Raw genomic sequence first — 54876 nt, 5'->3', positions numbered from 1 at the left:
GCGTTGGCGCACGGCGGCGGTCCAGCCGCTTTCACCCGTATCGACGACGGTCGATTGCATGCAGGCCCTCGAATGACGAACGCAGGTCGTTCGCATCGACGAGATTACGTCGATCGAGCCTAACGCTCTGTCAACGGCCCGCGCCGACCGCCTCCGCCGCTGTGGAAAAGCCGTCGGCGCGCAGCCGGGCGGCCAAGTCGCGCTTGATGCGGGCGACAAGACCCGGCCCCTCGTAGATCAGGGCGGAATAGATCTGGACCGCCGTGGCGCCCAGGCGGATGCGGGCATAGGCCTCGGCGCCGCTGTCGATGCCGCCCACCGCGACCAGGGGCAGGCGACCGGCCGCCGCCTCGGCCGCCGCACGCAGGGTTTTTTCCGCGAACGGACGGATGGGCGCGCCGGACAGGCCACCCGTCTCGTGCGCGTCGGGCGATCGCAGGGTCTCGGGGCGTTCCAACGTCGTGTTGGACACGATCAGGCCGTCGATCCGGTGGGCCAGCGAGGCCTCGACGATCATGCCGATCTCGTCGGCGATCAGGTCGGGCGCGATCTTCAGGAAGACCGGCACGCGGTCGGGGCCTGTGGCGGGTCGGGCGGCGTCGATGCGGCCCAACAGGTCGTCCAACTGCTCGCGGCCCTGAAGCGCGCGCAGACCCGGCGTATTGGGCGAGGAGATGTTGACGGTGAAATAGGAGGCGCGACCGGCCAGTCGCTCCAGGCCCGCCACATAGTCCGCCGCCTTGTCCTCGGTATCCTTGTTGGCCCCCAGATTGGCGCCGACGACCACGCCCGAGGGACGGTGGTCCAGCCGCGCGGCGAAGGCGTCGAGCCCGGCGTTGTTGAACCCCATCCGGTTGATGATGGCCCGGTCCTCGCTGAGACGGAACAGGCGGGGCTTGGGATTGCCGGCCTGGGCGCGCGGGGTGACCGAGCCGCACTCCACGAAGCCGAAGCCGAGACGCGACAGGCCGCGCAGGGCCTCGCCGTTCTTGTCCAGACCCGCCGCCAAGCCGACCGGATTGGGCAGGTCCAGACCGGCCAGACGCGTATGCAGGATCGGATCGTCGGCGGGCGGCGAAGGCAGGGGGGCGAGCGCCAAACCCTTGATCGCCAGTTGGTGGGCCTGCTCCGGGTCCAGCCGTCGCAGCAGGGCGGCCCCCATATCGGTCAGGCTCATTGCGCGTCCTCGAACGTCATCTCGCCGTCGGCGGTGACGGACATGGCGCGCGACGCCGTGACGGCGGCGACGGGCAGGGGGGCATAAAGGTGAGGGAACAGGTCGCCGCCGCGCGACGGCTCCCAGATCAGGTCGTCGCCGAACTGGTTCAGGTCGACCGTCAGCAGCAACAGATCACCACGCCCTGCGAAATGACGCCGCGCAGTCTCGGCCAGTTGCGCCTGTGTGGACATGTGAATGTAGCCGTCGGCTATATCGACCGGGGCGCCGTCATAACGGCCCTCGGCGACGGCCGCGCGCCATTCGGCGGCGTCGACGATCTTGTAGGCGACATCGGTCATGCGGACGCCGCGCCGAGCGAACGCGGCGTCAGGAAGCCTTCGTAGGTGCAGCGGCCCGCCACATCGACGGTGAACAGGGCGGCCGCGCCGGTCGGGAAACCGCCCGACAGCTTGTCCACCACGGCCGGCGAGGCGGCGCTCTCGATCAGATATTCGGCGGCCAGCACATGGACGCCTGGATTGTGGGCCAGGATCAGCAGGCAGCCGGCCGCGTCCTCGCTGGCCTCGACGAAGCGGCGGATCACGTCGGAGGGGGCGTTGTACAGGGCGGCCTCGTCGCGCACTTCGACGTCGCCGAAGGCGTCGTGCATCTGCTCCCAGGTCTGGCGGGTGCGAACGGCGCCGGAGACCAGGGCCAGGTCCGGCTTCAGGCCCCGCTCGGCCAGCGCGCGGCCCATCAGCACGGCCTCGGCGCGGCCGGCGGCGGACAGGGGGCGGGCCTCGTCGCCGCCGCCGGAAGGGGCGGAGGTTTCGGCCTGGGCGTGCCGCATCAGGATCAGTCGGTGCATGATCTTCGCCATAAGGCGGTTTCGCCTCGCCGACCAGATGGCGCGGGGGTCAACTCCGCGTCAGGTGTGAGGCTTTCGTCGCGACGACAGGGTCGCCGGTTGGGGCGTCAGGACCGGGGCCGCGACGCGCTGGGCATGGCCGCTGGGCCGGATGCGGGCATAGTTCTGGCGCGAGGCCTCCAGCAGGATCAGGCCGGCGGTTCCGGGAAAGACGTGGCGGCCCACCTGTTCGAACCCGTCGGCCAGCCTCAGCATCGGCGCCCAGGGCGGCGCATACAGGGTCTGAGACCAGGCCATCGGCTCCAGCCCCACGTCGCGCACCAGCCGTTCCAGCTGACGCCGGGTGAAGGGTCGGCCATGACCGAAGGGGGTGTCGTCGGCCCGCGCCCACAGGCCGCCGCGCGCCGCCGCCGCCAGGATGATCCGTCCCGTCGGCGACAGCGCCCGCACGGCCTCCAGCAGCAGGGCGGCGGGATCGTCCGCCTCCTCCAGCGCATGGACCAGCAGGATCCGGTCGAACGACCCGGCCGGGAAGGGCAGGCGGCGGTCGTCCACCAGCAGGGTGCGGTTGCGCCCGACGGTCGGCCAGTGTTCGACGCCTTGTCCGCCCGGCATGGCCGCGACCACGCGCCGTGCGCCGACGAAGGCGTCCAGCCACGGCGTCGCATAGCCGATGCCCAGAACGTCGCAATCGGCCGCCTCGCCCCAGGCGTCGTCCAGCCGTCGCGCCACCAGCCGTCGCGCAAGCGCCCCGGTCGGCTCGCCGTAGAAGGTTCGAAGCTCGTCGATGCTGCGCCGCATGGGCGCACTATAGGCCTGTCGGCGGCCCTGCTGCTAGGATGGCTGCATGACCCTGGATGTGCATCTTTTCCCCTGCCGCAGCGACAACTACGGCTTCCTGATCCGCGACGCCGCGACGGGCGTCGTCGCGGCGGTCGATACGCCGGACGCGGCGCGGATATTGGAAGAGCTGGAGGGGCTGGGCTGGGGGCGGCTGGACCTGATCTTGAACACCCACTGGCACCCTGATCACACCGAGGGCAACGCCCAGCTGAAGGCCGAGACGGGCTGCGAGATCGTGGGGCCGGAGGAGGTGCGCAAGGTCGCGCCGCTGGACCGCGTGGTCGCGGACGGCGATGTGGTGATGGTGGGCGAGACGCGGTTCGAGGTCACGGCGACGCCGGGCCACACGCTGGGCCATGTCGTATTCCACGCACCGGCGGATGAGCTGGCCTTCACCGGCGACACCCTGTTCGCCCTGGGCTGCGGGCGGCTGTTCGAAGGCACGCCGGAGCAGATGTTCGACAGTCTGCAGAACCTGAAGGCCTGGTCCGATCAGACGGTGATCTGGTGCGCGCACGAATATACGGCCTCGAACGCCCGCTTCACCCTGAGCCTGGACGACCGGCCCGAGACCGCCGCCCATGCCGAGGCGATATTCGCCGCGCGGGATCGGGGCGAACCGACCGTGCCGACGATGCTAGGGGTGGAGAAGCGGTTCAATCCGTTCCTGACCGCGACGGATGCGGATCAGTTCGCCGCTCGGCGGGCCGCCAAGGACGCCTTCTAGGTCTTAGCGGTTCAGGGCGTCGCCGCCCACGACCCGCACGATCCGGGCGGAGGACGGGCGACCGGCGATGCCGGCGTCGGCGTCGATGACGATCCGCAGCGTGCCTTGGACCAGGGTGACCGACGGACGGCCCTGATCGGACACCACGACGCGGCGCACCCGCTCGACCTGAGAACGCAGGTTGGACGAGCGGGCCATGCGGACGATGGCGTCGCTGGCGGCCGAGACGGTGTCGGCGGCGACCTGTTCCGAGCCGGGCTGGATGTCCACGTCGATGACGATCAGCCGCCCCATCGCCTGGCTGGCGCGATAGCTCTGACGCATGAAATAATCGACCAGCTGGGCGCCGGTCATGGCTGCGCTGGCCAGGCCCTGGGCGTCGCCGACGCGCGAGGCGGGCGAGCCCTGCGGCGCGGTGGTCGTATACAGGGTCACGCCGCCGTCAGGCGTGACGCGCAGCACCTGATCGCCGTTGTCGTTGCGATAGATGATGTCGCCGCGCGGCGCCGGCGTGGGGCGCAGCACCCAGACCTCGGTCGAACGTTCCAGCCGCATCAGCGGCCGCGACCCCGAGGTATCCAGAATGAAACCCTGGCCGTTGCTGCTGACGTAACGGGCGGTCGGCGGAACCGTGCGGCGCGACTGGGCGTGGCTTTCGGACGGGATGACCACAGGCGCGACGACGCTCACGCCGATGACTGCGATGGCGGCGACGGCCATCGCAGTCACGCGTGGCGATTTTTTCGCCGTGACCGATCCCAACAAGTTCATGACTGTTTTGATGAAACCCGCGCGCGGCGGATTTTGGGCGAAGACCGGCTCAACCGACCAGGTATTGACCGCCGTTCAGCGACAGTGTGCAGCCTGTGACATATCCGGCACGCTCGCCCACCAGCCAGGACACCATGTCGGCGATCTCCTCGCCCTTGCCCAGGCGGCCGACGGGGATGTGGCTGATGATGCCTTCCAGCACCTTGGGGTCCATGGCGCCGACCATTTCGGTGTCGATATAGCCGGGCGCGATGCAGTTCACGGTCACGCCCTTGCGCGCATTCTCCAGCGCTAGCGCCTTGGTGAAGCCGATCATCCCGGCCTTGGCGGCGGAATAGTTGGTCTGGCCGATCTGGCCCTTCTGGCCGTTGATGGAGGAGATGTTGACGATGCGGCCGTGGCCTCGTTCGCGCATGCCGTTGATGACCTGGCGCGTCATGTTGAAGACGCTGTCCATGTTGACGCGGATCACGTCGGACCACTGGTCGTGGCTCATCTTGTGGAAGAAGCCGTCGCGGGTGATGCCGGCGTTGTTGACCAGGATGTCGATCGGACCCAGTTCGGTCTCGACGTCCTTCACCGCGCGGGCGCAGTCGTCGAAGCTGCCGACGTTGCCCTTCACCACCATGACGCCCAGCGCCTTGGCCGTGGCCTGGGCCGCCTCGTCATTGCCGGAATAGCCGGCGGCGACCTTGAAGCCGTCTTCCGAGAGGCGTTGAACGATGGCCTTGCCGATGCCGCGGGTCCCGCCCGTCACGAAAGCTACGCGCGTCATATCGTCTCCTGTCCCTATGCCGGCCCTTGGAAGGCCTTGTCGGGTCTGAGGATTAACGTCGGAAGCGGCAGGCGCAAGGCGTGAATCTGACGCGACGGAAGTTTCATGCTTCCGTCGCGTTCCTCGGGCGTCAGGCGGCCAGCTTTTCCATGTCGATGACGAAGCGATAGCGCACGTCGGACTTCAGCATCCGCTCATAGGCGTCGTTGATCTGGTCCGGGGCGATGGTCTCAATGTCGCAGGCGATGCCGTGCTCGGCGCAGAAGTCGAGCATTTCCTGCGTCTCCTTGATGCCGCCGATCAGCGAGCCGGCGATGCGGCGACGACGCCACAGCAGCGGCAGGGCGAAGACCGGCAGGCCCTCGGTCGTCAGGCCCAGCATGATCATGGCGCCGTCGCGCGCCAGAAGCTGGACGTGGCTGGCGATCTCGTGCGTGGCCGAGACGGTGTTGATGATCAGGTCGAACTTCTCGGCCGCCGCCTTCATCGCGTCCTTGTCGGAGTTGATCAGGAAGTGTTTGGCGCCCATGCGCTCGGCGTCGGCCTTCTTGCGGTCCGAGGTGGACAGGACGGTGACCTCCGCTCCCATGGCCGCCGCCAGCTTGACCGCCATGTGACCCAGGCCGCCCAGGCCGATCACCGCCACCTTCGAGCCCGGTCCGACGCCCCATTCCTTCAGCGGGGAATAGGTGGTGATGCCGGCGCACAGCAGGGGCGCCGCGACGTCCAGCGCCAGGCTGTCGGGGATGGACAGAACGAAATGCTGATCCACAGTGATATGGTCGGAGTAGCCGCCCTGGGTGATGGTCTCGTTCGTGCCGCCCTTCTTGTCCTTGCCGCCATAGGTGCCGGTGAAGCCGGGGACGCAGTACTGCTCGACGCCTTCCTGGCACGAGGCGCATTCGCGACAGCTGTCGACCATGCAGCCGACGCCGACGCGGTCGCCTTCCTTGAAGCGGGTGACGTTGGCGCCCACCGCCTTGACCAGGCCGGCGATCTCGTGACCCGGCACCAGCGGATAGGTCGAACGGCCGCTTTCACTGCGCGCGGCATGCAGGTCGGAGTGGCAGACGCCGCAATATTTGACGTCGATCAGCACGTCGTCCGGGCCGGGATCGCGGCGGTCGAAACTATAGGGCGTCAGCGGCTTGTCGGCGGCGGTCGCGGCGAAGGCGCGTGTGGCGATCGGCATGGGGAAGTCCTTCAGGCTTTGCAGTGAGCCGGCCTCAGATGAGGCGGCGGGCGCAGGTCCGCAAGCGCGCGGACGGCTATTTCAGCTTGCCGATCAGCGCCTGAGCCGCCGCCGGGTTCCGCACCTTCGCGCCAGAGATGAAATAGGCGAACACCTCGCCGCGTTTCGCCCAGGCCCTGTTCTGCTCCGCCACCGCGTCCAGCTCGGCCGCCGTCATGCCGGTCGGCTCGTCCTCGCGGCTGGACATCAGCCGGGCGTACGTAAAGTCGGCGGTCGCCTCGTCGATCTGGGGCCAGGTCGGCTCCTCGTCATCGACGGCATAGACGATGGCCGCGCCGTACTTTCGCGCCAGGTCATAGAACTGCTCGGTGGCGAAGGTCGGGTTGCGAACCTCCAGCGCATGGCGCAGCCGTGCCCCGTCCTTCTCCTTGGGCAACAGCTTCAGGAAGCCTTCGAAATCCTCGGGGTCGAACTTTTTCGTCCCCATGAACTGCCAGTTGATCGGCCCCAGCTTGTCGCCCAGCTCGATCAGGCCCTGGGACAGGAATTTATCGAAGCTCTCGCCGCCTTCGGACAGGACTTTGCGATTGGTGCAGTAGCGGCTGGCCTTGACCGAAAAGACGAAATCCGCCGGCGTCTCATCGCGCCATTTGCGCCAGCTGTCGGGCTTGAAGGTCGAATAATAGGTGCCGTTGATCTCGATCGAGGTCAGTTTCGACGCCGCATATTCCAGCTCGCGCTTCTGAACCAAGCCCTCGGGATAGAAGACCCCGCGCCACGGCTCGAACGTCCAGCCGCCGACGCCGACATGGATGGGGTGGGTCATTGCGTATCCTCGTGCACGTCGCCACCAAGCGGATCTGACTGCCAATCTTCATGCCCGTGACGAAACCGAAGCACCAAAACCCCACCTTCTTCTATCACGTAGATGATGACGTGAGCTTTGTAGCTTCGCACGCGAACGGGCAGATCGAGTTCGGTCCTGAGGCGAGAGGCAAGAGGATAGTCGCCGATCATTCGGACGGTGGCGCTGAGGCCTGTTGTGTAGGCTTCGGCTTGCCGCGATCCAAACATCGCCTCACCATCAAGATAGATGGCGATCAGATCGCGTTTCGCTGCATTGGAATATCTGGCGCTCACGGATCCGCTATGCCGCCCGAGAGGCGCGGTCCTGCGCTTCCGCGCGGGCCTCAGCGATGATCTCCTCAAACGTCATTTCGCTGATCCCAGAGGCGTAGGCCTCTTCGATGAGGGTGTTCCAGTGGGCGATCTTTTCGGCCTTGATCTGCTCGCGGCGGATCAGATCGCGCACCACGTCGGACGTGTTGGCGTAGCGGCCGGATTTCGCCTGTTCCTCGACCCAGGCCTTCATCGGATCGGGCAGGGAGATGTTCATCGTCGCCATGGTGGCCTCCTCACTGCCAGAATTGAACTATTGGCAGTCTTTGTCAATTTCGGTCTCGATAGGCTAGGACTAACTTGGTGGCGGCATGTTCGCATGCGAGGTATCGGTTAGATACGAAATCCCGCGCTAGTTGAGGCCGATGGAACCCTTAGAAAAAGAGACGAAGTCCAAGCCCTCGGTGCGGGCGCGCGCCGATGCGATCAAGCCTTTCAGGTGCAAGAATTTGATCGCGGTGATCGAGAACCCGACCGACGTGAGAAATATCGGCACGGTCATTCGAAACGTGAACGCCATGGGTGTGGAGAAGGTCTATGTCGTCGATGTGCGAGGAGACTTGCCTGACGATTGGCAAGTGCTGCGCGACGATAAGGCCGTTTCAAAGACTTCGGTCTCTGCTGTGAAGTGGACAATCGTTAAACGGTTCGACAACACGGACGCCTGTTTCGATTATCTCGAAGCCAAAGGCTTCGTTTCAATCGTCACATCGCCCCACGTAAAGGGAAAAACCTCCATCTATCTGGACGAGGGAGACTACACGGTTCACCCGAAGCTTGCGGTCTGGTTTGGCAGCGAGGCGATAGGGATCAGTGATCGCGCAGTCGAGCGTAGCGCGATGTGTGTCAGCATTCCCATGTTCGGCATGATCGAAAGCCTCAATCTAGGGACGAGCTCGGGCATCGTTCTTTATGAGGTCGCCAAACAACGGCGTGCCTATCAAAGCCGATTTACGTGGCGCAATCAGAGGGGAGAGCGCGAGACCCCCTTGCCGACCGTGATGGCTCCGAGCAAGTAAGCTACCTCATCCCGCCATCGCCGCCTGGATTCCGGCCAGCAGGCTGGCGGCGGTGATGGGTTTGGGCACGTGCAGGTCGGCCCCGGCGGCCTGGGCCTGGTCGCGGTGTTCGGCCATGGCGTTGGCGCTGAGCATGACGATGGGGGTGCGGGCCTGGGTGGCGCGTTCGGCCTCCAGCCGGCGGATGGCGCGGGTCGCGGTCAGGCCGTCCATGCCCGGCATCTGCATGTCCATCAGCACCAGGTCGAAGGTCCCGGCCTGGAAGGCGGCCAAGGCCTGTTCGCCGTCGCCGACGGTGACGACCGTCATGGCGTGGGCCGCCAGGATCAGCTGGACCACGCGCTGGTTGACGGGGTGATCCTCGGCCAGAAGCACGCGCAGGGCGGTAACAGGCCGTTCGGCCTCGGTCGCGCGGGCGCGCTGTCGCGCATCGTGGTCCGTCAGGGAGGCGGCGCGCACCAGCGGGATTTCGACGGTGAAGCGGCTTCCGACGTCCGGCGTCGAGGCGGCGGAAATTCGCCCGCCCATCAGCTCGACCAGAGACCGGCAGATCGACAGGCCCAGGCCCGTGCCGCCGAACCGCCGGGTGATGGTCGCATCCGCCTGGCTGAACCGGTCGAACAGGCGGACGGCGTGGTCGGGTGCGAAGCCGACGCCGGTATCCTCGACCCGCAGCGTCAACTGGGTCAGGCCGTCGGAATCCTCGTCCATGGCGATGGCGACGGCGACTGAGCCCTGAGGCGTGAACTTGATCGCATTGGACAACAGGTTTTCCAGCACCTGGCGAATGCGGGTGCTGTCGCCGACGAACAGGCCGCGCGCATCGGCGTCGCGGCGGATGTCGAAGTCCAGGCCCTTGGCCTCGGCCCGCAGGCGCATGACGTCCAGCGGCGCGGCCAGAGCCTCGTCAAGATCGAAGGGGCGGCTTTCCAGATCCAGATGGCCGGCCTCGATCTTGGACACGTCCAAAATGTCCGACACCAGCCGTTCCAGCGTCACGCCCGAACTGGCGATCAGCGAGACCATCTCGGCCTGTTCGGGGGTCAGGTCGGTGCGCGACAGGGCGTCGACGATGCCGATGACGCCGTTCAGGGGGGTGCGGATCTCGTGGCTCATATTCGCCAGGAAGTCGGACTTGGCGGCGTTTGCGGCCTCGGCGGCGGCCGTGGCCTCACGCAGGGCCTGCTCGGCGGCGACCTTTTCGGTCACGTCGCGCGCGATGCCGTAGACACGATCGCCCAGCCTGTGGGCGCGCCATTCCAGCGAGACATAGTGGCCGGCCTTGTGACGATAGCGGTTGATCTGGCCCAGGACGGGATCGCCCGGACGACGGGTCTCCACCTCGACGATGCTGTGCCGGGTGACGGCCTGGTCGTCGGGATGCACCAGGCGGGGCAGGTCGCGGCCTTCGATCTCGTCGGGTCGATAGCCCAGGACGGTGAACCAGGAGGCGCTGGCCTTGACGACCCGCCCGTCCAGTTCTCGCACCACCAGCAGATCCAGCGACACGTCGAAGAAGGTGTCCAGGTCCACATCGGCGGTGGGGAAGGCCAGGGCCGTAACAGGCATACACGTCATGGCGCACTCTCTCGAACTGAGGCCAGCGTAAAGCCTATCCGTTAAGCTGACCTTTGCAGCGAACGGCGGTCTGCGCTGGCGCATGGACCGATGTCGGATAGGATGCCGCAATGATCACCGCCTTTCTCTTGATCGCCGCCGTCCAGGCCGCCCCGTCCGACCGGCTGGAGCCGCTGACCCTCACTGACGACCGGGCCTGCACCGCCGACGGGGCGTGGTGCGTGGGGTTGGTGCAGGACGAAGAGCCGGTCGTTCGGCCGATCGTGCGGGCCGCCGGCGCCTTGCCGCCGGGGCTTGAGGCCTCGGACGGTGCGGTCGAGACCTTCCAGCCGTGGGTCCGGCTGGCGCGCCTGCCCGACGGTGGTTTCCTGGCCGGGGTCGAGGTCGGGCTCAGCAGCATGTATTCCGGCGGCGGGGGCCAGGCGACGGAGCTACGGCTGTATCGGCTGAACGCGCGGGGCGACGCCGGGACCATGCCGGTCCTGGCCGTGCCGATCGGTGCGGAGCTGATGATCCGCGCCTGTTTCAGCGAAGAGGACATGAAACAGAGGGCCGGCGCCTGTCACGACGAATACGGGTTCGATGCCACGCTGACGGCCGCAGGCGATGCCGGCGACATGCCTGTGTTCGACTATGTCACCACGGCGACCGCCTATCCGCGCGGCGCGTCGCGCTTGGAGGATTCGCTGGAGAAGCCGCCGCTGAAACCCGCCGACCTAGTCACGGTGCGCGATCCGAAATGCAGCTTCAGCCGCCGCTTCACCTTTGACGCAGTGGCAGGCGAATACCGGCCGGACAGCGCGCTGCCGGATTGCTCGGACTACACCGTGCCCTAATAGGCGAAGTCGGCGTAGATGCGCTTCACGTCGCCCTGCCAAGCGCCGTGATACAGGTCCAGCAGGCGTTCGGCCGGGGTGATCCCGCTGTCGGCGATGTCTTCCAGTTCCGACAGATAGCCGCGCTCGTCCACCATGCCGCCCGAGAAGCAGGCTCGGTTCTTCAGACCCTGTTTGGCGATGTCGATCAGATCGACGGCGATGTCGCGCACCGACCGGCCCGCGACCTCGGCCTTGAGGCCCAGGCGGGTCACGTCGCGGCGCAGGCGTTCGTGGTCGGCGATGTCCCAGTCCTTGACCAGATCCCAGGCGGCGGCCAGCGAGGGCGCGTCGTACAGCACGCCGGCCCACAGGGCGGGCAGGGCGCAGATTCGGCTCCACGGGCCGCCGTCGGCGCCGCGCATCTCCAGATAGGCCTTCAGCCGCACCTCGGGGAAGAGGGTGGTCAGGTGGTCGTTCCAGTCCTTGATCGTCGGGTATTGGCCGGGCAGAGCGGGCAGCTTGCCGGCCTGGAAATCGCGGAACGACTGGCCCGAGGCGTCCACGTAATGGCCGTCGCGCTTGGCGAAATACATGGGGGTGTCCAGCGCATAGTCGGCGTAGCGCTCGAAGCCGAAACCGTCCTCGAACACAAAGCCCAGCATGCCGGTGCGATCGGCGTCGGTGTCGGTCCAGACATTGGCGCGGGCCGACAGGAAGCCGTTGGGACGGCCCTCGGTGAAGGGCGAACAGGCGAACAGGGCGGTGGCGATGGGCTGAAGCGCCAACGAGGTGCGGAACTTGGCCACCATGTCGGCTTCGGAATCGAAGTCGAGATTGGCCTGGATGGTGCAGGTGCGCAGCATCATGTCCAGGCCCAGGGTCCCGACCTTGGGCATATAGGCGCGCATGATGTCGTAGCGGCCCTTGGGCATGACCGGCACCTGTTCGCGGGTCCACAGCGGGTCGAAGCCGGCGCCCAGGAAGCCGACGCCCAGCTGATCGGCCACCTGTTTGACCTCCATCAGGTGCTGGCCGGTCTCGTTGCAGATGTCGTGGATGGTCAGAAGCGGCGCGCCGGACAGTTCGAACTGGCCGCCGGGCTCCAGGCTGACCGAGGCGATGAAGCCCTCGGCGTTGCGACGTTCCAGCCCGATCAGGAAGCCGTTCTCCTCGACCGGCGACCAGCCGAACCGTTGCAGGCCCTCCAGCATCGCCTTGATGCCATTCGGGCCTTCGTAGCCGGGGCGCGCCAATGTGGTCTTGTCGAAGCCGAACTTCTCGTGCTCGGCGCCGATGCGCCACTGGTCCTTGGGCTTGGCCCCCTTGGACATGGCCTCGATGAGGACGGTCCGGGTCAGCGGCGCGTTGTCGGTCATGCGTCAGTCCCTTCGGGCGCATCGTAAGCGACCGTGTGTCGCGGCTAGATGGGCAAGATTGCGGCAAGGCTCAAGAGCATTGGCAGCACTTATCGTTCCCAGTCTCCCACAGCGGCCTGCCACAGGGTCATGGCGGCGATGGCGGCGGTGTCTGCGCGCAGGATGCGCGGGCCCAGAGACACCGCGGTAGCGAAGGGCAGGGACCGCAGCCGCTCGCCTTCTTCGGGCGAGAAGCCGCCCTCGGGGCCGATCAGGATGGACCATTTCGGTTGAGCTTCTCCCTCCCCGTTCGGGGAGGGGGGCGAAGGCGCAGCCGAAGCCGGGTGGGCGGGGCCAGGCAGGGCGTCCGGTTGCTCGGCCCGCCCCACCCCGTCGTCGCCGCGCGCCAACGCCCCTCCCCCGAGGGGGGAGGGAGAATAGGGGGCGAGCGCCCGCATCGCCGGCGCGCCGCCGGTCTCGTCGCAGAACATAAGGCGCCGGCCGGCCTCCCAGCCGTCCAGCAGCGCGTCGAGCTTCACCGGATCGTCGACGGCCGGCACGTCCATGCGTCCGGTCTGTTCGGCGGCTTCCTCGGCGATGGCGTCCAGACGGTCCAGGCGGATGCGGTCCGCATTGGTGCGCTTGGTCAGGACCAGCCGCACCCGACGCGCGCCCAGTTCGGCGGCCTTCTCCACGATGGTCTCGACGCGGGCCTTCTTCACCACGGCGACGATCAGCTCCAGGTCGGGGCCATGCACTTGGGGCCGCACCTGTGCCTCGGCGCGCAGGATGACGCCCTTCTTCAGCACCTCGGCGATGGTGCAGCGCCATTCGCCGTCGTGGCCGTTGAACACCAGCAGGTCGTCCCCGACCTTCAACCGCATGACCTGGGTCAGATAGCGGGACTGGTCGAGCGTGGGGGCGACGGGGGCGGCGGCCGAAAGGGACTGAGTGACGTGAAGGCGGATCATGCCTCTACATGACGCGTGGGCAATCACTTGTCATCCCGGCCGCAGCGAAGCGAAGAGCCGGGACGGAACACCAATGACCACCTAACCAAGCCCGGTCGGCGCAGCCGAACCGGGCTCAGCCTTCGCCCGCACTTCACCGTAAAGATCCAGCCAGCGTGGATTGTCTTTCTCGACCAGGGCGAACTTCCATTCGCGCAACCAGCGCTTGATGCGCTTTTCCCGCAAGATCGCCTGGTCGATGTATTGATGGGTTTCGTACCAAACCAGTTGGTCGATGCCACGATCCGCCGTGTAGCCGGGGATCAGCCCCGACTTATGCTCAGCCACACGACGCACGATATCGTTCGTCACGCCGACGTAAAGATAGCCGCAAGGGCCGCTGGCGAGCAGATAGACATAGAAGCTGTTGGCCATGACCCCGTCTCCCGGCTCAACCCTTGCGGGTTGTCCGGGAGTGGTCAAGTCGATGCTGCCCCGTCCCCGATCTTCGCTGCGCTTCGTCGGGGATGACAAGGTGCTGGGCGTAAGCCCTAAAGCGTCCGGGCGGTCAACGCGCTCAGGTCGATGGCGCCGCCAACCGCGATATGATCGATCATCGCCTGGCGCGCTTCATCCTCGGCCCCGTAGAGGCCGGATTCAAAGACGGCAAACTCCGTCTCCCAGGGAGCGATCCCCGGCGCAGACACCGTTTGCCGCTTCCAGTCGGCGAAGCTGTATAGGCCGTCGGTGCGGCGAACCAGTTCCGTCCATTCGCCAGGCCCCGCGCCCTCCTGCCGCCAGACGATGTTTCTGGGTGGCTGGACGAAGGGCGTTGTGACGGGTTTGGCGACCGGCTTCAGTCGCTGTTCCAGCCAGTCGCGAAAGCGTTCGAAAGGCCCTTTCTCGATCAGCGCCATCGGGTGGTGCTCGTCTTAAAGCGTTCGAGCGATCAGCAGTTTCATGATCTCATTGGTGCCGCCGTAGATGCGCTGGACCCGCGCGTCCTTGTACAGCTGGGCGATGGCGTATTCGTTCATATAGCCATAGCCGCCGTGGAGCTGGAGCATCTCGTCGATGGTCTCGCCCTGGATGTCGGTGACCCAATATTTGGCCATGGAGGCGGTGGCGGCGTCGAGCTGGCCCTTCAGGTGCAGGCCGATGCAATGGTCGACGAAGACCTTGGCGACGGTCAGTTTGGTCTTGATCTCGGCCAGTTTGAACTGGGTGTTCTGGAAGTCTATGACCCGCTTGCCGAAGGCCTTGCGCTCCTTGACATAGGCCAGCGTCGCCTCAAGCCCGCGCTCGGCGGCGGCGACGCCCTGGACGGCGATGTTCAGTCGTTCCTGGGGCAGTTGCTGCATCAGCTGGACGAAGCCCTGGCCCTCGCCGCCGCCGATGATGTTGTCGCCGGGGACTTTCACGTCATTGAAGAACAGCTCGGAGGTGTCGTTCCCCTCCATGCCGATCTTGTGCAGGTTGCGGCCGCGTTCGAAGCCTTCGGCCCCGTCCGTCTCGACCACGATGAGGCTGGTGCCCTTGGCGCCCTCGGCCGGGTCGGTCTTGGCCACGACGATGATGAAGTTCGCCAGCTGGCCGTTGGTGATGAAGGTCTTGGAGCCGTTGACGACATAGCCGTTGCCGGACTTGACCGCCGTGGTCTTGACCCCTTGCAGGTCCGAGCCCGCGCCAGGTTCGGTCATGGCGATGGCGCCGACCAGTTCGCCGGATTGGAGCCGGGGCAGCCAGCGCGCCTTCTGCTCCTCAGTGCCGTAGTGCCAGATGTAGGGGGCGACGATGGCGTTGTGCAGCGAGATGCCGAAATGGTCCGCGCCCTTCCAGCCCAGCTGGCGCATCAGCACGACTTCATGGCGGTAGTCGCCGCCCATGCCGCCGTCTTCCTCGGGCATGGACAGGCCCAAGAGACCGTCGGTCCCGGCCTGGGTCCACAGCTCGCGCGGGACGCTGGAGTTTGCGATCCACGACTGGACCTTCTCCGGCGGTGCGTGTTCGTCGATCCATTTGCCGACGCTGTCGGAGAAGAGGGTGATCTCTTCTTCGCGCATGAAATCGGGGTCGGGGCTGTTGAGGATGTTCATGGGTTAGCTCCGGCTTTTTCCCTCCCCGTCCGGGGAGGGTGGCCGCGCAGCGGCCGGGTGGGGGCGGCAAGGTGAAGCGGCCTAGATCGGAGTGCGTGTCGCCCTGCCGCCCCCACCCGGTCTCCGCTTCGCTTCGACCACCCTCCCCCGCAGGGGGAGGGAGAGGTATGCGTTTTTATCCTCAGAACGCCTCGGCCGGCATGGCCATCAGCACGTCGGCGCCGGTCTTCATCTTGGCCAGGTGGGCACCGGCGTCGGGCAGGATGCGCTCGACGAAATAGCGGCCGGTCTGGAGCTTGGTGGCGTAATACGGGTCGGTCGAACCGGCCTCGACCTGGGCTTGCGCCACCTTGGCCATCTGCGCCCACATATAGGCCATCGCCGTCAGGCCGAAGAGGTTCAGATAGTCGGTCGAGGCGGCGCCGGCGTTGTCCGGGTTGGCCATGCCGTTCTGCATCAGCCACATGGTGCCGTCCTGCAGCTTGGCCTTGGTGTCGGCCAGGCCGTCGACGAAGGGCTTGATCGCTTCATTGCCGCCGTTCTCGGCGACGAAGGCGTCGATCTCGCCGAACCAGGTCATGATGGCGCGACCGCCGGCCGCAGGCAACTTGCGCCCGACCAGGTCCAGCGCCTGGATGCCGTTGGTGCCTTCGTAGATCATGGTGATGCGGGCATCGCGCAGATACTGCGAGGCGGGGAAGTGTTCGGTATAGCCCGAACCGCCGTGAACCTGCATGCCCAGCGAGGCGACGTGGAAGCCCTTGTCGGTCAGATAGGCCTTCAGCACGGGCGTCAGCAGGCCCATGTAATCCTTGGCCTTGGTCGCCACGGCCTCGTCTTCGGACTTCTCCAGATCGGCGTGCAGGGCGGTCCACAGGATGAAGGCCTGGCCGCCTTCGACGAAGGCTCGGGCCTCCAGCAGCATGCGGCGCACGTCGGGGTGGACCATGATGCTGTCGGCGGGGCCTTCCGGGTTCTTGGGGCCGGTCAGGCTGCGGCCCTGCAGGCGGTCCTTGGCGAACTCGACGGCGGCCTGATAGGCGGCGTTGCCGATGGCCAGGCCTTGCAGACCGGTGCCCAGGCGGGCCTCGTTCATCACCACGAACATGTTGTTCATGCCGCGGCCTTCTTCGCCGATCAGCCAGCCCTTGGCGCCGTCGTATTGCATCACGGCGGTGGCGTTGCCGTGGATGCCCATCTTGTGCTCAAGCCCGGCGCATTCCAGCGTGTTGCGCTCGCCCAGCGACCCGTCCTCGTTGACCAGGAACTTGGGCACGACGAACAGCGACAGGCCCTTGATGCCCGGAACCGCGCCCTCGACGCGGGCCAGGACGGTGTGGATGATGTTGTCGGCGAAGTCGTGCTCGCCTGCCGAGATCCAGATCTTCTGGCCGGTGATCGAATAGGAGCCGTCGCCGTTCGGCACGGCCTTGGTGCGCACCATGCCCAGATCCGTGCCGCACTGCGGCTCGGTCAGGTTCATCGTGCCGGACCATTCGCCGGTCGCCATCTTGGGCAGATATTTCGCCTTCAGCTCGTCCGAGGCGTTGGCGTGGATGCCGGCATAGGCGCCGGCCGTCAGGCCCGGATACATCGAGAAGGCTGCGGAGGCGCCGGCCGTCATCTGACCGAAGGCCGAGGCCACGACGCTGGGCATGCCCTGGCCGCCGTAGGCCGGGTCGGCGGCAAGCGCCATCCAGCCGGCTTCGGACATCGCCTTATAGGCTTCCTTCCAACCCTTGGGACCGGTCACCACGCCGCCCGCGGACCAGTGGCAGCCTTCCTTGTCGCCCGGATTGTTGATCGGGGCGATGACCTCGTCGGCGAACTTGGCGCCCTCTTCCAGGATCTGGCTGACCAGATCCGAAGAGACGTCCTGGAAGCCCGGCTGGTTGGTGTAGCGGTCGATCTCCAGCACTTCATTCAGGATGAAGGTGAAGTCGCGGACAGGCGCCTTGTAGGCCATGGATTACGCTCTTGCTTTGAAGGGGTGGTGATGGTCGTGGTTGAGACGCGCGCGCAGCAGCTTCTCATAGTCTTCGGCGCCCGGCAGCAGGTCGGGGCGGTGTTCGGAAAGCTTGGACTCCATCCAGTTGCAGGCCTGTTCGGCCGTCTCGATGGCGCCTTCGATGTCTTCCAGCTGCTGCTTCAGCGCCGCGATCTGGGCGCGGTGACGCACCAGGGCCACCGCCATCTGATGGACGTTGTGATCCTTCTGATCATAGAGATCCATCATGTCCTGGATCTCCTGAAGGGTGAAGCCGATGCGGCGGCCCCTCAGGATCAGTTTCAGCCGGGCGCGGTCGCGGGCGTCATAGACGCGCGTCTGTCCCTTGCGCGCAGGAGTCAGAAGGCCCTTGTCCTCATAGAATCTCAGGGCGCGCGCCGTGGCCCCGAACTCGCGGCAGAGCTGGCGGATGGAATAGGTGCGGTGGTCGTCGGCGGTGGCCATGACCCAACATAACTTGACGTGCGCGTAAAGGGAAGCGCTTTACGCGCACGTAAGGGTAAGCTTTTTGCGAGGCCGGTTTTCAGGCATGAAAAAGCCCGGAACCTGGGGGGAGGTTCCGGGCGCAAACGCCGGACAGCAGGGGGGGAGAGGGGTCCGGCGTTCGATCTCTTTCAGAAGGCCTTGCGACGACCCAGCAGGACCGGGACGGTGAAGGCCAGCAGGATGGCGTTGACCGCCGCCAGGCCGACGTCCTGGCTCAGGGCGTGAATGACCAGCATGGTCGATTCCAGCACGATCAGGCCGGTCGCCGCCGTCATCAGCAGCGGGCGCCCGATGCGCCACGAGATCAGCGGACTGAGCACGCCGATCGCCAGCACGATCTCGACCACGCCCAGGCCGCGCACCATGTTCTCGGGCGCCACCGCCGGCCAGCCCATCAGATTGATGAGGTTGGTCATCGGCTCGGTCAGCTTGGCGTAGCCGGCGGCGATGAAGAACATCGCGATCCAGCCCTGCAGCGTCCAAAGGGCGATGTTGGCGTAGGCGGCGCGGCTGCGCGAAGGGGCGGTGGTGAAGGTCGAGGTGGTCATCGGGGGAGGAACCTGATTTCGTAACAGTCGCGATATCGGATTAGGGGTCGCCGTTCGCAAGAGGGGATATAGCGGCGCTTCCGATATTTGTCATCAGGCGATGACATCAACCGATGACATCAGTTGATGACTTTGTGTTACGGGCCGGGGCGTCTGGTCCGATTCCCGACGCCCCACAACCCCGATACGTTCGGCGACCTATTGCTGGATCACCGATATTCCGCGCGCCGCCAGCAGGTCCTGCAGGCTGTCGTCCCCGGCGAGATGGCCGACGCCGACGGCGATGAAGCTGGTGCCGGACCCCTTCAGCAGGGTCTCGATCTGGTCGGCCCAGTCGGCGTTGCGGCGGGCCATGAAGATTTGGTGCGTCTCTTCGGAAATGGCGCGTCCGTTCTCATGCGCATACTTCGCCAGGGCGGCCTGGTCGCTTGCGATCCAGCCGGCGACGGCGTGGTCCAGTTCGGCGGCGGCTGTGCCGTAGGTCTTCAGGTAATGCCGCAGATAGGTCATCTGGCCCGCGTCGCTCATCCGCGCCAGGGCGCCGATCTGCTGGTCGATGGTCTCCAGCCCATGGATCGGCTTGCCGGCCGCCAGGGCTCGGGCGCGCAGGTTGATCTCGACGCCCAGGGCCGGATCGTACCCGGCGGCCGTCAGCGGACCGGTCGCAACCATCAGGGCGGCGAACCATGGGCGGAAAGGATCGATCTGTTGCGCGGTCAGACCGGCGGCCGGAGCGGCCTTGACCAGGGTTGCCTGTTCGTCGGGCGTCAGCCAACTGGACAGGGGGCGATCCGGCGACAGCCCGTATTGCTGGAACACCGGCACGAGCGCGGCCTGGTCATCCGGGTTGGTGACCTCGAACCAGACGTCCGAGGCGCTGTCGAAGGCGGCGTCCACCTTGTCCGACCCCCAGGCCGTGCCGGGCTTCAGCAGATGCACCGTGCCGAACAGATAGACGGTGGAGTCCGCGTCCCGGACGACCCACAGAGGCGGGCCGTCGCCGGCAGCGCGGGCGATGGGGGCCAGGGCGACGGGGGTAGGGGCGACGGGCGTCTCGGCATAGGCTTCGCCAGCGAAGATGGCGGCCCAGGCGGCGAGGCCCAGCGCCATGCCGGCGCCGATGGATTGGACGCGCGAGGCCGCGCGCCCCAGAGCGATCTGGAGATTCATGGTCGTATCCTTGGTTTCAGGTTTGGGTGTGGCGCGGCGCGGGATGCGCCGCCGCCGGGTCAGACGGCGAAGAGGTCTTCGACCGGATGGTTCAGGGTGCGGGCCAGACGGACCGCCAGGATCAGGGACGGCGCATAGAGGCCGGTTTCGATGGCGCGCAGGGTCAGGCGAGAGACGCCGAGCCTTCGGCTGAGCTGGCCCAGCGACATCTGCTGCTGGTTGCGCAGGTCGCGCACGCGGTTGGCGACCCGGCTCATCCGGCCCGCCGGTTCAGCAGCAGGGCCAGACCATAGCCGACCGCCTGTCCCCCCAGCAGGCAGAGAAAGCCGGTCGCGGCCCAGGCGGCGGGGCCGTGCAGCAGCGGTTCTGTCAGGGTCACGCCGTTGTTCAGCAGGGCGACCAGTGCGACGGCGCCGGCGAAGACGCCCAGATTGCCGCCTATCCACCAGGCCTTGCGGTGCGCGTGGCGCGTCGTCTCGTCCAGCCCGCGCCACCAGACGCCATTATAATGGATCATCGCCAGCGTCAGACCGATCAGCAGGACGACCAGACCCAGCGGGGGCGGGGCGCCGAGGCTGCTGGGCCACAAGGGCGTGTCGACCTTGGCGGTCAGGCTGACGGCGGCCAGGGCCGCGGCGATGGAAATGACGGTCTTCTGGTCCTGGGTGTATTCGGTGCGTTCGAGATGTTTCATGACAAGCTCCCCTGTCGTTGTGACAAGGGAGCTTTACGATCTGCATTGGTGTTAAGTCAAGTGTCATTTACATCGAGACAATGACGCTTTCCTTTTGGTCAGTCCTCTGGCTGCGGTCCCGGCGTCTGGACGATCAGGTCGCCGGGTTGGCAGTCCAGCGCGCGGCACAGGGCGTCCAGGGTGGAGAAGCGGACGGCGCGGGCCTTGCCGGTCTTGAGGATCGACAGGTTGGCCAAGGTGACGCCGACGCGGTCGGACAGTTCGGTCAGGGACATGCGGCGTTCGAGCAGCAGGCGGTCCAGCTGGATCATGATCATGGCGCTCCCCTCTCAGACCGTGGTCATCTGTTCGTCGCGCATGGCCGACCCCTGCCGGAACACCTCGGCCAGGATGAAGACCACCAGAATGCCCAGCCAGGACCCCAGGTCGAAGTCATAGTCGGACGGCGACTGGCCGATGCTCTGCGGCGCCACGAAGACCAGCAGAAGCGCCGTTAGCTGAATGCCGATCAGGCCCAGGCCCACGGCCTGAAGCCGTTTGACGTTGGCGAACTCGAAGGCGTCGCCCTGATTGACCGACAGCAGGATGCGCCGCAGCCGGTTGATGATCCACCAGGTGAAGCCGCAGGCGAGGAAGGCGCCCAGCAGGGTCAGCCTACCCGTCATTTCGAAACTGGTATGGGGATCGACGTCGACGCCTTTCAACCCGTCCATCAGGCCTGCGCCGAAGCTTGGAAAGATCAGGCTGACGACCAAGGCGCCCCCGACCGCGATCGCGCCGATCATCACGAACACGTTTGCAAAACCCAGGACCAGACGTACTGCGCTGGCGATGGATCGCTTACCGATCATTTTCATTTTTCGTCATTCCAATCGGGTCGCCCTCCGCGACCGCCTTGGTGACTATCGATATGGATTTATCGATAAACGAGCAAGAACATTATCGATAAACGAGATGAAGCTTTCGTAAGGTTCGGCGTCAGGCGCTGAATCCCCAGGTCACGCGGGCGGCCTCCAGCCGGGCCAGCTTGGCCTTGAACGGCGTCCAGTCGTCGTCGGCGTCTATGGCGGCCCAGATGGCCTCGACCTCGTCGATCAGCATCTCCTCGGGCTCGCGGGCGGCGAACATCGGGTGTTCCAGCCGCTCGATCCGGTCGGGTTCGTGTTCCATCAAGGCGAAGCGGAAGGCGTCAAACGCCTCGCCCTGATAGAGTTTCGCGCGCGGTCCCGACAGGGCGCGGGCCGACGAGGCGAATCCGCCGAACCAGTCGAAGAACAGCGGCTCCCACCGCATCGCCGCGCCGCCTTCTCTCAACAGGGCCAGGGTCGCATCCACCAGCCGCTGATCCGCCGCCTCGCCCAGGCTGCTCACCCCCAGCCGCATCAGGAAGGCGGCGCGCAGTTCGCGGATATAGGCCGGGCCGAACCCGTTCAGCGCCGCCGTCAACGGCTCCACGTCGGCGACCAGCTTCAGACACCCGGCCAACTGCGTCAGGTTCCAGAACACCGCCTCGGGCTGGCGCGCAAAGGCGTAGAGGCCGGTCTGGTCGAAATAGGCGGCGGTGAAGGCCGGGTCGTATTCCGGCAGGAACCGCCAGGGGCCATAGTCGAAGCTCTCGCCCGTGACGTTCAGATTGTCGGTGTTCAGCACGCCGTGGACAAAGCCCGCCGCAATCCAGCGCGCCGTCAGCTTCGCCGAGGCCTCGACGATGGCGGTCAGCAGGCCGTGCGCATCCCCGGCCGCGACGCTCGGATGATAAAGGGTTCGGACGTGTTCGATCAGCGCCTCGATCTGATCGACGCGGCCCAGATAGGCTGCCCGCTGGAAAGTGCCGAACCGCACATGGCTATGCGACAGGCGCACCAGGACGGCGGACCGCGTCGGCGACGGCTCGTCCCCCCGCTCCAACGCCTCGCCGGTCTCGATCAGGGAGAAGGCGCGGCTGGTGGGGACGCCTTGCGCCTCCAGCATCGCCGCCGCCAGCACCTCGCGCATCCCGCCCTTCAGCGTCAACCGCCCGTCGCCGCTGCGCGACCAGGGCGTCGTCCCCGAACCTTTTGTTCCCAGGTCCATGAGACGGTCGGCGCCATCCCGCATCTGCGCCGCCAGGAACCCACGCCCGTCGCCCAGGTCGGGATTGTAGTGGCGGAACTGATGACCGTGATAGCGCATGGCGATCGGCCCCGGCTGACCCGGCAGTGGAGCGAACCGGCCGAAAGCGGCGATCCATTCCGCCTCGCTCAACCCCTCCAGCCCGACCTCGGCGGCGGCGCGGTCGTTGCGGAACCGCAAGATCGTCTGCGGGAAGTCGGCGGCCTGAACCGCATCGGCATAGTCGGCGCCCAGGTTGAAGAAGCGCGGTTCGGGGCGGTAGGCGGGGGAGACGGGCATGGGAGGCTAGGTGCGGTCCCCGAGATCGAAGTGCAACCGTCCTTCTTGAACCAACATGATCAATGCGGTCTGCGCCTAGGGGGCGTAATCCGCCCCCAGCTTGGTGGACGCCGTCAGTTCCGGCGCCACGATGGCGAGGTCGTAGCCGCGGATGATCGCGCGCCACTCCGGCGTCAGGGCTTCCAGATCGGCGCTGCGCAGAGTGCGCAGATCCACCAGGAGCCAGTCGCCCGGTGCCATGTTCGACGGACGGGCCAGCATCACATCCTTGCGCCAGTCGCTGTCCTCGCCCGTGACCGCATCGAATTCGCGCACCCTCATCGGGCGAGCGACCCCGTTGTATCCGGCCTCCGTGCCTCTCGCGCCGACGACGATCATGTTGAGCGACTGGACACCCTCTCCGTCGGCATGTTCAGCGACGAAATTGCCCACATCGCGCTGACCGAGCGGATTGTAACCCTTATAGAGATGGTAGGCCCCGAACTTCATTAGCACGCGCGCCTGCGGAGCCTCGGCGAGATGGGCGGCCAGCGTCCGCTTCATCAACCGCGCCCTTCGCCCGTTCGGATCGCCACGGCGAGCCTGCGACGCCTGATAGATGGCGCGGGTTTCGCGCAGGGCGGCGAACAGCGTCCTGACCCGGTCGCCGCCGTCCTGATCGATCGCCGCCCCCGCCTGATCCAGCGTCGCATCGGCAGCCTTCAGAAGGAAAAAGTCGAAGGGTGAACCGGAGGCGAGCGCGGCCTGCATCGTCGTCCGCTCCTGCTCGGCCAGCGCCTCGATCTGGGCGCGGGCGAGCGGTCCCGGACCGGCCGCCAGCATCTGTTCGATCAGATAGCCGCTGGCGCCCAGGAACTCCTGATCCAGTCCCCACAGCTCGAAGTCCGGCCCGGCGACACCCGCGCAATCGGCGGCCGTCTGACCCTCGTCTCGGCCGTTGAGGAAGGCCATGACGTCGGGATGGGCGTTTATAAAGTCGGACATCTGCTGTTCCCGGTCCGACGCTCTCAGCCGTGCGTTGACGGCTACCGCAGCCTCAGGCCCCGTCTCGACGGCCATGGCCGTCAGGCCGCCCGTCTCCAGGCCACCAGCCGCCATCAATCGACAGACGTTGGTGGTGAAGGCGGGGATCTCGCGCGAAAAGTGGCTCTCGCCGATGAGGACGTAGCGGCTGGCGTCTATGGCCTCAGACAGGATCGCGGCGCCCGGACCCGAGAAGCCCTCCGACCGCACCGTCAGCGGCGATCCTGCCTGCGCCAGACGCTCGACGAAAGTGAGCGGTGCAACGGTCTCGGCGTGAGCGGAAGCCGCGCACAGGCTTGCCAGCGACAACGCCGCCGCAATCGATTTCAGAGTCATATCAAGCACCCCCCGCTATGTGAGCGTCCTCGCGGCGATCCCCCAAAACCACAAGTTAAATCGAGGTCAGGAATGAGTCCTGTCCCTGTCTGCCGCCCGCGTCAGGCTTGGCGAAACCAGTCTCACCCTCTATCTTGGACCTCAGCCATCAGGTCGCTCCGCGCGGCCAGGCCGGCGCGCTTCGAAAGGGCGACGAATCCGGTCCGACGCCCGTCGATAACCTGGCGTCACGACAGCTTCAGTATTTTCATTGGAGGCCGCCGTGGCGCGCAAACTGACACTCGATTTCCTCAAGACCGAGGCCGCATCCGGCTCGGCCCTGGCGCTCGCCGCCATCGCCGCCGTGCTGGTCGCCAACTCGCCGTGGTCGGCGGACTATTTCACCTGGCTAAAGAGCTATCACGTGCTCCAGATCGGCCCGATCCGGCTGGAGGAGACGATCTCCGACTGGATCAAGGAAGGTCTGATGGCGATCTTCTTCCTCGTGGTGGGGCTGGAGATCAAATACGAGATCGTGCGTGGCGAGTTGAGCGACCCGCGCAAGCTGGCGACGCCGGTGCTGGCGGCGCTGGGCGGGATGGCGGGGCCGGCGGCGGTCTATCTGTTGCTGTCCGCGACCATGGGGGCGCCCCATGCCGGCTGGCCCATTCCGCTGGCGACCGACATCGCCTTTGCGCTCGCCATCTTCGGTTTCGTGGGCAAGGGGCTGCCGTCGTCGCTGCGGGTCTTCCTGCTGACCCTGGCCATCGTCGACGACCTGGGCGCCATCGCCCTGATCGCGGTCCTGTTCAGCGAGGGCGCCAACTGGACGCCGCTGTTCTGGGCCTTGGGCGCACTGGCCGTCGGGGCTGTCGCCGCGCACCGCATCCGCATTCCGGCGCCCTTCTGGGTGCTGGGCTTTGCTTTGGTCTGGTATCTGACGGTGCTGTCGGGCCTCAGCACCTCCCTGACCGCCGTGGCCTTCGCCATGATCGTGCCGATCAAGGGCCGCGCCGAAGATCGCCAGAGCCCGCTGAAGGAGGCGATGCACGACCTGCATCCGTGGAACGCCTTCCTGGTTCTGCCGCTGTTCGCCTTCGCCAAGGCGGGGGTCTCCTTCGCCGGTCTGTCGATGGACCAGGCCTTCGCCCCCCTCGTCATCGCCATCGCCCTGGGCCTGTTCTTCGGCAAGCAGATCGGCGTCATGGGCGCGGCCTGGCTGGCCTCGGCGCTGAAGATCGGGGCGCGGCCGACGGGCGCCAGCTGGCTTCAGGTCTATGGCGTCTCGCTGCTGTGCGGCGTGGGCTTCACCATGAGCCTGTTCATCGGCGTGCTGGCCTTCCCCGGCGCGGTGGATTCGCCCGAACAGGTCGAGGTCAAGTTGGGCGTCATCGGCGGCTCGATCCTGTCGGCGATCGCGGCGGCTCTCGTGTTGGGATTTGCCGGTCGTCGCCGCCAGACCGACCCGGTCGCCTTGCAGCCTGAAGTCGAGCCTCTGGGGCCAAAAAGTGGGCAAAAACTGACCTAACGTCAGCGTTTTATGTCTCTTCCCTGACACACAAAGGCTAATCCACGGCGAAAAATCGTCGCGGGTAACAACGCTCGCTTGTCCGTGGGGCCGAAGCGCGCTTAGCCTAGCGATAACGAACGCTCCCCCAAGAAGGGGACGTCGATTGGGACAGGAAACGCCGCGATCGCTCTGTGCGAACGTGGCTTCAGCCGGGAGGACGCCTATGCGCCGCAATCTTCAACTCAGAACAACCGTGTCCGCCGCCGTCATGGGCGCCGCCGTTATGGGCTTCGCCGGCGTCGCCGCCGCGCAGGACGCCCCGGCGACCGTGGACGACATCATCGTCACCGCCCAGAAGCGCGAACAGAGCCTGCAGGACGTGCCGATCGTGGTCACGACCCTGTCGCAGGAACTGCTGGACGGCGCCGGCGTGCGCGACATCAAGGATCTGCAGATCCTGACGCCCGGCCTGACCGTCACCTCGACCCAGTCGGAAGCCTCGACCACCGTCCGCATCCGCGGCGCCGGCACCGTCGGCGACAACCCAGGCCTGGAAAGCTCGGTCGGCGTGGTCATCGACGGCGTCTATCGCTCGCGCAACTCGGTCGGCTTCGGCGACCTGGGCGAACTGAGCCGCATCGAGGTCCTGAAGGGACCGCAGGGCACCCTGTTCGGCAAGAACACCTCGGCCGGCGTCATCAACATCATCACCGAACGCCCGTCGTTCGATCCGTCGATCTCGGCGGAGCTGACCGGCGGCAACTTCGGCGCCATCGGCGGCTCGGTCTCCGTCACGGGCGGCCTGACCGACCAGATCGCCGGTCGCCTGTTCGTCGCCCACCGCGAGCGTGACGGCTTCTACGACGTCAATGTCGGCGACGGCCCCAACTCCAAGACCGAAGACAACACCCAGAACTACTGGACCGGGCGCGGTCAGCTGCTGATCCTGCCCAGCGACGATGTCTCGGTCCGCCTGATCGCGGACTACACCAAGCGCGACGAGTTCTGCTGCTCCGCCGTGCAGACGCGCGTCGGCCCGTCCCAAGCCTTCATCGCCGCCCTTACGGCGCCCAACGGCCCTGGACAACGGCCGCCGGTCGCGGGCTTCGGCACGGTGCCCTTCTCGCGCCTGGCCTATTCCAACCGCGAGACGCCGCAAGAGATCGAGGACATGGGTCTGTCGGCGGAAGCGACCATCGACTTCCCCAGCATCAACGCCACCCTGACGTCCCAGACCTCATGGCGCGACTGGTCGTTCCAGCAGGGGATGGACCTGGACTATACCGGCGCCGACATCCTGTATCGCGCCAACGACGGCTCCAACGGCTATGGCGTCGACAACCTGACGCAAGAGTTCCGCCTGGCGGGCACGTCAGACAAGCTGGATTGGCTGGTCGGCCTGTTCGCCACCAAGGAAGGCGTCTATCGCGATGACAGCTATGTCTATGGCTCGGACTACAACGCCTTCGCCTCCTTCCTGCTGACGGCGACGTTGCCGGCGGCCGTCGGCGGTCCCAGCCCGTCGCGCCTGGGCTGCTTCACCAACCCGAACGGCTTCCTGGTCGGCACGGCCGGCGCGGCCGCGGGCCAGCCGCTGTGCGTCATCGGCGCCGTGCCGCCCAGCGCCGCCGCCCCGACCTTCTCGGCCGGCAAGGCGTATCAGGACCACTATTCGCAGCGCTCGGAATCGGTGGCCCTGTTCACCAACAACACCTACCGGGTGACCGAGGCCTTCGATATCAACCTGGGCCTGCGCTACACCTATGACAGCAAGCGTCTGCTGGGCATCCAGGACAATCTGGGAACCAACGGCGCGGCCTGCGGCGGCGCCCTGGCCAACCAGAACCCGGCCAACCGCACGGTCTCGCCGATCCCCGGCACCGCAAACGTCGCCACCCCGGCCGCTGCCTTGGGCCTGCTGTGCCTTCCCTGGTCCAACCCGCTCTACGACAATCGCCGGATCCAGGAGAAGTTCAGCGACACCGACCTGTCGGGCACCATCAAGGCGTCCTACCGGTTCAACCCGTCGATCATGGTCTATGGTTCGTATGCGCGTGGCTACAAGGGCGCGGGCTACAACATGGATCGGGTGCAGACGGGCGTGGCGCCGGACGCCTCGCTGTTCTTCGCCGCCGAGACGGTCGACAGCTATGAGGCGGGGGTCAAGACGACCCTGTTCAACCGCACCATGCTGCTGAACCTCACCTACTTCGATCAGAAGTTCGAGAACTTCCAGCTCAACACCTTCCTGGGCACCGCCTTCGTGGTGGAATCCATCCCCGAGCTGACCTCGCGCGGCGTCGATGCCGACATGGTCTGGTTCACCCCGGTCGAGGGCCTGTCGTTCCAGGGCGGCGTCACCTACACCGACGCCAAATACGGCGTGTTCGGCGCCGGCGACCTGTCCAGCCCCGGCCGCTTCCCGCAGCTGTCGCTGCTGCCGGGTGCGCGCGCCTCGTTCGCTCCGGAATGGTCGGTCACCGGCGCCCTGGCCTTCGACCGCGAACTGGGCGGCGGCCTGCGCGGCGGGTTCAACCTGTCGGCCAAATATTCGACCGAATACAACACCGGCTCGGACCTGCTGCCCTACAAGAATCAGGACGCCTTCACCGTCGTCAACGGCCGGGTCTCGATCGGTTCGGCGGATGAGCGCTGGACGCTGGAGGTCTGGGGCCAGAACCTGCTGGAAGAAGAATACACCCAGGTCGGCTTCGCCGCCCCGCTGCAAGGCACGGCCTTCGCCAACACGACGACGCCCCAAGCGGACGGCACCTTCTATAACATCGCCACCGACACGGCGACCTACAACGCCTACCTCGGCGCCCCGCGCACCTACGGCGTGACGCTGAAGGTCAGATACTGATCGTCAGCCCCAAGGCTGAACGACGAAGGGCCGACCGGGAAACCGGCCGGCCCTTTTTCCTTTCGGACGAGGCGATGGCGCGCCTATCGCCGTGTCGAGACGTCCGCGCCGCCAAACACGACCTGCCGCCGCATCTCGCCGCTCAACAGGCCGTACAGCATCGGAAGCTCCGGGGCGCTGGACCGGTTCAGGATATCCAGATGATCCTGGGACAGGGTGACGCCGACCGTGCCGATATTGTCCTGAAGCTGGCTGACCCGACTGACGCCGATCAGCACCGTATCGACGCCCGGGCGCGACAGCACCCAGGCGAGCGCGACCTTGGCGGGCGTTTCCCCGATCTCCGACGCCACGCGCTTGAGAACATCGACGATCGCCCAGTTGCGATCTGTGAACAGGGTGTCCCCGAACGGATTGGCGCCGTCCAGTCGCGCGCCGCTCTGGGTCGGGGCGTCGCGATTGTCTGCCTCGCTCGGCAAGCCGCCGCTTCGTGAAGGCGCCGCCTCGACCGTCGCGCGGTCGTATTTCCCGGTGAGCAGGCCGTAGGCGAGGGGGCTCCACGGCATGACGCTGAGGCCCGTGTCTTTCGCCAGCGGCACATGCTCGGCTTCGATGTCCCGGCTGACCAGAGAGTAGAAATACTGCAGCGCAATGGGACCGCGCCGTCCGCTGGCGGCGGCCAGGGTGACGACCTGGGCGACGTACCAGGCCGGGGTATTCGACATGCCCCAATAGCGAATCTTGCCCGACCTCACGAGGGCGGACATGGTTTCCAGCAATTCTTCGGGCGGCGTCACCGAGTCCCAGACGTGGATCCAGTAGAGATCGATATAGTCGGTCTTCAAGCGGCGCAGGGAACCTTCCAACGCCGCATGGATGTGTTTGGCGCTGTTGCCGCCCGCGTGCGGACCCTGGCCCACCGCAAACCCCGACTTGGTGGCGATGACGAGCTGGTCCCGGTTGCGATGTTCAGCAATCATCTCCCCGACCATCGTTTCTCCACCCCCGCCCGCATAGACGTCGGCGGTGTCGATCAGATTGCCGCCCGCCTCGATATAGGCGTCGAATACGGCCTCGGCGGCAGAACGCTCCATCCCCCAGCGTGCCACGCCGAACGTCATGGTCCCCAACGCCAGAGGGCTGACGATAAGGCCGGATCGACCGAGGGGACGGTAGTGTGCGAGGCTCATGAAAAGGCTCCTGTCGGATTGTTCTCACAAGTTGGACCGTGCCATGGTTGAGCGGTAGTGCAGGTTTCCAACCAAGCCTTATGAGTGACGCTCAATAATGGATCGCGAGACCTGGAACGATCTGGCGGTCTTCGCGGCCATCGTCGAGGCGGGCAGCTTCACCAAGGCCGGCGCTGGTCTCGGCGTGACGGCGTCGGCGCTCAGTCACCGCATGCGTCTGTTGGAGGCGCGAATGGGTGTGCGCCTCCTCAATCGCACGACCCGTAGCGTCGCCCCGACGGAGGCCGGCGATCGTCTGTTCTCCAGCCTGCGTCCCGCCATCGACGAGGTGACGGCCGCTCTGGTCACCCTGAACGCGGACCGGGCGAAGCCCGCCGGACGCGTCAGGGTCACAACCCATCGGTCGGCGGCTTTCGGCCTTGTGCTTCCTCGCTTGGCCGGATTCGCCGAGACCTATCCTGAGATCACGGTCGAACTGGTCGTGGACGATGGTCTCGTCGATATCGTCCGAAGCGGCTTCGATGCCGGCATTCGGCGGCTGCCGTCGCTGGAGCAGGACATGGTGTCCGTCCGGCTGGACGACGGCGTGCGCATCGCCATGGTCGCCTCGCCTGACTATCTCAATGCTGCCGGGGTTCCGATGATCCCGTCCGACCTGCAACGCCACCGCTGTCTGAACTATCGCCTTCCCACGGCGGGCTCGATCTATCGCTGGACCTTTGAGCGAGGCGGTCAGACGACGACGATGGACGTTCCCGGGGGCTTTGTGACGAACGACATCGACATGCTGTGCGAGGGCGCCTTAGCGGGTCTCGGCATCGCCTGCGTGATCGAGAGCCAGGCCGCGCCCTATCTCGCGTCCGGCGCCCTGATAAGGGTTTTGGACGACTGGAGCCCTCTGCTTCCGTCGAACTATCTCTACTACGCCGGGCATCGGAACCTTCCGCCGGCGCTGCGGGTCTTCATCGACGCGATGAAGACCGCAGCGCCGGTCTGAGGTTTGGCTTACTCCACCAGGGGCGTCGGCCTCGGCTTGGCCAGCTCGCGCTGTCCCGCCGTGGAGCGGCTCAGGATGCGGCGGCCCCAGCCGGCGATGTCGTCGACGATGGTGAAGATGGCGGGGATGTAGAGCAGGGACAGGAAGGTCGAGGAGATCAGTCCGCCCAGCACGGCGATGGCCATGGGCGAGCGGAACTGGACGTCGGCGCCGACCCCCATGGCGATGGGCACCATGCCCGCCCCCATGGCGAAGGTGGTCATCAGGATGGGGCGGGCGCGCTTGTGCGCCGCGTCCATGATGGCCTCGTGGCGCGGCATGCCGTCCCGCTCGGCCATGATGACGTAATCGACCAGCAGGATGGAGTTCTTGGCCGCGATCCCCATCAGCATCAGCACCCCGATCAGGGCCGACATGGAGAAGTTGGCGCCGCCGATGGCCAGGGCGATGAAGGCGCCGCCGATGGCCAGGGGCAGGGCCGCCATGATGGTGATCGGATAGGCGAAGCTTTTGAACAGCAGCGTCAGAACCGCATACATAAGCAGGATGCCCGAGGCGAAGGCGATGGCGAAGCCGGTCAGCATCTCCTGGATGAACTCGGCGTCGCCGGCCGGCACCTGGCGCACGCCGGCGGGCAGGTTCTGGACCGAGGGCAGGCGGTTGACCGCTGCGCCTGCCGCGCCGGTGGCGATGCCGTCCAGCTCGGCGCTGATCGAGGCGATCCGCGACCGGTCCTGGCGGGTGACGGTGGCGGGGCCGGCGCCGAACTGGATGTCGGCGACGGCGCTCAACGGCACCGAGGCGCCGTTGTTGCCCGGAACGCGCAGGTTCTCCAGCACGCTCAGATCCTCGCGCGCTTCCTCGGTCAGCTGCAGGCGGATCGGGATCTGGCGGTCGCCCAGATTGTATTTGGGCAGGTTCTGATCCACGTCGCCGATGGTGGCGACCCGCACGGCCTGGGAGATGGCGCCGGCCGAGACGCCGGCTAAAGCCGCCTCGTCGGGACGCGGCGTGACCAGGATTTCGGGACGGGCGATGGCGGCCGAGTTGACCACGTTGGCCAGGCCGGGAACGCCGCGCATCTCCTCTTCGACCTTGCGCGCCGCGGCGTTCAGGGCGTCCGGATTGTCGCTCAGGATCGAGAAGGTGTAGCTGGTGCCGTCGCCGGGACCGCCGCCCGACTGGGCGATGCCCGCACGGATGCGGGCGCCGGGGATCTGTTTCAGCTCGTCCACCATGGCGCGGGCGAAGGCCTGCTGGCTCAGGTCGCGGTCGCCCTTGGGCACCATGTCGGCATAGACATTGGCCTGGGTCACGTCCTGACCGCCGATTGCGGCATAGACCGAGGTAACCTCGGGCCGGGCCTCCAGCCTGCGGGTGACCTGCTGAACCACGGCGTCGGTCTGGCGCAGGGTCGAGCCGGGCGGCAGCTCGACCTGGAAGGCGGCGCGGGCGGTGTCGCCGGGCGACATGAACTCGAACGACATCTTGGCCACGATGGCCGTGCCGACCGATCCGACCAGGAACAGGATGCCGATGACGAACACCTTCCACCGGTTGCCCAGGGACCAGCGCAGCGCCTTCAGATAGCCGCCCATCCAGAACGGATCCTTGTCCTCGTGATGGCTGTGCTTGAGGATGAAGGCCGCCATCAGCGGCGTCAGGGTCCGCGCGACCAGCAGAGAGAAGGCCACGGAGACACAGGCCGCCAAGGCGAAGGCCTTGAAGAACTGGCCGATGATGCCCGGCATGAAGCCGACGGGCGCGAACACGGCGATGATGGTGGCGGTGGTGGCCACGACCGCCAGGCCGATCTCGTCGGCCGCCTCCAGCGAGGCGTCATAGGGCGGCTTGCCGTCGCGCATGTGGCGGACGATGTTCTCGATCTCCACGATGGCGTCGTCGACCAGAATGCCGATGGTCAGCGACAGGGCCAGCAGGGTCACCACGTTCAGCGACTGATCCAGCGGGCCCAGGATGGCGAAGGTCGGGATCAGCGACATCGGCATGGCCATGGCCGCGATGAAGGTGGCCCGCCAGTCGCGCAGGAAGATGAAGACGATGATGACCGCCAGCACGGCGCCCAGCAGCAGGGCCTCCAGCGAGGCCAGATAGGATTCCTCGATCTGTTCGACGCTGGCCGTGACCTGGCTGATCGTCAGTTCGGGGTGGGCGTCGTCGAGCTTCTTGACCTCTTCGCGGACCCGTTCGGCGACCTTGACCTCGGAGGCGGTGCGCGAGCGCAGGAAGTTGAAGGTGACGGCCTCCTGGCCGTTGTAGCGGGCCAGGCGGCGCGGTTCGCTCCACTTGTCCTCGACCTTGCCCAGATTATCCAGACGCACCGTCTTGCCGTCGCCCAGCGGGATCAGGGTGCCGCTCAGCTGCTCGACCGAGGTCGCGGCGCCCAGGGTGCGCACGGCGCGCTCGGACCCGGCGATGGTGACGCGGCCGCCCGGCAGGTTGTTGTTGACGTTGTTCAGCGCCTGGCTGACCTCGGCGGCGGTGACGCCATAGGCGGCGAGCCGTTGCGGGTCCAGCTCGACGCGGATTTCGCGATCCACCCCGCCCGAGCGGTTGACCTCGCCCACGCCGCCCAGGGCCAGCAGGCCGCGGCTGACCTCGTTGTCGATGAACCAGCTGATCTCTTCCGGCGTCATCGTCGGCGAGCGGACGACGTAGGTGATCAGGGCGTCGCCGGTGATGTCGATGCGCTGGACCGCCGGTTCCTGCATGTCCTGTGGCAAGGACGCCCGCAGGCCCGTCATGGCGTTGCGCACGTCGTTGGTGGCGCGGTCGGTGTCGGTGCCCAGCTCGAACTCGATGGTCGTGGAGGACACGCCGTCAGTGATGTTGGACGTGATGTGGCGCACGCCCGACAGGCCGGCCAGCGAATCCTCGATCAGGCGCGTGACCTGGACCTCCATCTCCGCCGGGGCCGAGCCGGGGCGGGCGGCCGTGACGGCGACCAGGGGGAAGTCGATGTCGGGGTTCTGATTGATCCGCATCCCCATGAAGCCGACCACGCCGCCGAGCGTCAGCAGCAGGAACAGCAGGATGATCGGGATCGGGTTCTTGATCGCCCAGGACGACATCTGATTCATGGTCGTCGGTCCTACTTCTTGGCCGCCGGGGTCGCCGGCTGGGCGGCAGGCGCGGCCGGGGCCGCGCCCACGGCCTGGGCGACGTTGACGCGGTCGCCCTCGTTCAGGAAGCCGGCGCCGTCCACGGCGACGCGGACACCGACGGCGACGCCGCTGACCGCCGTCTGGGTCTCGGTGCGCGACAGGATGGTCACCGGCTGGAAGTGGACCGTGCTGTCGCCGTTCACGACGAAGACGCCCGGCTTGTTCTCGCGATACAGCACCGCGCCGGTCGGCACGGTGGTCGCGGGCTGGTCGCCGACGGCGATATCGGCGCGGGCGAACATGCCGGGACGCAGCTGGGCGCCGGGCGCCAGCGAGATGCGCGCCAGGCCCAGGCGGGTGGTGGCGTTGACCTCGGGCGTGACGATGCGGACCGAGCCGGTGGTCTGACCCGCCTCGCTGGAGGTCACGGTCGCCGACTGGCCGGCGCGGATCAGGCCCAGCTCGGTCTCGGGCACCTGGGCGTCCAGCTCAAGCCGGCCGTCGCGGACCATGCGGAACAGTTCGGTCCCGGCGGCGATGATCTGGCCCTTGGTCACGCTGCGGCTGATGATCAGGCCGCCGACGGGCGCGCGGATGGTCGCCTGCGACAGCTGGGTCTGGGTCTGGGCCAGGGTCGCACGCGCAGCCGCCAGATTGGCGTTGGAGGCGCGCTGGTTGGCCAGGGCCGTATCCAGCGACGCCTGGCTGAGGAAGCCGCGTTCCTTCAGCTGCTGGGCGCGGTCCAGGGCGGCGTCGTCACGCGACACATTGGCCTGGGCCAGCTGGACCTGGGCCTGCTGCTGCTGCAACTGGGCGCGCAGCAGGACGTCGTTCATCTGCACCAGGGCCTGGCCCTGACGGACGTAGGAGCCTTCGTCCACATAGACGGCGACGGCGGTCAGGCCGCCGGTCTCGGCCGCCACCGGCACCTCTTCCCAGGCCGACACGGTGCCCGAGGCGGTGACGGTGCGATTCAGGCTGGTCTGGGCGACGGTCGCGGCGCTGACGGTCTGGCGCGAGCCGCCTGCGGCCTTTTCGTCCGTCTTTTCCTCGCCATGTCCGCCGCAGCTCGCCAGCAGGAAGGCCGACAGGGCCATGGCGCCGACGTTGAGAACGGTGCGGGTCGTCTTGGACACGGGGGATTTCCTCGGTTGCAGGCGAAGCGGATCGCCGGCTCGCGCCGGTTATCGAGAGGCTTGTCCCATACCGCGTCCGCGAAACCTTCTCAAACGGCGAAGGCGTTTATTGCGAAGGCTTAATGTGACTTAAGGCGCGGGCGGGATCGGCCGTGCGGCTGGTCCCCGCCCTCTACGCGTGATAGGGGCGCGCGGATGACGACTCCCCCTATCTCGAACATTCGCAACTTCAGCGTGGTCGCGCACATCGACCACGGCAAGTCGACCCTGTCCGACCGACTGATCCAGTACACCGGCGGCCTGACCGCGCGCGAGATGTCCGAGCAGGTGCTCGACAACATGGACATCGAGAAGGAACGGGGCATCACCATCAAGGCGCAGACCGTGCGCCTGAACTACAAGGCCAAGGACGGCCAGGACTATGTCCTGAACCTGATGGACACGCCCGGCCACGTGGACTTCGCCTATGAGGTCAGCCGCTCGCTGGCGGCGTGCGAAGGCTCTCTGCTGGTTGTGGACGCCTCGCAAGGGGTCGAGGCCCAGACCCTGGCCAACGTCTATCAGGCCATCGACAACAACCACGAGATCGTCCCCGTCCTGAACAAGGTCGATCTGCCGGCGGCCGAGCCCGAGCGGGTCCGCGCCCAGATCGAGGACGTGATCGGCATCGACGCCTCCGAGGCCGTCCTGTGCAGCGCCAAGTCCGGCATCGGCATCGAGGACGTGCTGGAGGCCATCGTCACCAAGCTGCCGGCGCCCAAGGGCGACCCGAACGCGCCGCTGAAGGCCATGCTGGTCGACGCCTGGTACGACCCCTATCTGGGCGTCGTCGTGCTGGTGCGGGTGTTCGACGGCGTGCTGAAGACCGGCATGCGGGTCAAGATGATGCGCAACGGCTCGACCCACCTGATCGACCGGGTCGGCGTCTTCCTGCCCAAGAACACCCCGGTGGACCAGCTCGGCCCCGGCGAGGTCGGCTTCATCACCGCCCAGATCAAGGAAGTGGCCCACGCCGCCGTCGGCGACACCATCACCGACGAGAAGAAGCCGACCGCCGAACCGCTGAAGGGGTTCAAGGAGGTCCAGTCGGTGGTCTTCTGCGGCCTGTTCCCGGTGGACGCCGCCGATTTCGAGGACCTGCGCGCCGCCATCGGCAAGCTGCGCCTGAACGACGCGTCGTTCACCTATGAGATGGAAAGCTCGGCCGCCTTGGGCTTCGGCTTCCGCTGCGGCTTCCTCGGTTTGCTGCACCTGGAGATCATTCAGGAGCGGCTCAGCCGTGAGTTCAACCTCGACCTGATCGCGACCGCCCCCTCGGTCGTCTACAAGATCGGTCTGCGCGACGGCTCCGAGATCGACCTGCACAACCCGGCCGACCTGCCCGACGTGATGCAGATCGAGACCATCTCCGAGCCCTGGATCAAGGCCACGATCCTGACGCCCGACGAGTACCTCGGCAGCGTCATCAAGCTGTGTCAGGACCGCCGCGGCTCGCAGGTCGAGCTGTCCTACGTCGGCTCCCGCGCCATGGTGGTCTACGAACTGCCGCTGAACGAGGTGGTGTTCGACTTCTACGACCGGCTGAAGTCGATCTCCAAGGGCTACGCCTCGTTCGACTACGAGATCACCGAATACAAGGTCGGCGACCTGGTGAAGATGTCCATCCTGGTCAACGCCGAACCGGTGGACGCCCTGTCGATGCTGGTCCACCGCGCCCGCGCCGAGACGCGCGGCCGGGGCATGGTCGAGAAGATGAAGGAGCTGATCCCGCCCCACCTGTTCGTCATCCCGATCCAGGCGGCCATCGGCGGCAAGATCATCGCCCGCGAGACCGTGCGCGCGCTGCGCAAGGACGTGACCTCCAAATGCTACGGCGGCGACGCCACCCGCAAGAAGAAGCTGCTGGAGAAGCAGAAGGCCGGCAAGAAGAAGATGCGCCAGTTCGGCAAGGTCGAAATCCCGCAGGAAGCCTTCATCGCCGCGCTGAAGATGGACGACGATTGATTAAGTTCATGACTTGTTCTCCTGGCGGAAACCTGGCAGTCTGCCAACTTGAGCAAGCGGGGAATCGACCGTGTCGGAGTATGCGAGCATGGTGAAGCAAGCCGGAAAGGCAGCGGCTGATATCGCCGTAAGCCGCGGCTACATCGACGGACCGGCCCAGCCTAAAGGCGTTCAGTCGAAGCTCAAGCTTGTACGTTCTAATACAAGTGACACTTCTTCAGAATTCACGTTCATCGATTTGTTTGCTGGCATCGGCGGACTGCGGCGCGGCTTTGAGTCCATTGGCGGTAAATGCGTTTTTACCTCCGAGTGGGACAAGTATAGCCAGAAAACTTACGCTGCGAACTTCCCGAACGACGATCACGAGATCAACGGGGACATCACAAAAGTCGATGTCGAGGATATTCCTGCTCATGACGTTCTGTTGGCTGGTTTCCCATGTCAGCCGTTCTCAATCGCCGGTGTATCCAAAAAGAACGCGCTCGGGCGTGCGCATGGCTTTGAGGACAAAACGCAGGGCACGTTGTTTTTCGACGTGGCGCGGATCATCGCGCATCATCGACCTGCGGCCTTCCTGCTTGAGAATGTCCGCAACCTAATCGGTCACGACAAGGGAAAAACATTCCAGACAATCAAGGACGTCCTGGAAAAAGAACTTAAATACAAAATCGACTTCCGGGTCATCGACGGCCGTTCGTGGACTCCCCAGCACCGCGAGCGGATTTTCATCGTCGGATTCCGGGAGGATCAAGGGTTCAGGTTCGCCGATCTGAAAGTTCCTGATGCCAAACCAAAATTGCGGGACATCCTTCATCCGGGCGACGGGTCGGAAGCGCCTGATCAGAGATTCACTGTTGGGAACTCTGGCCGTGTGGCGGAGAAATACACTTTGACTGATCATCTCTGGAATTATCTCCAGAGATACAAGGAGAAGCATCAGGCAGCCGGTAACGGTTTTGGGTTTGGTCTTGTGGGGCCTGATGACGTCGCGCGCACCCTCTCCGCGCGCTACTACAAGGACGGCTCCGAGATTCTTATACGTCAGGAAGATGACAAAGCGCCGAGACGTCTGACCCCTAGAGAGTGCGCCCGTTTGATGGGCTTTGATGATCCGCAGGGGAATGACTTCATCATCCCTGTCTCGGACACGCAAGCCTATCGGCAATTCGGAAACTCGGTCGTCGTTCCTACTGTGAAGGCTGTCGCCGAACATATGAAGCCTCACCTGTTCCGGGCGCTGGCTGCTCAACGCAAGGTGGCGGTTGGCTGATATAGTCGACCCTGCAACCCGCAGCCGGATGATGTCCGGTATCAAAGGTAAGAACACCAAGCCCGAACTGCTCGTCAGAAAGGCGCTTCACGCGCAAGGGTTTCGCTATCGGATCCATTGCAAGGACTTGCCGGGCAATCCAGATTTGTGCCTGCCGAAGTATAGGGCCGTGATCTTCGTCCACGGATGCTTCTGGCACGGGCATGATTGCCACCTCTTCAAGTGGCCGAAGACGCGGCCAGAATTCTGGAAACAGAAGATCCAGCGCAACTGTAGCGTTGATGCGGCGGCGTTGGCGCGTCTAGCTAACGCCAACTGGCGGGTCGCTATCGTTTGGGAGTGTGCGTTGAAAGGCAAAACGCGCTTGCAACTCGAAGATGTTATCGCCAAGCTTGAAAGCTGGCTTCGATCTGATGAAGTCGGCCTACAGATCGAAGGCGTATCCTGATGCCGGTAATGAGGTTGCCAGACTGGATCTCGGAGTTTTCTAAGCCAGATCATGTCTGGTATCTGAAGCGCCTGTCGGCCAACGACACTCTGGCCAACAAGTCTCACCAGGCCGGGCCCTACATTCCCAAGGAACTATTGTTCCGGGTATTGCCCCAACTGCAAAACTGGGAGGTCAAGAATCCACGGGTTCAAATCGACGCATTTGTCGATTCCGGAACGGAAGTGCGGTCTGTTACCGCGATTTGGTACAACAGGCTGACGCGAAATGAGGCGCGTGTCACGGGGTGGGGTGGTGGCGCATCTGCACTGCTTGACCCCGACAGCACGGGGGCTTTGGCTGTCTTTGTCTTTGAGAATGGCGCGTTGGCGTCTGGCGCAACCGCGATCCATGTTTGGGTATGTAACGGCTACGAGAGCGAGGTCATCGAAGATCTGGTCGGCCCAGTCGATCCCGGCAAAGCCATAACTTGGCAACCCGGTCAGCCAATCAGTCTATTCGCCACAGGCGTCGTGCGCACGTCCTGCGCTTTATCGCCCTCGGAAATGCCTCCGCACTGGCTCGAACGATTTCCCAGCGCCGCCGAAATCGTGAAGCGGTCGGTCGAGATGCAGGCGCTTCAAAGTCTGATGCCGGACGACAGGCTGATCCGTCGCCGCAAATGTGAGTTCGAGATTTTCAAATCCGTCGAGGAAGCCCTGGAGGGGCCAAAGGTCGGCAGCGGCTTTCGCTCTCTGGATGACTTCCTCACCCTCGCGCAGACGATCCTGCAACGCCGCAAGTCTCGCTCGGGACGATCTCTCGAACTCCACGCGCGGGAAATCTTCCTAGAAGAAGGATTGGTGGAACATCGGCAGTTCAGCCACGGGGCGACCTCGGAGGGCGACAAGAAACCCGACTTCCTGTTCCCCTCTGCACAGGCCTATGCCGATGAGAGCTTTCCGAAGGATCGGCTGCGCATGCTCGCCGCGAAAACAACTGCGCGGGATCGGTGGCGACAGGTGCTGAACGAAGCGGATCGCGTTCCCGTCAAACACCTTCTCACGCTGCAGGAAGGCGTTTCGGAGAACCAGTTCGCCGAAATGCAGGCCGCCAACCTTCAGTTGGTGATCCCCTCCAGTCTGGTCAGCGCCTTCCCGGAGAGCATTCAACCGAAGCTAATCACGCTGGATCAATTCATTTACGACGTGAGGACGCTTGGCTGATTGAAGGTTGGGTAGATATCCCGCCTACCCCTGCACCTTCTCCGTGATGAAATGCCGGCCCTGCCGGTCCTCGATCTCGACCACCCACAAATCCGGGTCATACCCGCGCTGGCGGGCGATGTAGGCGTCCAGTTCGCTTTCACTGTCGGACGTCACCGGCTGGATCCACAGGCGGTCGCCGTCGGTTCCGAAGGCCTCGGTGAACAGGCGCGCGGTGCGGGTGGAGGTGTCATAGGCCTTGACGATGACCGAGCCGGCGCGGTCGTCGCCCTTGGCGACCACGGTGGCGTAGGCGCCCTCGATCTGGGCGCGGCGGATCAGGGCGCTGACCCACAGGTCGCTGGAAAGAAGCAATTCGCTAACCCTGCTCGAACACGGAACCCCAACCCTGGCGGGCTAGGGTGGCGGCATGAGGATAGGCCTTTCCCCCCGGCGCGCCAGAGCCTTGATGTCCGCCGTGCTGATGGCGGCGACCCCCATAGTGGCGTTCGCCGCGCCGCAGGACCGCTTTTATGAGCGCAGCTTCGTGCTGGCCGCCAACGATCGCTGCGGCCTGTTCGCGCCGCAACTGACCGCGGCCCTGACCGCCGCGGCCTATCAGGCGCGGGGCGCGGCCCTACGCGCGGGCTCGAACGACCGGCAGCTGGCCGAGACGGCGCAGCGGGCGCGGGCGCGGGCGGGATCGACGCCGTGCGGCTCGGCCGATCTGAAGACGGTCAGCGGCCGGGTCCAGACCGCCTTTTCCGGCTGGTCGCGGGTGACGAAGATGGAGTTTCCCGGCGAGCGCCGGCGCTGGAGCGCGGACCGCGCCGCCTATGCCCGCCCGACCTGGCGGCTGATGCAGGCGACCGTGACCGGCGCCTCTCCGGTGCGGTTCGGGGTCGTGGGCGGCATGGACCGGCCGGATCAACTGGCGGCCGTGGTGTCCTGGCAGGGGCGCTCGCGTCCGACCGGGGTGCGGGTGGTGATGCGCGACCACACGGTGGCGCCGCGTCCGTGGCTGGCGCACGACCTGCCGCCGGTCGCCCAGCGCCGCGCCTTCTGGGCCGCCGGGGTGACCAGCGCTGACGCCATGTTGCTGTCCGAAGGCCGCCCGGCCGGTCAGGCTTGGCTGTTCCCCGCCGCCGCCGCCGACGCCCTGTCGGCGCTGGACCCGCGCGAGGTCTTCACCGTCGAATTCCTGTTCCGCGACGGCAGCATCGCCCGCTCCACCTTCGAAGCCGGGGATTTCGCGGCGGGTCGGGCGTTCCTGGCGATGGGGCAGGTTTAGCGGCGGCAGGCGTTCGCCCTTAGCGATCTTTGGGTCTGCTTGCTTCCGAATTCAGCGCTCGCGCGTCCTCTCGGACGGCGGGCTTTTCTGCGATCTGAGGCGCCGATACCGTCTCCATCGGAGACGTATGTGCGACCCGTTCCGGGGCAGTCAGCGCCTTAACTGTGAAAAGGCCAAATGCTGCAATACCGATAACTGCTGAAACCAAGCTCGCGACTGCGAACCCGATGCCCCACAATCGAAAAGTTTCGCCAATTCTATCGTGTGCTTCGCCTTCTGGGGTCGTTTGAACAAACGGGTGGGAAAAGGACGTTTCCCGACGGTCGTGTCCGGCTGCGTAATACACTGCAACGAAATAAGCGCAGAATGCTGCGGCTATTGCGAACAGCAGGCCCAGTCCTAGACCGCCAAGTGAGGCGAGGAGGGGAGCAACATCTAACTGTGATCGGCGCTGAGTGAGCGAGCCCAGAAACGCTAAGATTGCGACCAGCGAACCGCCTTGGACAGTCACCAATGTCTTCAAGACAAAGTCGCTGGCTTTCCATGCTTGATCTTGAAGCGTCTGCGATGCGTGACGATGGGCGCTGTGGTGCGCATGCGCATTGCGCTCATTGGACTCCGTGACGAAGGTCTGGAGCCATTCTGGCAAGCGCTCCCAAGCGTCAGGTTTGAAGCCATAAACGAGCGCGTCATTCTTTTCAGACATCAGGTGCCCCCTCGACGTCAGACTGACACTTTCGAGTCCTGATACCAAGTGGCACTAACGAGGCTCGTCAAGGGCGTATCTAAGCCAATACCCCGCAGCTTAATGTCTACCAGGTATCAAGCCTCGACTGTGACCGGCGTCGCCTCGGCGACCGTCTCGCTCGTCTCTTCCACCACCATCACCGGCAACCGGATCATCACCGCGGCGCCTTCGCCCAGGGTGCTGTCGATGGTCATGCGGCCGCCGTGCAGTTCGGTCAGGGAACGGACCAGGGACAGGCCCAGGCCGGTGCCTTGCGCCTTCTGGTCGGCGCCGCCGGCCTGTTCGAAGGGGCGGCCCAGGCGTTTGAGGTCTTGCGGCGCGATGCCGACGCCGGTGTCGGACACGACCAGATCCAGGTCCGGGCCGTCGGCGTCCAGGGTGATGGTGACCGAGCCGCCGGCGGGGGTGAACTTGACCGCATTGGACAGCAGGTTCAGCGCCATCTGCTTCAGGGCGCGGGCGTCGGCGCGCACCTTCACCGGCTCGGACGGCAGGACGGCGGCGAGGTCCACGCCCTTGTCGTCGGCCTGGAGCCGGACGAGGGCGACGGCGGCGGACACGGCGTCGCGGGCGTCGAAGGCCTCCATGACCAGCTGGTAGCGTTCGGCCTCGATCTTGGACAGGTCCAGCACGTCGTTGATCAGGTCCAACAGGTGCCCGCCCGCTTGGTGGATGGCGTCGGCGTATCCGGCGTAGCGGTCGGGCAGGGGGCCGAACAGCTTCTGGCGCATGATGTCCGCAAACCCGATGACGGCGTTCAGCGGGGTGCGCAGCTCGTGGCTCATGTTCGCCAAAAAGCGGGTCTTGCCGGCGGACTGGGCCTCGGCCTCGACGCGGGCGGTCTCAAGGCCGAGTTCGCGGGCGAACTGGGCCGTGCCGTCGAAAGCCTGGGCGATCAGGCGGGGTCGGTCGCCGTCGTTGTGGAATGGCCCCAGGATCATGACGACGCGGCGATCCAGGGCGATGCGCGGGGTGAACTGGACCTCGACCTGTTGACCCGACAGGGCGCGGGCCAGGGCGGCGGACACCGCCGGGCGGTCGGGCGCATGGACGGCCGAGATCAGCCCCTGCTCACTGAGCGCCAGCACCGACAGGGCGGGCGGTGGATTGCCCCAGGTCGCCACGGCGCGGCCGGACGGATCGAGCAGCAGGGTCAGGGCCGGCTGGTCTTGCAGCAGGGCGGCGATGCGGGCGGCCTCGTCTTCGGCGTCGGCCAGACGCCGCTGGCGCTCGCTCCAGGTCAGGCGCATGGCGGCGATGATGGCGCCCATGGCCAGCAGGCCCGAGACGGCCGCCAGCAGCGGAGCTTGCGCCTCCGGCCCGTTCAGCCAGGTCGAGATCAGGCCCGACAGCAGCGGCAGGATGACCGCGAAGGCGCCCAGCCGCGTCAGCCGGTCGGCGCCTGTCCTGCCATGATCGAGGGCGATCCCGGCGGCCAGAGGCATCAGTATCAGCCCCGGCAAGGCCCCGGTCGCGCCCCCCGTCAGCCCCGCCGACGCCGTGGCCGCCAGCAACCAGCCGGCCATGGTCGCGAACCGCAGGCCGGCGGTGTCGCGCACCATCAGCACCACGCCGAAGATGCCGGGGAAGGCCATGATCAACAGGGCCGCCAGGGGCGCGTCCTTCAGCCCGTCCAGCATCTGGGCCGCCAGGGCCGTCAGGCTGATCGCCACGGCCCAGATCGCGTGCCATAGGGCGACCAGCGGCGCGCCACCTTGTTCGTAGGGGCGTCGGTCGTCCTGTAATCTGGTGTGGGCGTCGGATTTCAAGCGGCGGGCCGTTGTTCTGTCTGCGTCCAGACTAGTCTCCGCCTTGAGTCGGAGCGAGGCCGCTCCCCCGTAAGGCGAACCCCATCGCGGCGTTCACCATGAATATCGGGGGACAAAACGGCCGGTTGTCGTTAACGGCCCGGCGGCCTATCTGGCGGGCCATGACCGAGCGCGCGCCCCCGACCGACAGCATTGACCAGACCCTGGCCGAACTGGCCGAGGATTTCGACCTGCTGGGCGATTGGGAGCAGCGGATCGAATATGTGATCGAACTGGGCAAGGGTCTGGCCCCGCTGGACGACGCCGACCGGCTCGAAGCCAACAAGGTGCCGGGCTGTGCGGCCCAGGTCTGGCTGGCCGTGAAGCCGACCGAGGATCGGCTGTGGTTCGCCGCCGACAGCGACAGCGCCCTGTCCAAGGGCAATATCGCCCTGCTGCTCAAACTGTATTCGGGCCGCACGCCCGCCGAGATACTGGCCTTCGACGCGCGGGCGGCGCTGGACCGGCTGGGCCTGCCGTCGGCCCTGACGCGCCAGCGCGCCAATGGTCTGAACAGCATGGTCGGGCGCATCCGCGAGGCCGCGCTGGCGTAACGGCCTTGCCACCGGCGGCCCGACGACCCACCATCGCGGGGTGTGGACGAGGGACGCGGAATGGACCTGCTGAAGATCCTGCGCAGTTTCGAGGAGTTTCTCTTCGAGGCCGTCAGCTGGCTGGTCTTCTATCCTCTGACCTGGTGGCGGATCCTGCGTGGGCCGCTGGCGGCCATGGATTATTCTGACCGCGAGCAGAGCGACAGCGAGGAGCATCGCTACGACGACGCGCTCAGCCCGCCCCTGTTCCTGCTGGCCACCGTCGTCCTGGCCAATCTGATCGGCATGGCCCTGCATGTGCCGCCGCCGCCCGAAGTCTCGACGGTGACCAGGACGCTGTTCGCCTCGCAGCAGAACCTGATCCTGTTCCGCTCCCTGGCCTTCAGCCTGATCCCGCTGGTCGCCGCCGTGACCCTGTTGCGTCACGAGAAGAAGCGGATCAGTCGCGAGACCCTGCGCCCGCCCTTCTACGCCCAATGCTATCTGGCGGCCGTCTGCGCCGCCTTCGTTTCGATAGGCGGCTCCATCTTCCAGCGGCCCGAACTGCCCAACGTGATCGGCGCCGCCATCATGATCGGCGGAACGTGCTGGTTCCTGTTCATGCAATCCCACTGGTTCGCGCGGCGGCTGAACGTCTCCGTCGGCAAGGGGGCCAGGATTGCGGTCCTGGCCCTCGTCCGGGCGCTGATCTACCTGCAGGCGATCCTGATCCCCATCGCCTTGATCTGACGGCTCAGCCGGGGTCCATCGACCGCACGTCGCCCGAGGCCGAGACGGTGCAGCGCGAACGATACGAGCCCGTCGCCATCGTCAGCTCGAAATCGCCGCGTCCCAGGTCGCGCACGCCGATGGGCACGCTGGAGCCATAGGGGCGGTTCTGGAACTCGTCGGCGCGACGCGAACAGGCCTGGCGCGCCGCATAGGGGGCGTTCTGCACCCAGCCGCTGTTGGCGTGGCGGCGGTTCTGACCCTCGTCCTCGCCGGCCAGGAAGCCTTCGTGATAGCCCTCGGTCTCGTGATTGGCGTCATAGTCGGCGCCGTGCAGGGCGGCCTCGTAGCCGCGCTGATACTCCCGGTCGTGGTCGGCATCGGCGTCGCGGTGGCGGTTGTTGTGGGCGGCGATGGCGGCGGCCAGGCCCACGATGGCGACCCCGGCCGCGATCGCCGTCGCATTTGAGCTGTTCGAGCCGCCCGAGCCGCATTCGCTGCGGCCAGCCTGGTTGATCGAGGCGTAGCGGCCGTCGCGCGTCATGATGGACACGCAGTCGTTCCCGTTGCGCCAATAGGTCATGCGCCCGTCGCCGACGACCTCGGACCGATCCGTGGCCTGATAGCCGCGACGGGTCAGCTCTCCCTCGGCCTGACCCGCGCGGGCGCCGACGAGGTCTCTGAGCGCAGAGGGCGTCTGGGCCGACGCCGGCAGCGCCGTCGCCAGCATCAGTGTGGACAGGGCGCAGGCCAGGGGACGGGACATGGGACGATCTCCGATTGTCAGGACATGCCGCAAACGATGCCACGACCGATTTGGTTTCGAAAATCATCGTTATGGTTAAGGCGCAAAAAATAGGGTGCAATCTGTGCACTTCGTCTCAAATCAGCCGATCCCATAGTGATCCGCCAGGGCCTGGAGCGCCTGTTTCAGCACGGTCTTGCCTTGGCGGCGGCGCAGGCCCAGGCCGGTTTCGGCCAGTTGCAGGCTGTCGCCGTGGATGCAGGTGCGGGTCAGGATGGGGCGCAGGCGCGGGCCGACGGCGGTCAAGGCGCCCTCGACGCGCCGGCCGGCCGAGAGGGCGCGGTCGGTGGGCTCCATCCGGGCGGAGGTTCCCGATCCGCTGTGGGGCAGGGCGTCCCAGCGCATGGTCAGGGACGGGCCCTTCATCGCCTGTTCGGCCTCGCGACGCAGACGCTCGCCGGCGGCGGCCTCTGCCGGGGTGAGCCAGGGCCGGCCGGACGCATCCTTGCGCCGCGCCAGCCAGGCGATGGGGCTTTCGCCCAGATTGGCGCGCCGGCGCACGATGCGCCCGTCGGCCTGGATCAGGTCGCGCTCGCCCGCGACGAAGCCGGGGCGGCCGGGGGGAGGGGGCGGCGCTTCGTCCGCCGTCGTTCGGGCGACCCAGCCGCCGCCCGGTCGCGCGCGCAGGCCCGGCTGATCGACCAGGGCGCGGAACTCTGCCTCGGTCAGGGTCAGGCTGATGCGGCTGCGCCGATCCGCCGACAGCCTCAGCGCATAGACCCCGCCGTCGGTCCCCAGCCAAGCGCCGGGTCGCGCCATCAGGCCGCGCGCGCGTTCCAGCAGCCGGCTCATTGGACCAGGTCCAGGCGCGGGGTCTGGTAAAGGCCCTGGATGCAGGTCTCCAGCTCGTTCAGCAGGTCGTCGACGGGACGCCGTTCGCGTTCGTCCTCGACCCAGCGGCAGGCGGTCCCGACGCTGGCGCGATTGACGCCGAAGACGTGGCTGACCCTCTCCAGGGTCCAGCCGAAGGCCACGTGCGACAGATACATGGCCAGCCAGCGCGGCCGGGCGGCGCGCGGGTGCATCCGACCCCCGCCGATCATCTGGGCCGGCTGCGCGCCGGTGCGCGCCGCGACCAGATGGACGGCCAGGCCCGCCTTGACCCGGTCCTCCTCGCTGACCGGCACCCTGTAGTCCTCCATGGCGAAACCCTCCCGCTCTCGAAATCGATGTCGGCAGCATAGAGGGCCGCCGACCTTGAGATAGGAATAAAGTCCTACTGCACGTCAAAACCGGACGTGACGCCTTGCCCGCCTTGAGGTTGTGCAGGCGACCCTATGCGGATGTAGGCGAGTGGAGGGGAGGAAGCGGCGAGGCGGGGCGACGTCGGCGGACGCAACATGGTTAATAAATTTCGAATCGTTGACTCCGGCCACTCGACGGCGATTCGCAAATCAGCCTAGATTCGACTCAATCGGATGGCGTTAACCCTTCTTAAGGTTTTCACGTCTTAACTTGCGAACAAGGTTACCCAGACGTTCGTCGGGGTGGTTACCGCAAAGCTTTTGCCTGGAGGGGCACGTATGCGCGTCCTGTTGATTGAAGACGATCACGCAACCGCCCAAAGCATCGAACTGATGCTGAAGTCGGAAGGCTTCAACGTCTATACGACGGACCTGGGCGAAGAAGGCATCGATCTGGGCAAGATCTATGACTACGACCTCATTCTTCTTGACCTGAACCTGCCGGACATGAGCGGCCTGGAAGTCCTGCGCCAGCTGCGCGTCGGCAAGGTCAACACCCCGGTCATGATCCTGTCGGGCAGCCACGAGATCGAGACCAAGGTCAAGACCTTCGGCGGCGGCGCCGACGACTACATGACCAAGCCCTTCCACAAGGACGAGCTGATCGCGCGCACCCACGCCGTGGTCCGTCGCTCCAAGGGTCACGCCCAGGCGATCATCCACACCGGCGAGATCGCCGTGAACCTGGACGCCAAGACGGTCGAGGTGAACGGTCACCGCGTCCACCTGACGGGCAAGGAATACCAGATGCTGGAGCTGCTCTCGCTCCGCAAGGGCACAACCCTGACCAAGGAAATGTTCCTGAACCACCTGTACGGCGGTATGGACGAGCCCGAGCTGAAGATCATCGACGTCTTCATCTGCAAGCTGCGCAAGAAGCTGGCCACCGCCGCCGACGGCAAACACTACATCGAAACCGTCTGGGGCCGCGGCTACGTCCTGCGCGACCCGTCCGAAAGCGTCGTCACCGTCGCCGCCTGATCGGTCTTCGATCCGCCGATTTCGAAACGCCCGCCGGCAACGGCGGGCGTTTTGCGTTTCGGCCTCTGCACTAAGCTGGCGACGATATTTCTGCGTTCAAGAATGGGCAGGCCGGTTTTTCTGCGCATGATGCGGAGCCCTGAAACACTGAAGGGCGACCCATGGAACGCGGCTATTTTCACGGCACCAAGGCCGATCTGAAGACGGGCGACCTGATCGCCGCCGGTTACGCCTCCAACTTCGGGACCGGCAAGGCGAACCCGTGGGTCTATCTGGCGGGGACGCTGGAGGCCGCGATCTGGGGCGCGGAGCTGGCGCAAGGGCAGGGACGTGAGCGGATCTATGTCGTCGTTTCGACCGGCGAGATCATCGACGACCCCAATCTGACCGACCAGAAATTTTCCGGTAATCCGACCCAGTCCTACCGCTCGCGCGAACCCTTGCGGATCGTGGGCGAAGTGGTGGGCTGGCAGGGTCATCCGGCCGAACAACTGGCGGCCATGCGGGCCATGGTCGCGAAGACGAAGGTTGAGGGCGTCGAGGCCATCGACTGAGGCGACGTCGGCGCGCGAACTCCGACGCCGCCTCCGGCCCTACTGCCGCTTGGCCGGCATGTCGCGGCCGCCCTGATGCAGGATCAGACCCTCGACGGCGCCGGCCGTGTCGCGGGTGAAGGTGATCTGGGCGTCGACGGCGGTCAGGTAGAAGGCGTCCTCGGCCTCCGCCGTCAGTGCGAAGGCCGGCTGTCCCGTGGCCTGGGCCATCAGCTTGCCGTCCACGACGGACACGGTCAGGGCGAAGGTCGGGGCCAGATTATAGACGCCCCCATAGGCCTGCAGCGCCTGGGACGAGAGCGTGACGGCGCGGCGCTCGCTGGCCAGGGTGACGGTTCCGCCGCGCGCCAGGGTGACCAGGGCGGCGCCCAGCTTGTCCGGCGCTTCGCCGTTCAGATTGCCCAGGACGATGACGGCGGTCCGGTCGCCCGGATCATAGGCCATATAGGTGTTGAAGCCCTCGATGGCGCCGTTGTGCCAGACCAGCGTTTTGCCCTCGGCCTGGGTGACCAGCAGACCCATGGCGTAGCCGTCGCGGACGGGGGTGGTCAGGGCGGTCATCGACTGGGGGTTCAGCACCCGGCCGCCGAACAACCCCTGTTCCCATTTCAGCAGGTCGTGGGTGGTCGAATACAGGGCGCCGGCGCCCGTCGGAATGCTCATGTCCACATAGTCGGCGTTGACGACGCCGGACGCGCCAGGCGTGTAACCGGAGGCGCGGCGCGGCAGGATGGCGTCGTGGCGATCATAGCCGCTGTCGCTCATGCCCAGCGGGGCGAACAGATTGGCGGTGACGAAGTCGGCGTAGGTCTGGCCGCTGGCCGCCTCGACGATGGCGCTGAGCAGGACATAGCCCGAGTTGGAATAGGCGAACCGCGCGCCGGGCGCGAAGTCCAGCGGCCGGTCGCTGAACCGGGCGATCAGTTCAGCCGTGGTCGCCGGGCGGGTCTTCAGCGCCTCATAGTCGTCGAACCGGGTGAAGTCGGGCATGCCCGAGGTGTGGTTCAGCAGATGTCGAACCGTCACCGCGTCCCAGGCGCCCGACGCCTGGGGCAACCAGGTCTTGACCGGCGCATCCAGATCGACCTTGCCCTGCTGGTTCAGGATCATGATCGCGACGGCGGTGAACTGTTTGGTCAGCGAGCCGAGGCGGAACTTGGTGTCGCCGTCGTTGGGAACGTTCCACTCGCGATTGGCCAGACCGTAGCCCTGATCCAGCAGGACGCGCCCGTCGCGCGCGACCAGGACGGCGCCGGAAAAGGCGTCGGCGTCGCTGGAGGCGCGGACCACCTGATCCATGCGCGCGACATCCTGGGCCGCGACGGGGCCAACCGCAAACGCCAGCGCGCTGAAGGCGACCAGCAGGACCACGCGGCGACGACGGGCGGAAAGGAACTGGGGCAAGGGCGGTCTCCTGAAGCGCGTCAACGTGACGCTTCAACAGAGAGGCGCCGAGCGAGCGTTCTGGATGCAGGCCCGGCGGATTTCTTCAGGCGGGGGTCTTGAAGCCCGCCGCGATGGCGGCCGCCATCGGATTGGGGCGGCCGAAGCTGTCGAAGGGCAGGGGCTTGTCCTTGCCGTCGTCCTTGTCGGCCTGGCGATACCAGCTGTCGGTGTCGCGCAGGCCCCAGATGGTGAAGGCGAACTGCTGCGCTTTCGGCAGGGCGGCGAAGGCCGAGGTCAGTTCGGTGACGCGGGCCCCTTGTGCGGCGATCCGGTCGGCTTGCTTGCGCAGATCCAGCCGGTTGTCGGTGCGCAGGGTGCAGTCCAGCTCCGACACATGGATCGGCAGGCCGAACTGGGCCACCTCGCGCATATAGGCGGCGATGACGCCTTCGGGGATGTCGATCCACAGGTGGGATTGCAGGCCCAGCCCCTGCAGCGGGCAGCCGGCCTTCAGCAGGCGCTCGACCAGTTTCAGGAACTGCGCGCCTTTGGCTGGGACGCTTTCCTGATTGTATTCGTTCAGGAACAGCACGGCTTGCGGATCCGCGATCCGGGCCTTTTCGAAGGCGCGCAGAATATAGCCGTCCTGGCCGTAGCGCTGTGACCAGTGACAGTCGCGCATGGCCGAACCGTCGTCCAGGATCGGTTCGTTGACCACGTCCCAGCTGCGGACCTTGCCGCGATAGCGACCGGCGACCGTGGCGATATAGCCGTCGAAGGCGCGGTCGAAGGCGGCGTTATCCAGACCCGCGAACGCCTCCTGACCCTGCGAATACCAGATCAGGGTGTGGCCGTGCAGGCCCATGCCGTTGGATTGGGCGAAGGCGGCGATGCGGTCGGTGCGGTCGAAGTTGGGGCGGTCCAGGCCGTTGGCCAGGATGTATTCCATCTTCATCTCCCACTCGGGCGTGAGCTGGGAGACGTTGGCGCGGGCAAGCGCGACCCAGTCGGGGTCGTCGATATGGCTGGCCTTGATCGCCGTGCCGAACGGGGCGGGGGCGATGGATTTCAGCGGGGGGACGTCGAGCGGGGTGGCTTCGGCCGAGGCGAAGCGGTCGCAGGCGGCGAGGGGCAGGGCCAGGGATGAGGCGAGAATGGTGCGGCGTGACCAACCCTTCTCCCCTTGCGGGAGAAGGTGGCGAGCGGAGCGAGACGGATGAGGGGTTTCTGGCTTCATCCGTGTTCTCTCATCGGCGGGGTGGGACCCCTCATCCGGCCCTTCGGGCCACCTTCTCCCGCAAGGGGAGAAGGACGCAGATCAAACGGCTCGGCGGCGTAAACCCAGTTCGTCAAAGGCGGCGGTTTCGCGTTTGGCTATGGCGACCAGCTGGGTCAGGCGGGTGGTCTCGGCGACGTGTTCGAACTTCTTCAGCTCTTCGAAGGCGCCGGTCAGGGCGTCGCGGGCGCCGGCTTCCTCGGCGTCCAGCACGGTCAGGTCGCCCTCGGCCTTGGCCTTGCGCGATTTCCAGCCGTTGAGATAGGCGCCCAGCATCATGCCGGCCTCGGCGTCCATGCGGGCGCGGTCGCGTTCGCCCTGGGCCTCGGCGTCCAGAACGGCGATGCGGATCTCGGCATTGGCGCGGCGTTCGGTGATCTCGGCCAAGCGCTTCTGCAGCGTTTCGACCTCGTAGTTGGAGATGCGGATCAGGGATTGGGCCCAAGCGGTCATTTAAATCATTACTCCCTGATCATGCCTTGATTGAGGATGTGCTCCAGCCGGGTAAAGGAATCGGAAAGACGGGTGTGATCGTCCTTGTCCTGTCCCAGGAAATCTTCCAGCGCGGGGTTCAGCGCGATGGCGCGGTCCACGATGGGATCGGCGCCGGTGCGATAGGCGCCGATCTTGATCAGCTCTTCCATATTGGCATAGGCCGACAGGCACTGGCGGGCGCGCTTGTTCAACTCGCGCTCGGGCGGCGTCTGACAGGCGGGCATGGTGCGGCTGACGGACTTCAGCACGTCGATGGCGGGGAAACGACCGCGTTCGGCGATCTTGCGGTCCATGACGATGTGTCCGTCCAGGATGCCTCGCACGGCGTCGGCGATGGGCTCGTCATGGTCGCCGCCGTCCACCAGGACGGTGAACAGGGCGGTGATGGGCGCCGCCGTCGTGCCGTCGGGCCGCACCGGTCCCGGCCCGGCCCGCTCCAGCAGCTTGGGCAGTTCGGTGAAGACGGTAGGGGTGTAGCCCTTGGTGGTCGGCGGTTCGCCCGCCGCCAGGCCGATCTCTCGCTGGGCCATCGCAAACCGGGTGACGCTGTCCATCAGGCACAGCACCTCCAGGTCCTGATCGCGCAGATATTCGGCGATGGCCATGGTCATATAGGCCGACTGGCGGCGTTTCAGGGCCGGCTCGTCCGAGGTGGCGACCACGACGACGGCGCGTTTCAGCCCCTCTTCGCCCAGGGTCTCTTCCACGAACTCGCGCACCTCGCGGCCGCGTTCGCCGATCAGGCCGACGACGACGGCGTCGCAGGTCGCCTGTTTGGCCAGCATGGACAGCAGCACCGACTTGCCCACGCCGGACCCGGCGAAGATGCCCAGGCGCTGGCCCCGGCAGGTGGTGGTGAAGACGTCCATGGCCCGCACGCCCAGGTCCAGACGCTCGCCCACCCGACCGCGCGAATGGGCGGGCGGCGGCGGGGCGCGCAAGGGATAGGGGGCGGGGCCTTGCGGTAGCGGTCCCTTGCCGTCGATGGGCTGGCCGAAGGCGTCGATGATCCGGCCCAGCCAGGCGGTGGTTGGGCGCACGCTGGCGGCCTGGTCGATGATGCGGATGTCGGCGCCGGGGGCCACGCCCTCGACCGGGCCGAACGGCATCAGCAGGGCCTTGGAATCGCGGAAACCGACGACTTCGGCCGGCAAGGGGGAATGGCCGCGCCGGCTGATCTCGGCCCGGGCGCCGACAGCGAGACGCGACAGGCCGCCGCGCGACTCGATCAGCAGGCCCGACACGCCCGCGACCTTGCCGGTGACGACCAGCGGATCGATCGCTTCGACGGCGGCGACGAGATTGCGCAAAAACAGACCCCAGGAACAGGGGTTGAGAGATGCGCCATCGTGGTTAACGAGCGGTGAAGCCGGCTTTGAATGCAGTGCAAAAAGGGCGGTTTTTGCGTCTCGCTTGCAACTCAGGCGAGAAACGGTTTGGAAACCAATTAGAATGTTAATCTTGCAACCGAGGCGGGCGGGGGCCGGCCGATTGCGAAGAGGTTGTGCCTATGTTCGCGCGTAAACCTAAATCATCGGATTTGCAGAACCGGGTGATCGACCTGGATGGCAAGATGGCGGCCATCGGCCGGTCCCAGGCGGTGATAGAGTTCAATCTGGACGGCACCATTATCGACGCCAACCAGAACCTGCTGACCACCATGGGCTACAGCCTCGAAGAGATCCGGGGGACGCACCACCGCCAGTTCATGGATCCGGCCGAAGCCGCCTCGCCTGAATACACGGCCTTCTGGCGCGAGTTGAACGCCGGTCACTTCCTGGCGCGCAAGTTCCGGCGGCTGGCCAAGGGCGGACGCGAGGTCTGGTTGCAGGCCTCCTACAATCCGGTCTTTGGCGTCGATGGGCGGCCGACGAAAGTCATCAAGCTGGCCATCGACATCACGGCCGAGGAACAGGAGGCCGCGCGGCGCGAGAAGCAGCGGATCGAGGCGGAGCAGGCGCAGAACCTGCTGGTCGAGGCCCTGGCCGGCGCCCTGGCGCGGCTGTCGGCGGGCGACCTGACGGCGCGGATCGATGCGCCGGTGCAGGGCGCCCACATCCGGGTGCGCGACGACTATAACGCGGCCGTCGAAAGCCTGCGTCAGACCCTGGGTCAGGCCTTGCAGGCCGTCGCGGGCCTGAGAGGCGGGGTCAGCGAAATCTCCAGCGCGTCCGACGACCTGTCGCGCCGTACCGAACAGCAGGCCGCCAGTCTGGAAGAGACGGCGGCGGCTCTGGACCAGATCACCGCCACGGTGAAACGCAGTGCGGACGGCGCCAAACAGGCCTCATCGGCCGCCGTGGGCGCGCGGGCCGAGGCCGACCGCTCGGGCGAGGTGGTGCGCCAGGCCATCGCGGCGATGGACGGTATCAAGCGCAGCTCGACCCAGATCAGCGACATCATCGGCGTGATCGACGAGATCGCCTTCCAGACCAATCTGCTGGCCCTGAACGCCGGGGTCGAGGCGGCGCGGGCCGGCGAGGCGGGGCGCGGCTTCGCGGTGGTCGCGTCCGAGGTGCGGGCGCTGGCCCAGCGCTCGGCCGAGGCCGCGAAACAGATCAAGACCCTGATCACCACCTCGGGCCAGGAGGTGGCGCAAGGCGTGAACCTGGTCAACGAGACGGGATCGGCCCTGTCGGCCATCGCGGTCAAGGTGGCGGAAATGGACGCCCTGATCTCCGAAATCGCCGCCTCGGCCCAGGAACAGGCGACGGGGCTGAGCCAGGTCAACAGCGCCGTCAATCAGATGGATCAGGTGACGCAACAGAATGCGGCGATGGTCGAGGAAACCACGGCCGCCGCCATGAGCCTGAAGACCGAGACCGAGCAACTGGCCCAGCTGGTCGAACGGTTCGACACGGGCGAGGCGCCGGCGCAGACGCGGGTCCACGACCTGTCGCAGGGGGCAGGCCCGGTTCCCCTGGCCCGCGAACGCGCCCGCATCCGCGCCTATGCCGGCGGCGGGATTGCGGCGCAGGAGTGGGAGGAGTTCTGAGGGGCCGCGCCCCTCTCACTCCCGTCATCCTCGCCCTTGTGGCGAGGATCCAGACTCCCGGTGCGTCCGGGGAGTGCGCCCGTTCGAATACCGGGAGTCTGGATCCTAGGGACAAGCCCTAGGATGACGGTGTGAGGGCTGTGAGTGACGGGCCTAAACCGGCTCCGGCCCCACCTTCGGTTCGCGCGTCGTCGCGATGGCCCCGACCGAGGCCACGACGATGGCGGCGATGGCGAGCCATTGCTGGCCGGTCAGGTGTTCGTGCAGGATCAGCAGGCCGGCTAGGGCGCCGACCGCCGGTTCGGCGCTGAGCACCACGCCGAAAGTGCGTTTGGGGAT

General features: G+C 66.3%; 57 protein-coding genes (2 of these 57 only partly in view). 16 read left to right on the top strand and 41 right to left on the bottom strand.

What is annotated here, in order from left to right:
- From EGY25_RS02830 to EGY25_RS02810, 5 genes are all read right to left on the bottom strand, one after another.
- Positions 1 to 60: the 5' end (the start) of an ATP-binding protein gene (locus EGY25_RS02830; RefSeq protein ID WP_135193550.1), read on the bottom strand. It extends 1827 nt beyond the left edge of the window; only the first 60 of its 1887 coding nucleotides appear in the window; it begins with the start codon at positions 58 to 60; its stop codon lies beyond the left edge, outside the window.
- 70 nt (positions 61 to 130) lie between these two features.
- Complete coding sequence (locus tag EGY25_RS02825) at positions 131 to 1177, bottom strand: quinone-dependent dihydroorotate dehydrogenase (protein WP_135193549.1); 1047 nt, start codon at positions 1175 to 1177, stop codon at positions 131 to 133.
- The gene (locus EGY25_RS02820) at positions 1174 to 1518 is read right to left on the bottom strand and encodes a DUF952 domain-containing protein (protein ID WP_135193548.1); all 345 of its coding nucleotides are present in this window, start codon (positions 1516 to 1518) and stop codon (positions 1174 to 1176) included. The genes EGY25_RS02825 and EGY25_RS02820 overlap by 4 nt, the downstream gene beginning before the upstream one ends.
- The gene (locus EGY25_RS02815; RefSeq protein WP_245159314.1) at positions 1515 to 2039 is read right to left on the bottom strand and encodes a SixA phosphatase family protein; all 525 of its coding nucleotides are present in this window, start codon (positions 2037 to 2039) and stop codon (positions 1515 to 1517) included. Before EGY25_RS02815 ends, EGY25_RS02820 begins: the two co-directional genes overlap by 4 nt.
- A gap of 48 nt (positions 2040 to 2087) precedes the next feature.
- Positions 2088 to 2828: a methyltransferase domain-containing protein gene (locus EGY25_RS02810; protein ID WP_135193547.1), complete on the bottom strand. Its 741-nt coding sequence runs from the start codon at positions 2826 to 2828 to the stop codon at positions 2088 to 2090.
- Positions 2829 to 2874: 46 nt separating this feature from the next.
- On the opposite strand from EGY25_RS02810, the gene gloB reads away from it, so the two are divergent.
- Positions 2875 to 3597, top strand: a complete 723-nt coding sequence (gene gloB / locus EGY25_RS02805) for a hydroxyacylglutathione hydrolase (protein ID WP_135193546.1) — start codon at positions 2875 to 2877, stop codon at positions 3595 to 3597.
- A gap of 3 nt (positions 3598 to 3600) precedes the next feature.
- Here gloB and EGY25_RS02800 read toward each other — a convergent pair whose 3' ends face one another.
- The 6 genes from EGY25_RS02800 to EGY25_RS02775 all read right to left on the bottom strand — a co-directional run bounded on the left by EGY25_RS02800 (position 3601) and on the right by EGY25_RS02775 (position 7740).
- On the bottom strand, positions 3601 to 4317 hold the full coding sequence (locus tag EGY25_RS02800; RefSeq protein ID WP_245159357.1) for a DUF4908 domain-containing protein: 717 nt from the start codon (positions 4315 to 4317) through the stop codon (positions 3601 to 3603).
- Positions 4318 to 4417: 100 nt separating this feature from the next.
- Positions 4418 to 5143: an acetoacetyl-CoA reductase gene (gene phbB / locus EGY25_RS02795; RefSeq protein WP_135193544.1), complete on the bottom strand. Its 726-nt coding sequence runs from the start codon at positions 5141 to 5143 to the stop codon at positions 4418 to 4420.
- Positions 5144 to 5273: 130 nt separating this feature from the next.
- Positions 5274 to 6335: an NAD(P)-dependent alcohol dehydrogenase gene (locus EGY25_RS02790; protein WP_135193543.1), complete on the bottom strand. Its 1062-nt coding sequence runs from the start codon at positions 6333 to 6335 to the stop codon at positions 5274 to 5276.
- A 76-nt stretch (positions 6336 to 6411) separates the two neighbouring features.
- Positions 6412 to 7161, bottom strand: coding sequence for a DUF72 domain-containing protein (locus EGY25_RS02785; RefSeq protein ID WP_135193542.1), 750 nt, complete (start codon positions 7159 to 7161; stop codon positions 6412 to 6414).
- On the bottom strand, positions 7158 to 7475 hold the full coding sequence (locus EGY25_RS02780; RefSeq protein ID WP_135193541.1) for a type II toxin-antitoxin system RelE/ParE family toxin: 318 nt from the start codon (positions 7473 to 7475) through the stop codon (positions 7158 to 7160). Before EGY25_RS02780 ends, EGY25_RS02785 begins: the two co-directional genes overlap by 4 nt.
- A 7-nt stretch (positions 7476 to 7482) precedes the next feature.
- Positions 7483 to 7740 carry a type II toxin-antitoxin system ParD family antitoxin gene (locus EGY25_RS02775; protein WP_135193540.1) on the bottom strand — a complete coding sequence of 86 codons (258 nt, stop codon included), beginning with the start codon at positions 7738 to 7740 and terminating at the stop codon, positions 7483 to 7485.
- Between the two features lie 139 nt (positions 7741 to 7879).
- On the opposite strand from EGY25_RS02775, the gene EGY25_RS02770 reads away from it, so the two are divergent.
- Entirely contained in the window at positions 7880 to 8533 is a 654-nt protein-coding gene (locus EGY25_RS02770) for a TrmH family RNA methyltransferase (RefSeq protein WP_135193539.1), read from the top strand.
- Positions 8534 to 8539: 6 nt separating this feature from the next.
- On the opposite strand, the gene EGY25_RS02765 is transcribed toward EGY25_RS02770, so the two are convergent.
- On the bottom strand, positions 8540 to 10111 hold the full coding sequence (locus tag EGY25_RS02765) for an ATP-binding protein (protein ID WP_135193538.1): 1572 nt from the start codon (positions 10109 to 10111) through the stop codon (positions 8540 to 8542).
- A gap of 110 nt (positions 10112 to 10221) precedes the next feature.
- On the opposite strand from EGY25_RS02765, the gene EGY25_RS02760 reads away from it, so the two are divergent.
- Entirely contained in the window at positions 10222 to 10947 is a 726-nt protein-coding gene (locus EGY25_RS02760) for a hypothetical protein (RefSeq protein ID WP_135193537.1), read from the top strand.
- Here EGY25_RS02760 and EGY25_RS02755 read toward each other — a convergent pair.
- The 15 genes from EGY25_RS02755 to EGY25_RS02685 form a co-directional block, all read right to left on the bottom strand.
- On the bottom strand, positions 10944 to 12305 hold the full coding sequence (locus EGY25_RS02755) for a glutamate--cysteine ligase (RefSeq protein ID WP_135193536.1): 1362 nt from the start codon (positions 12303 to 12305) through the stop codon (positions 10944 to 10946). The two genes, EGY25_RS02760 and EGY25_RS02755, sit on opposite strands and share 4 nt — an antisense overlap.
- Positions 12306 to 12394: 89 nt before the next feature.
- Positions 12395 to 13255 carry a 16S rRNA (uracil(1498)-N(3))-methyltransferase gene (locus EGY25_RS02750; protein WP_135193535.1) on the bottom strand — a complete coding sequence of 287 codons (861 nt, stop codon included), beginning with the start codon at positions 13253 to 13255 and terminating at the stop codon, positions 12395 to 12397.
- Positions 13256 to 13336: 81 nt separating this feature from the next.
- The gene (locus EGY25_RS02745; RefSeq protein WP_135193534.1) at positions 13337 to 13669 is read right to left on the bottom strand and encodes a GIY-YIG nuclease family protein; all 333 of its coding nucleotides are present in this window, start codon (positions 13667 to 13669) and stop codon (positions 13337 to 13339) included.
- 116 nt (positions 13670 to 13785) lie between these two features.
- Positions 13786 to 14151, bottom strand: a complete 366-nt coding sequence (locus tag EGY25_RS02740) for a hypothetical protein (RefSeq protein WP_135193533.1) — start codon at positions 14149 to 14151, stop codon at positions 13786 to 13788.
- A 15-nt stretch (positions 14152 to 14166) separates the two neighbouring features.
- Entirely contained in the window at positions 14167 to 15330 is a 1164-nt protein-coding gene (locus tag EGY25_RS02735) for an acyl-CoA dehydrogenase family protein (protein ID WP_135193532.1), read from the bottom strand.
- 181 nt (positions 15331 to 15511) lie between these two features.
- Positions 15512 to 17296 carry an acyl-CoA dehydrogenase C-terminal domain-containing protein gene (locus EGY25_RS02730; RefSeq protein WP_135193531.1) on the bottom strand — a complete coding sequence of 595 codons (1785 nt, stop codon included), beginning with the start codon at positions 17294 to 17296 and terminating at the stop codon, positions 15512 to 15514.
- 3 nt (positions 17297 to 17299) lie between these two features.
- The gene (locus EGY25_RS02725; RefSeq protein ID WP_135193530.1) at positions 17300 to 17782 is read right to left on the bottom strand and encodes a MerR family transcriptional regulator; all 483 of its coding nucleotides are present in this window, start codon (positions 17780 to 17782) and stop codon (positions 17300 to 17302) included.
- Positions 17783 to 17952: 170 nt separating this feature from the next.
- Positions 17953 to 18372, bottom strand: coding sequence for a DoxX family protein (locus EGY25_RS02720; RefSeq protein WP_135193529.1), 420 nt, complete (start codon positions 18370 to 18372; stop codon positions 17953 to 17955).
- A gap of 198 nt (positions 18373 to 18570) precedes the next feature.
- The gene (locus EGY25_RS02715) at positions 18571 to 19542 is read right to left on the bottom strand and encodes a TraB/GumN family protein (protein WP_135193528.1); all 972 of its coding nucleotides are present in this window, start codon (positions 19540 to 19542) and stop codon (positions 18571 to 18573) included.
- A gap of 59 nt (positions 19543 to 19601) precedes the next feature.
- Entirely contained in the window at positions 19602 to 19799 is a 198-nt protein-coding gene (locus EGY25_RS02710; protein ID WP_135193527.1) for a helix-turn-helix transcriptional regulator, read from the bottom strand.
- Complete coding sequence (locus EGY25_RS02705) at positions 19796 to 20236, bottom strand: hypothetical protein (RefSeq protein ID WP_135193526.1); 441 nt, start codon at positions 20234 to 20236, stop codon at positions 19796 to 19798. The genes EGY25_RS02710 and EGY25_RS02705 overlap by 4 nt, the downstream gene beginning before the upstream one ends.
- Positions 20237 to 20334: 98 nt before the next feature.
- Positions 20335 to 20553 carry a helix-turn-helix domain-containing protein gene (locus tag EGY25_RS02700; RefSeq protein ID WP_135193525.1) on the bottom strand — a complete coding sequence of 73 codons (219 nt, stop codon included), beginning with the start codon at positions 20551 to 20553 and terminating at the stop codon, positions 20335 to 20337.
- A gap of 12 nt (positions 20554 to 20565) precedes the next feature.
- The gene (locus EGY25_RS02695) at positions 20566 to 21093 is read right to left on the bottom strand and encodes a DUF2975 domain-containing protein (RefSeq protein ID WP_135193524.1); all 528 of its coding nucleotides are present in this window, start codon (positions 21091 to 21093) and stop codon (positions 20566 to 20568) included.
- 121 nt (positions 21094 to 21214) lie between these two features.
- A complete protein-coding gene (locus EGY25_RS02690) occupies positions 21215 to 22627 on the bottom strand; it encodes a protein adenylyltransferase SelO (protein ID WP_135193523.1) in 1413 nt (470 codons plus the stop codon).
- Between the two features lie 75 nt (positions 22628 to 22702).
- Entirely contained in the window at positions 22703 to 23986 is a 1284-nt protein-coding gene (locus EGY25_RS02685; RefSeq protein WP_135193522.1) for a hypothetical protein, read from the bottom strand.
- 262 nt (positions 23987 to 24248) lie between these two features.
- On the opposite strand from EGY25_RS02685, the gene nhaA reads away from it, so the two are divergent.
- Entirely contained in the window at positions 24249 to 25493 is a 1245-nt protein-coding gene (nhaA, locus tag EGY25_RS02680; RefSeq protein WP_135193521.1) for a Na+/H+ antiporter NhaA, read from the top strand.
- Positions 25494 to 25698: 205 nt separating this feature from the next.
- Entirely contained in the window at positions 25699 to 28338 is a 2640-nt protein-coding gene (locus EGY25_RS02675) for a TonB-dependent receptor (RefSeq protein WP_135193520.1), read from the top strand.
- An 83-nt stretch (positions 28339 to 28421) separates the two neighbouring features.
- Here the strand turns inward: EGY25_RS02675 and EGY25_RS02670 are convergent, their stop codons facing one another.
- Entirely contained in the window at positions 28422 to 29528 is a 1107-nt protein-coding gene (locus tag EGY25_RS02670; protein ID WP_135193519.1) for an aldo/keto reductase, read from the bottom strand.
- 97 nt (positions 29529 to 29625) lie between these two features.
- On the opposite strand from EGY25_RS02670, the gene EGY25_RS02665 reads away from it, so the two are divergent.
- Entirely contained in the window at positions 29626 to 30525 is a 900-nt protein-coding gene (locus EGY25_RS02665; RefSeq protein ID WP_135193518.1) for a LysR family transcriptional regulator, read from the top strand.
- A gap of 8 nt (positions 30526 to 30533) precedes the next feature.
- Here the strand turns inward: EGY25_RS02665 and EGY25_RS02660 are convergent, their stop codons facing one another.
- Complete coding sequence (locus tag EGY25_RS02660) at positions 30534 to 33626, bottom strand: efflux RND transporter permease subunit (protein WP_135193517.1); 3093 nt, start codon at positions 33624 to 33626, stop codon at positions 30534 to 30536.
- 11 nt (positions 33627 to 33637) lie between these two features.
- Positions 33638 to 34786: an efflux RND transporter periplasmic adaptor subunit gene (locus EGY25_RS02655; protein WP_135193516.1), complete on the bottom strand. Its 1149-nt coding sequence runs from the start codon at positions 34784 to 34786 to the stop codon at positions 33638 to 33640.
- A 195-nt stretch (positions 34787 to 34981) separates the two neighbouring features.
- Here EGY25_RS02655 and lepA point away from each other — a divergent pair, with 195 nt between their 5' ends.
- The 4 genes from lepA (at position 34982) to EGY25_RS02635 (ending at position 39713) form a co-directional block, all read left to right on the top strand.
- Positions 34982 to 36790, top strand: coding sequence for a translation elongation factor 4 (lepA, locus tag EGY25_RS02650; protein WP_135193515.1), 1809 nt, complete (start codon positions 34982 to 34984; stop codon positions 36788 to 36790).
- 88 nt (positions 36791 to 36878) lie between these two features.
- Positions 36879 to 38060 carry a DNA (cytosine-5-)-methyltransferase gene (gene dcm / locus EGY25_RS02645; protein WP_135193514.1) on the top strand — a complete coding sequence of 394 codons (1182 nt, stop codon included), beginning with the start codon at positions 36879 to 36881 and terminating at the stop codon, positions 38058 to 38060.
- A 31-nt stretch (positions 38061 to 38091) separates the two neighbouring features.
- Complete coding sequence (locus EGY25_RS02640; protein ID WP_245159313.1) at positions 38092 to 38508, top strand: very short patch repair endonuclease; 417 nt, start codon at positions 38092 to 38094, stop codon at positions 38506 to 38508.
- Positions 38508 to 39713 carry a type II restriction endonuclease gene (locus EGY25_RS02635; RefSeq protein ID WP_135193512.1) on the top strand — a complete coding sequence of 402 codons (1206 nt, stop codon included), beginning with the start codon at positions 38508 to 38510 and terminating at the stop codon, positions 39711 to 39713. The genes EGY25_RS02640 and EGY25_RS02635 overlap by 1 nt, the downstream gene beginning before the upstream one ends.
- 24 nt (positions 39714 to 39737) lie before the next feature.
- Here the strand turns inward: EGY25_RS02635 and EGY25_RS02630 are convergent, their stop codons facing one another.
- Positions 39738 to 40067 carry a DUF1491 family protein gene (locus EGY25_RS02630; protein WP_135193511.1) on the bottom strand — a complete coding sequence of 110 codons (330 nt, stop codon included), beginning with the start codon at positions 40065 to 40067 and terminating at the stop codon, positions 39738 to 39740.
- Between the two features lie 94 nt (positions 40068 to 40161).
- Here EGY25_RS02630 and EGY25_RS02625 point away from each other — a divergent pair, with 94 nt between their 5' ends.
- Positions 40162 to 40983 (top strand): hypothetical protein, encoded by an 822-nt coding sequence (locus EGY25_RS02625; protein ID WP_245159312.1) that lies wholly within the window; start codon positions 40162 to 40164, stop codon positions 40981 to 40983.
- Between the two features lie 19 nt (positions 40984 to 41002).
- On the opposite strand, the gene EGY25_RS02620 is transcribed toward EGY25_RS02625, so the two are convergent.
- A complete protein-coding gene (locus EGY25_RS02620; RefSeq protein WP_135193510.1) occupies positions 41003 to 41689 on the bottom strand; it encodes a hypothetical protein in 687 nt (228 codons plus the stop codon).
- A 116-nt stretch (positions 41690 to 41805) separates the two neighbouring features.
- Positions 41806 to 43500 (bottom strand): sensor histidine kinase, encoded by a 1695-nt coding sequence (locus EGY25_RS02615; RefSeq protein ID WP_245159311.1) that lies wholly within the window; start codon positions 43498 to 43500, stop codon positions 41806 to 41808.
- Positions 43501 to 43661: 161 nt separating this feature from the next.
- Here EGY25_RS02615 and EGY25_RS02610 point away from each other — a divergent pair, with 161 nt between their 5' ends.
- Both EGY25_RS02610 and EGY25_RS02605 read left to right on the top strand, forming a co-directional pair.
- Positions 43662 to 44093, top strand: coding sequence for a SufE family protein (locus EGY25_RS02610; protein WP_135193509.1), 432 nt, complete (start codon positions 43662 to 43664; stop codon positions 44091 to 44093).
- Between the two features lie 60 nt (positions 44094 to 44153).
- The gene (locus tag EGY25_RS02605; protein ID WP_135193508.1) at positions 44154 to 44822 is read left to right on the top strand and encodes a hypothetical protein; all 669 of its coding nucleotides are present in this window, start codon (positions 44154 to 44156) and stop codon (positions 44820 to 44822) included.
- Between the two features lie 4 nt (positions 44823 to 44826).
- Here the strand turns inward: EGY25_RS02605 and EGY25_RS02600 are convergent, their stop codons facing one another.
- From EGY25_RS02600 to EGY25_RS02590, 3 genes are all read right to left on the bottom strand, one after another.
- Positions 44827 to 45567 carry a hypothetical protein gene (locus tag EGY25_RS02600; RefSeq protein ID WP_135193507.1) on the bottom strand — a complete coding sequence of 247 codons (741 nt, stop codon included), beginning with the start codon at positions 45565 to 45567 and terminating at the stop codon, positions 44827 to 44829.
- A gap of 120 nt (positions 45568 to 45687) precedes the next feature.
- Positions 45688 to 46398: a DUF6456 domain-containing protein gene (locus EGY25_RS02595; RefSeq protein WP_135193506.1), complete on the bottom strand. Its 711-nt coding sequence runs from the start codon at positions 46396 to 46398 to the stop codon at positions 45688 to 45690.
- Complete coding sequence (locus EGY25_RS02590) at positions 46395 to 46748, bottom strand: chromosomal replication initiator DnaA (protein WP_135193505.1); 354 nt, start codon at positions 46746 to 46748, stop codon at positions 46395 to 46397. Before EGY25_RS02590 ends, EGY25_RS02595 begins: the two co-directional genes overlap by 4 nt.
- 381 nt (positions 46749 to 47129) lie before the next feature.
- Here EGY25_RS02590 and ctrA point away from each other — a divergent pair, with 381 nt between their 5' ends.
- Together ctrA and arr are read left to right on the top strand one after the other, a co-directional pair.
- A complete protein-coding gene (gene ctrA / locus EGY25_RS02585) occupies positions 47130 to 47831 on the top strand; it encodes a response regulator transcription factor CtrA (protein ID WP_135193504.1) in 702 nt (233 codons plus the stop codon).
- A 161-nt stretch (positions 47832 to 47992) separates the two neighbouring features.
- Entirely contained in the window at positions 47993 to 48385 is a 393-nt protein-coding gene (gene arr / locus EGY25_RS02580) for an NAD(+)--rifampin ADP-ribosyltransferase (protein WP_135193503.1), read from the top strand.
- A gap of 39 nt (positions 48386 to 48424) precedes the next feature.
- Here the strand turns inward: arr and EGY25_RS02575 are convergent, their stop codons facing one another.
- The 4 genes from EGY25_RS02575 to fliI form a co-directional block, all read right to left on the bottom strand.
- Positions 48425 to 49789, bottom strand: coding sequence for a serine hydrolase (locus tag EGY25_RS02575; RefSeq protein WP_135193502.1), 1365 nt, complete (start codon positions 49787 to 49789; stop codon positions 48425 to 48427).
- A gap of 85 nt (positions 49790 to 49874) precedes the next feature.
- Positions 49875 to 51008 (bottom strand): endo-1,4-beta-xylanase, encoded by a 1134-nt coding sequence (locus EGY25_RS02570; RefSeq protein ID WP_135193501.1) that lies wholly within the window; start codon positions 51006 to 51008, stop codon positions 49875 to 49877.
- 81 nt (positions 51009 to 51089) lie between these two features.
- Entirely contained in the window at positions 51090 to 51500 is a 411-nt protein-coding gene (locus EGY25_RS02565; RefSeq protein WP_135193500.1) for a flagellar FliJ family protein, read from the bottom strand.
- Positions 51501 to 51508: 8 nt separating this feature from the next.
- On the bottom strand, positions 51509 to 52852 hold the full coding sequence (gene fliI / locus EGY25_RS02560; RefSeq protein ID WP_135193499.1) for a flagellar protein export ATPase FliI: 1344 nt from the start codon (positions 52850 to 52852) through the stop codon (positions 51509 to 51511).
- Between the two features lie 200 nt (positions 52853 to 53052).
- On the opposite strand from fliI, the gene EGY25_RS02555 reads away from it, so the two are divergent.
- The gene (locus EGY25_RS02555; RefSeq protein WP_245159310.1) at positions 53053 to 54537 is read left to right on the top strand and encodes a methyl-accepting chemotaxis protein; all 1485 of its coding nucleotides are present in this window, start codon (positions 53053 to 53055) and stop codon (positions 54535 to 54537) included.
- A gap of 153 nt (positions 54538 to 54690) precedes the next feature.
- On the opposite strand, the gene EGY25_RS02550 is transcribed toward EGY25_RS02555, so the two are convergent.
- Positions 54691 to 54876, bottom strand: partial view of an EamA family transporter gene (locus EGY25_RS02550; protein WP_135193498.1) — the final stretch only. It continues 717 nt past the right edge of the window; 186 of the gene's 903 nt are visible here — the last part of the coding sequence; its start codon lies beyond the right edge, outside the window; the stop codon is at positions 54691 to 54693.

It is taken from the genome of Brevundimonas intermedia, assembly GCF_004614235.1.
GTDB classification, from domain to species: Bacteria; Pseudomonadota; Alphaproteobacteria; order Caulobacterales; family Caulobacteraceae; genus Brevundimonas; species Brevundimonas intermedia_A.
This window is presented reverse-complemented; position numbering and strand designations above follow the sequence as displayed.

Excerpts from the sequence above, each read along its gene's own strand:
- EGY25_RS02765 (WP_135193538.1), bottom strand. The coding sequence starts at position 10,111 with ATGACGTGTATGCCTGTTACGGCCCTGGCCTTCCCCACCGCCGATGTG.
- EGY25_RS02750 (WP_135193535.1), bottom strand. The coding sequence starts at position 13,255 with ATGATCCGCCTTCACGTCACTCAGTCCCTTTCGGCCGCCGCCCCCGTC.
- EGY25_RS02670 (WP_135193519.1), bottom strand. The coding sequence starts at position 29,528 with ATGAGCCTCGCACACTACCGTCCCCTCGGTCGATCCGGCCTTATCGTC.
- ctrA (WP_135193504.1), top strand. The coding sequence starts at position 47,130 with ATGCGCGTCCTGTTGATTGAAGACGATCACGCAACCGCCCAAAGCATC.
- EGY25_RS02555 (WP_245159310.1), top strand. The coding sequence starts at position 53,053 with ATGTTCGCGCGTAAACCTAAATCATCGGATTTGCAGAACCGGGTGATC.
- EGY25_RS02770 (WP_135193539.1), top strand. The coding sequence starts at position 7,880 with ATGGAACCCTTAGAAAAAGAGACGAAGTCCAAGCCCTCGGTGCGGGCG.
- EGY25_RS02590 (WP_135193505.1), bottom strand. The coding sequence starts at position 46,748 with ATGGAGGACTACAGGGTGCCGGTCAGCGAGGAGGACCGGGTCAAGGCG.
- EGY25_RS02715 (WP_135193528.1), bottom strand. The coding sequence starts at position 19,542 with ATGAATCTCCAGATCGCTCTGGGGCGCGCGGCCTCGCGCGTCCAATCC.
- EGY25_RS02730 (WP_135193531.1), bottom strand. The coding sequence starts at position 17,296 with ATGGCCTACAAGGCGCCTGTCCGCGACTTCACCTTCATCCTGAATGAA.
- EGY25_RS02660 (WP_135193517.1), bottom strand. The coding sequence starts at position 33,626 with ATGAATCAGATGTCGTCCTGGGCGATCAAGAACCCGATCCCGATCATC.
- EGY25_RS02595 (WP_135193506.1), bottom strand. The coding sequence starts at position 46,398 with ATGAGCCGGCTGCTGGAACGCGCGCGCGGCCTGATGGCGCGACCCGGC.
- EGY25_RS02740 (WP_135193533.1), bottom strand. The coding sequence starts at position 14,151 with ATGGCGCTGATCGAGAAAGGGCCTTTCGAACGCTTTCGCGACTGGCTG.
- EGY25_RS02635 (WP_135193512.1), top strand. The coding sequence starts at position 38,508 with ATGCCGGTAATGAGGTTGCCAGACTGGATCTCGGAGTTTTCTAAGCCA.
- lepA (WP_135193515.1), top strand. The coding sequence starts at position 34,982 with ATGACGACTCCCCCTATCTCGAACATTCGCAACTTCAGCGTGGTCGCG.
- gloB (WP_135193546.1), top strand. The coding sequence starts at position 2,875 with ATGACCCTGGATGTGCATCTTTTCCCCTGCCGCAGCGACAACTACGGC.
- EGY25_RS02565 (WP_135193500.1), bottom strand. The coding sequence starts at position 51,500 with ATGACCGCTTGGGCCCAATCCCTGATCCGCATCTCCAACTACGAGGTC.
- EGY25_RS02690 (WP_135193523.1), bottom strand. The coding sequence starts at position 22,627 with ATGCCCGTCTCCCCCGCCTACCGCCCCGAACCGCGCTTCTTCAACCTG.
- EGY25_RS02790 (WP_135193543.1), bottom strand. The coding sequence starts at position 6,335 with ATGCCGATCGCCACACGCGCCTTCGCCGCGACCGCCGCCGACAAGCCG.
- EGY25_RS02700 (WP_135193525.1), bottom strand. The coding sequence starts at position 20,553 with ATGATCATGATCCAGCTGGACCGCCTGCTGCTCGAACGCCGCATGTCC.
- EGY25_RS02625 (WP_245159312.1), top strand. The coding sequence starts at position 40,162 with ATGTCCGCCGTGCTGATGGCGGCGACCCCCATAGTGGCGTTCGCCGCG.
- EGY25_RS02775 (WP_135193540.1), bottom strand. The coding sequence starts at position 7,740 with ATGGCGACGATGAACATCTCCCTGCCCGATCCGATGAAGGCCTGGGTC.
- EGY25_RS02760 (WP_135193537.1), top strand. The coding sequence starts at position 10,222 with ATGATCACCGCCTTTCTCTTGATCGCCGCCGTCCAGGCCGCCCCGTCC.
- EGY25_RS02810 (WP_135193547.1), bottom strand. The coding sequence starts at position 2,828 with ATGCGGCGCAGCATCGACGAGCTTCGAACCTTCTACGGCGAGCCGACC.
- EGY25_RS02825 (WP_135193549.1), bottom strand. The coding sequence starts at position 1,177 with ATGAGCCTGACCGATATGGGGGCCGCCCTGCTGCGACGGCTGGACCCG.
- EGY25_RS02620 (WP_135193510.1), bottom strand. The coding sequence starts at position 41,689 with ATGTCTGAAAAGAATGACGCGCTCGTTTATGGCTTCAAACCTGACGCT.
- EGY25_RS02605 (WP_135193508.1), top strand. The coding sequence starts at position 44,154 with ATGGACCTGCTGAAGATCCTGCGCAGTTTCGAGGAGTTTCTCTTCGAG.
- EGY25_RS02665 (WP_135193518.1), top strand. The coding sequence starts at position 29,626 with ATGGATCGCGAGACCTGGAACGATCTGGCGGTCTTCGCGGCCATCGTC.
- EGY25_RS02820 (WP_135193548.1), bottom strand. The coding sequence starts at position 1,518 with ATGACCGATGTCGCCTACAAGATCGTCGACGCCGCCGAATGGCGCGCG.
- dcm (WP_135193514.1), top strand. The coding sequence starts at position 36,879 with ATGGTGAAGCAAGCCGGAAAGGCAGCGGCTGATATCGCCGTAAGCCGC.
- EGY25_RS02640 (WP_245159313.1), top strand. The coding sequence starts at position 38,092 with ATGTCCGGTATCAAAGGTAAGAACACCAAGCCCGAACTGCTCGTCAGA.
- EGY25_RS02610 (WP_135193509.1), top strand. The coding sequence starts at position 43,662 with ATGACCGAGCGCGCGCCCCCGACCGACAGCATTGACCAGACCCTGGCC.
- EGY25_RS02685 (WP_135193522.1), bottom strand. The coding sequence starts at position 23,986 with ATGACTCTGAAATCGATTGCGGCGGCGTTGTCGCTGGCAAGCCTGTGC.
- EGY25_RS02745 (WP_135193534.1), bottom strand. The coding sequence starts at position 13,669 with ATGGCCAACAGCTTCTATGTCTATCTGCTCGCCAGCGGCCCTTGCGGC.
- EGY25_RS02705 (WP_135193526.1), bottom strand. The coding sequence starts at position 20,236 with ATGAAACATCTCGAACGCACCGAATACACCCAGGACCAGAAGACCGTC.
- EGY25_RS02600 (WP_135193507.1), bottom strand. The coding sequence starts at position 45,567 with ATGTCCCGTCCCCTGGCCTGCGCCCTGTCCACACTGATGCTGGCGACG.
- EGY25_RS02720 (WP_135193529.1), bottom strand. The coding sequence starts at position 18,372 with ATGACCACCTCGACCTTCACCACCGCCCCTTCGCGCAGCCGCGCCGCC.
- EGY25_RS02695 (WP_135193524.1), bottom strand. The coding sequence starts at position 21,093 with ATGAAAATGATCGGTAAGCGATCCATCGCCAGCGCAGTACGTCTGGTC.
- EGY25_RS02815 (WP_245159314.1), bottom strand. The coding sequence starts at position 2,039 with ATGGCGAAGATCATGCACCGACTGATCCTGATGCGGCACGCCCAGGCC.
- phbB (WP_135193544.1), bottom strand. The coding sequence starts at position 5,143 with ATGACGCGCGTAGCTTTCGTGACGGGCGGGACCCGCGGCATCGGCAAG.
- EGY25_RS02755 (WP_135193536.1), bottom strand. The coding sequence starts at position 12,305 with ATGACCGACAACGCGCCGCTGACCCGGACCGTCCTCATCGAGGCCATG.
- EGY25_RS02725 (WP_135193530.1), bottom strand. The coding sequence starts at position 17,782 with ATGGCCACCGCCGACGACCACCGCACCTATTCCATCCGCCAGCTCTGC.
- EGY25_RS02735 (WP_135193532.1), bottom strand. The coding sequence starts at position 15,330 with ATGAACATCCTCAACAGCCCCGACCCCGATTTCATGCGCGAAGAAGAG.
- EGY25_RS02785 (WP_135193542.1), bottom strand. The coding sequence starts at position 7,161 with ATGACCCACCCCATCCATGTCGGCGTCGGCGGCTGGACGTTCGAGCCG.
- EGY25_RS02570 (WP_135193501.1), bottom strand. The coding sequence starts at position 51,008 with ATGAAGCCAGAAACCCCTCATCCGTCTCGCTCCGCTCGCCACCTTCTC.
- arr (WP_135193503.1), top strand. The coding sequence starts at position 47,993 with ATGGAACGCGGCTATTTTCACGGCACCAAGGCCGATCTGAAGACGGGC.
- EGY25_RS02710 (WP_135193527.1), bottom strand. The coding sequence starts at position 19,799 with ATGAGCCGGGTCGCCAACCGCGTGCGCGACCTGCGCAACCAGCAGCAG.
- EGY25_RS02800 (WP_245159357.1), bottom strand. The coding sequence starts at position 4,317 with ATGGCCGTCGCCGCCATCGCAGTCATCGGCGTGAGCGTCGTCGCGCCT.
- EGY25_RS02675 (WP_135193520.1), top strand. The coding sequence starts at position 25,699 with ATGCGCCGCAATCTTCAACTCAGAACAACCGTGTCCGCCGCCGTCATG.